Source organism: Chloroflexota bacterium (genome assembly GCA_013152435.1).
GTDB lineage: Bacteria > Chloroflexota > Anaerolineae > DUEN01 > DUEN01 > DUEN01.
The window spans coordinates 1-42348 of sequence record JAADGJ010000041.1 but is presented as its reverse complement, the minus strand read 5'-3'; the positions used below and the strand labels follow the sequence as shown (position 1 = coordinate 42348).

The 42348-nt window shown below is 63.7% G+C and carries 33 protein-coding genes, 1 pseudogene and 1 riboswitch; of the genes and pseudogenes, 20 read left to right on the top strand and 14 right to left on the bottom strand.

Annotated features, from left to right (window positions below; all coding sequences use genetic code 11):
* The first annotated feature begins 767 nt into the window (after window positions 1-767).
* Complete coding sequence (locus tag GXP39_05555; GenBank protein ID NOZ27505.1) at window positions 768-1970, top strand: response regulator; 1203 nt, start codon at window positions 768-770, stop codon at window positions 1968-1970.
* On the opposite strand, the gene GXP39_05550 is transcribed toward GXP39_05555, so the two are convergent.
* The 4 genes from GXP39_05550 to GXP39_05535 form a co-directional block, all read right to left on the bottom strand.
* Window positions 1884-4154, bottom strand: a complete 2271-nt coding sequence (locus tag GXP39_05550) for a response regulator (protein ID NOZ27504.1) — start codon at window positions 4152-4154, stop codon at window positions 1884-1886. The genes GXP39_05555 and GXP39_05550 overlap by 87 nt on opposite strands.
* An 18-nt stretch (window positions 4155-4172) precedes the next feature.
* The gene (locus tag GXP39_05545; GenBank protein NOZ27503.1) at window positions 4173-5699 is read right to left on the bottom strand and encodes a 4Fe-4S binding protein; all 1527 of its coding nucleotides are present in this window, start codon (window positions 5697-5699) and stop codon (window positions 4173-4175) included.
* 116 nt (window positions 5700-5815) lie between these two features.
* Window positions 5816-7021, bottom strand: coding sequence for an iron-containing alcohol dehydrogenase (locus GXP39_05540; protein ID NOZ27502.1), 1206 nt, complete (start codon window positions 7019-7021; stop codon window positions 5816-5818).
* A 92-nt stretch (window positions 7022-7113) separates the two neighbouring features.
* Window positions 7114-8091, bottom strand: a complete 978-nt coding sequence (locus tag GXP39_05535; protein ID NOZ27501.1) for a DUF362 domain-containing protein — start codon at window positions 8089-8091, stop codon at window positions 7114-7116.
* A 420-nt stretch (window positions 8092-8511) separates the two neighbouring features.
* On the opposite strand from GXP39_05535, the gene GXP39_05530 reads away from it, so the two are divergent.
* The 3 genes from GXP39_05530 (at window position 8512) to GXP39_05520 (ending at window position 12124) form a co-directional block, all read left to right on the top strand.
* A complete protein-coding gene (locus tag GXP39_05530) occupies window positions 8512-9978 on the top strand; it encodes a sulfatase-like hydrolase/transferase (protein ID NOZ27500.1) in 1467 nt (488 codons plus the stop codon).
* A 121-nt stretch (window positions 9979-10099) separates the two neighbouring features.
* A complete protein-coding gene (locus GXP39_05525) occupies window positions 10100-11134 on the top strand; it encodes an amidohydrolase family protein (GenBank protein ID NOZ27499.1) in 1035 nt (344 codons plus the stop codon).
* Between the two features lie 66 nt (window positions 11135-11200).
* A complete protein-coding gene (locus GXP39_05520; GenBank protein ID NOZ27498.1) occupies window positions 11201-12124 on the top strand; it encodes a hypothetical protein in 924 nt (307 codons plus the stop codon).
* A 21-nt stretch (window positions 12125-12145) separates the two neighbouring features.
* Here GXP39_05520 and GXP39_05515 read toward each other — a convergent pair whose 3' ends face one another.
* Window positions 12146-12532 carry a hypothetical protein gene (locus GXP39_05515; GenBank protein ID NOZ27497.1) on the bottom strand — a complete coding sequence of 129 codons (387 nt, stop codon included), beginning with the start codon at window positions 12530-12532 and terminating at the stop codon, window positions 12146-12148.
* A 157-nt stretch (window positions 12533-12689) separates the two neighbouring features.
* A riboswitch (cobalamin riboswitch) is annotated at window positions 12690-12842 on the bottom strand.
* 70 nt (window positions 12843-12912) lie between these two features.
* On the bottom strand, window positions 12913-14181 hold the full coding sequence (locus GXP39_05510) for a hypothetical protein (protein NOZ27496.1): 1269 nt from the start codon (window positions 14179-14181) through the stop codon (window positions 12913-12915).
* Between the two features lie 209 nt (window positions 14182-14390).
* Between GXP39_05510 and GXP39_05505 the strand changes: the two genes are divergently transcribed.
* Complete coding sequence (locus GXP39_05505) at window positions 14391-15659, top strand: MFS transporter (GenBank protein NOZ27495.1); 1269 nt, start codon at window positions 14391-14393, stop codon at window positions 15657-15659.
* 130 nt (window positions 15660-15789) lie between these two features.
* On the opposite strand, the gene GXP39_05500 is transcribed toward GXP39_05505, so the two are convergent.
* From GXP39_05500 to GXP39_05490, 3 genes are all read right to left on the bottom strand, one after another.
* Window positions 15790-16620 carry a sulfite exporter TauE/SafE family protein gene (locus tag GXP39_05500; GenBank protein NOZ27494.1) on the bottom strand — a complete coding sequence of 277 codons (831 nt, stop codon included), beginning with the start codon at window positions 16618-16620 and terminating at the stop codon, window positions 15790-15792.
* A gap of 306 nt (window positions 16621-16926) precedes the next feature.
* Window positions 16927-18048 carry an ACR3 family arsenite efflux transporter gene (gene arsB, locus GXP39_05495; protein ID NOZ27493.1) on the bottom strand — a complete coding sequence of 374 codons (1122 nt, stop codon included), beginning with the start codon at window positions 18046-18048 and terminating at the stop codon, window positions 16927-16929.
* Between the two features lie 209 nt (window positions 18049-18257).
* Window positions 18258-18593: a winged helix-turn-helix transcriptional regulator gene (locus GXP39_05490; GenBank protein NOZ27492.1), complete on the bottom strand. Its 336-nt coding sequence runs from the start codon at window positions 18591-18593 to the stop codon at window positions 18258-18260.
* A gap of 145 nt (window positions 18594-18738) precedes the next feature.
* Between GXP39_05490 and GXP39_05485 the strand changes: the two genes are divergently transcribed.
* Window positions 18739-19662 (top strand): AEC family transporter, encoded by a 924-nt coding sequence (locus tag GXP39_05485; GenBank protein NOZ27491.1) that lies wholly within the window; start codon window positions 18739-18741, stop codon window positions 19660-19662.
* Between the two features lie 423 nt (window positions 19663-20085).
* Here the strand turns inward: GXP39_05485 and GXP39_05480 are convergent, their stop codons facing one another.
* The 5 genes and pseudogenes from GXP39_05480 to GXP39_05460 all read right to left on the bottom strand — a co-directional run bounded on the left by GXP39_05480 (window position 20086) and on the right by GXP39_05460 (window position 25470).
* Entirely contained in the window at window positions 20086-21021 is a 936-nt protein-coding gene (locus GXP39_05480; protein NOZ27490.1) for an SH3 domain-containing protein, read from the bottom strand.
* A 787-nt stretch (window positions 21022-21808) separates the two neighbouring features.
* Window positions 21809-22537: pseudogene (locus GXP39_05475) on the bottom strand (ATP-binding protein).
* Window positions 22515-23246 carry a DnaD domain protein gene (locus GXP39_05470; protein ID NOZ27489.1) on the bottom strand — a complete coding sequence of 244 codons (732 nt, stop codon included), beginning with the start codon at window positions 23244-23246 and terminating at the stop codon, window positions 22515-22517. Before GXP39_05470 ends, GXP39_05475 begins: the two are co-directional and overlap by 23 nt.
* A gap of 15 nt (window positions 23247-23261) precedes the next feature.
* Entirely contained in the window at window positions 23262-24629 is a 1368-nt protein-coding gene (gene dnaB, locus GXP39_05465) for a replicative DNA helicase (protein NOZ27488.1), read from the bottom strand.
* 301 nt (window positions 24630-24930) lie between these two features.
* Window positions 24931-25470 (bottom strand): bifunctional nuclease family protein, encoded by a 540-nt coding sequence (locus GXP39_05460; GenBank protein NOZ27487.1) that lies wholly within the window; start codon window positions 25468-25470, stop codon window positions 24931-24933.
* 472 nt (window positions 25471-25942) lie between these two features.
* On the opposite strand from GXP39_05460, the gene GXP39_05455 reads away from it, so the two are divergent.
* The 14 genes from GXP39_05455 to GXP39_05390 all read left to right on the top strand — a co-directional run bounded on the left by GXP39_05455 (window position 25943) and on the right by GXP39_05390 (window position 42003).
* Window positions 25943-26407, top strand: coding sequence for a Rieske 2Fe-2S domain-containing protein (locus GXP39_05455; GenBank protein NOZ27486.1), 465 nt, complete (start codon window positions 25943-25945; stop codon window positions 26405-26407).
* Between the two features lies 1 nt (window position 26408).
* Entirely contained in the window at window positions 26409-27497 is a 1089-nt protein-coding gene (locus GXP39_05450; protein NOZ27485.1) for a cytochrome bc complex cytochrome b subunit, read from the top strand.
* A gap of 70 nt (window positions 27498-27567) precedes the next feature.
* Window positions 27568-29232: a hypothetical protein gene (locus GXP39_05445; GenBank protein NOZ27484.1), complete on the top strand. Its 1665-nt coding sequence runs from the start codon at window positions 27568-27570 to the stop codon at window positions 29230-29232.
* Window positions 29233-29546: 314 nt separating this feature from the next.
* Entirely contained in the window at window positions 29547-30455 is a 909-nt protein-coding gene (locus tag GXP39_05440; GenBank protein NOZ27483.1) for a 4Fe-4S binding protein, read from the top strand.
* Complete coding sequence (locus GXP39_05435; protein ID NOZ27482.1) at window positions 30452-31168, top strand: hypothetical protein; 717 nt, start codon at window positions 30452-30454, stop codon at window positions 31166-31168. The genes GXP39_05440 and GXP39_05435 overlap by 4 nt, the downstream gene beginning before the upstream one ends.
* 457 nt (window positions 31169-31625) lie before the next feature.
* Window positions 31626-32711: a hypothetical protein gene (locus tag GXP39_05430; protein NOZ27481.1), complete on the top strand. Its 1086-nt coding sequence runs from the start codon at window positions 31626-31628 to the stop codon at window positions 32709-32711.
* A 133-nt stretch (window positions 32712-32844) separates the two neighbouring features.
* A complete protein-coding gene (locus GXP39_05425) occupies window positions 32845-33681 on the top strand; it encodes a GNAT family N-acetyltransferase (GenBank protein NOZ27480.1) in 837 nt (278 codons plus the stop codon).
* Window positions 33682-33794: 113 nt separating this feature from the next.
* Complete coding sequence (gene menC / locus GXP39_05420; GenBank protein ID NOZ27479.1) at window positions 33795-34901, top strand: o-succinylbenzoate synthase; 1107 nt, start codon at window positions 33795-33797, stop codon at window positions 34899-34901.
* 378 nt (window positions 34902-35279) lie between these two features.
* On the top strand, window positions 35280-36107 hold the full coding sequence (locus GXP39_05415) for a creatininase family protein (protein NOZ27478.1): 828 nt from the start codon (window positions 35280-35282) through the stop codon (window positions 36105-36107).
* A 130-nt stretch (window positions 36108-36237) separates the two neighbouring features.
* Window positions 36238-36525, top strand: a complete 288-nt coding sequence (locus GXP39_05410; GenBank protein NOZ27477.1) for a hypothetical protein — start codon at window positions 36238-36240, stop codon at window positions 36523-36525.
* A gap of 208 nt (window positions 36526-36733) precedes the next feature.
* A complete protein-coding gene (locus GXP39_05405) occupies window positions 36734-38911 on the top strand; it encodes a glycoside hydrolase family 3 protein (GenBank protein NOZ27476.1) in 2178 nt (725 codons plus the stop codon).
* A gap of 273 nt (window positions 38912-39184) precedes the next feature.
* On the top strand, window positions 39185-40219 hold the full coding sequence (locus tag GXP39_05400) for a hypothetical protein (protein ID NOZ27475.1): 1035 nt from the start codon (window positions 39185-39187) through the stop codon (window positions 40217-40219).
* A 61-nt stretch (window positions 40220-40280) separates the two neighbouring features.
* A complete protein-coding gene (locus tag GXP39_05395; GenBank protein ID NOZ27474.1) occupies window positions 40281-40871 on the top strand; it encodes a hypothetical protein in 591 nt (196 codons plus the stop codon).
* A gap of 106 nt (window positions 40872-40977) precedes the next feature.
* Window positions 40978-42003, top strand: coding sequence for a TIM barrel protein (locus GXP39_05390; protein ID NOZ27473.1), 1026 nt, complete (start codon window positions 40978-40980; stop codon window positions 42001-42003).
* Window positions 42004-42348 lie beyond the last annotated feature (345 nt).

Below are 42348 nucleotides of genomic sequence, written 5' to 3'. Positions count from 1 at the left end.
CGCCGCACTCACCCCCAGAAACCGCAGCATCTCCCGTCGTGTGACGCACTTGCGCGCCATCTCGTTTAGCACGGACATCGCTCTCCCTCCTTTGTCACGCCAAACATCCCACATGTGGGATGTTTGCTAAACGTGACAGGTATAGACATCGGGCTCACAGAGAACCGCCGGAGATCCGTGTGCCTCGCCCGCCGATTCAGGGGCAAGCCGTCCTTCCGCCCATACAGCGTCCCCTCTCCGTATTCGCGGGTGGGCACGATGAGCTTGGCCATCAACCTTTCTTTGTCCCAGTCTCACCTCCTCTCTCCGCAATACACGGCTGGTGATGAACCGACGTGTGGATGACCTCTTGGTCGTGCACCTTTTTCGGCGGAAATGCAGCGGGGAGCCTTGAGGAGCTGGGCTCCTCAATAAGAAACTGCCTGGTTTCCGCCCCTGACCTGCCTCGCCCGACTCCGTCTACCCGAATCAGGTCAGGAAAGGGCAGGTGCCAGGCGGCAAGGGGATGCCCTGGCGAAGGGAGGTCCCTCCGATCCCCCCTGTGGGCTTGCGGTAAGCGTTGTGGACCGTCTCGCGGGATTTCCACCCTTTCGGATACATCACCCCTCTTGGAACGTCTGTCACGGGGGAATAGAAGGTGGTATAATGACAGCCGGGCTAAATCGCTCCCATGTTTAAGTATAGCTGGAGAGGCTATTGGAGAGGGCAGGAAAGTGCCACGTCAGTGCCCGATTGGTGACAGTTTACCGTGAACCTGGGACGGCGATATGCGCACACGGGAGGAGTTTATCCGGCTGGTCAAGGACGCCCTGGCCCATCTATACGATTACCCGCACCTTCAAGATCATCCACTGGCCCTGCAATATTGGCCCAGGGATGAACACGAGGGCCCCAGCCGGGCCCAGCGGCTTCACCGCCTCTTGCTGGAGAGCATTGAGGAGCTGTATCCCCCCGATACGCCGCTTTCGGACGCGCCTCATGCCCGATATTATTCCCTCTTGGTATACCGCTACGTGGAGCGGTGGCCGCTGCCCGAGATCCTGCGGGAATTGGCGTGCAGCCGACGGCAGTTCTTCCGCGAGCAACAAAAGGCGCTTATGGCGCTGGCCGACGTATTGTGGGAGAAGCTTCCACGACAGACGTCGCCACCCGCCGAGGCGGAAGACCCGATCGTCGCCGAGGCGGAGCGCATCTTTAGCCAGCGCGAGGCTGTGGATCCCATCGAGGTAGTCCGTGGGGTGTTGAAGGCCATCGGCCATCTCGCGGAGCAACGCGGTGTGGCCCTGGAATGTGCGCTGAGCCCCCGGCTCCCGTCCATTTACGGCAACCGCACTTTGCTCAGGCAAGTCCTCCTGAACGCCCTGAGCCGCCTGATCACCTTGCCGGGCATCCAGAAGATCAGCCTCCACATGCGATATGAGAGGAGAAGGGTCCTCATTGAGCTGGTCGCCGGAGCGGACGTCTCATCTCTCTCGGGAGACGTATCCGATCCCCACGTACCGGCGCTGGATTTCTCACAACGGCTGGTGGAGATGATGGGCGGGCAATGGCAGGGTTTGCAGGTCAGTCCGGCGGGGTATACGTGCCGCTTCTCCTTCCCGACCGATGGCCAGAAGGTCCTCCTCGTCGTGGAGGATAACGAATCCGTCATTCGGGCGTTTCGCCGCTTCCTGGCCGGATACGAGTACCAGGTCGTCGGGGCCACCACCGGGGCCGAGGCGCTGCGGCTTGCGCGGGAGTTGGAACCTACGGCCATCACCCTCGACGTGATGATGCCCGCCCAGGATGGGTGGGAGATCCTGCAGGCGCTGAAGAACGACCCCGCCACGCAGCACATCCCGGTGATCATCTGCTCGGTGCTGGATGACCCGGATCTGGCGCGCTCATTGGGAGCCGTCGCCTACCTGCACAAGCCGGTCACGCAGGCCGACCTCCTGTCCGTTTTGGCCAACCTGTCCGGCGCGTCGTAACCGTGAGGGAGGAGGCGGGGGGACGGCCTCGAGGAGCCCGTTCAGGTAACGCAGCGCTTCCTCATTGGTGAAGCCCGACCCACTGGTGACCATCAGCATCCCCTTCCCCAATCGACGTTCCTCCTCCGGAGTGCGCTCGCGAGCGGTGATCACCACGACCGGGATATCGTGCAACCTGGCGTCCGCCCTCATCTGGGCCAATACAGCGTAGCCATCCATCTCCGGCATGATCAGGTCCAGGAGGACGAGATCCGGGCGTTGACGTCGCATCTTGCGCAGCCCCTCCGATCCGCTGTACGCGCGCACCACCTCATACTCGCGTGGCGCCGAGCGGATCATGCGCGAGAGGAGCCGGGCCATCCGAGGGTCGTCATCCAGGATGAGGATCCGACGCACGCCTTCGTCCTGCCGATCGAGCAAGTCCATGAGCGCGGCGCGAGAGATCGGCTTGACGAGATAGTCCATCACGCCCAGGGCCCGCCCTATCTGGCGTTCCCCCACCAAAGGGCACAGGATGACGGGCGGGGCGGCGTCCCCCAGGCGCTGGCGCAACGTTCGCATCTGTCGCCACGCCTGGCGCCCTCGGGCCGGGTTGAGGATTACAGCGCGGGGATGCAGCTCCGCGACGAGTTTGGGGACCTCCGAGGCGTCCTCAACGGGCACGACCACATACTGTTCTAGGGTTTGTTCCATCATGCGGACGATGGTCGGGTCCTGATCCAGGAGCAAGACGGTTCGGCCGCGGCCGCGAGGCCGCATCCAGGCCACCGGCGTCCGATGCACCGAGCTCCTCTCCACCATCTGGGTGCCTGCCAGGGGCAACGTGAAGTGAAACCGGCTGCCGTGGCCGGGGATCCCATCGCTCTCCACCCAGATGCGCCCCCCGTGCATCTCCACAAACCGCTTGCTGATGGCCAACCCGAGCCCACTACCGTTCTGACATCGGGTTGTAGTGCCATCCAGTTGCCGGAACTCCTCGAACACTTTGTGATGATCCTCCGGCGCGATGCCGATCCCCGTATCCGCGACGGTCACCCTGATCTGTTCGTGCTCCTGGGCGACCTGCACGGTGATATGGCCGCGATGGGTGAAGCGCCGGGCGTTGTTGAGGAGATTGAGCAACACCTGTCGTATCCGGGCCCGATCCATCAACACCGAAGGCAGATGGGAGGGGATGTCGACGCGCAGCTCGATCTGCGCGCCCCGCATCAGGGGGCGGATGATGTCGAGAGCCTCCGTGATCACGGCACGCAGGTCGGCCGGCTCCAGATAGATCTGCATCCGGCCGGCCTCGATCTGGGACAGGTCCAGCACGTCATCGATCAGGCGGAGGAGATGCTGGCTGCTGCGGTAGATCTCCCGGATGTCCCCGCGATACTCCGGGGGTAGCGGGACGCCCCCGTAGCTCTCCGGGGACAGGTACATCATCTCGCTGAAGGCGACGATAACGTTCAGCGGCGTGCGCAGCTCGTGGCTGATATTGGTCACGAACTGCTGCTTGACGAGTCGCGCCTCCTCGGCGGCCTCGCGCGCCTGGGCCAGCTCATAGTTCAGGTGCTGCAATCGCCGACAGGCCTCGTCTAAAGCCTTCAACGTGCGGGCCAGCTCGGCCTGTTGATCTCGAAGCTCCTCCTCGCGACGCTGCGCGGTCATGGCGCGCTCCCAGGCCCAGTGAAGCACCAGGTACAGGTTGCGGACCGAAAGCGAGGAGAGGATGCCAACCGCGCTGATGAGGAGAATCGGCCCCAGAACTTCCGACGAGAGAGGGGAATAGCCGAAGCGGAGGACGCCGATGGCGAGAACCAGGCCGTTGCACAGGAGGGCAACGCCGGCCACGACTTGCGGGCTGAACAGCAGGCTGGTCAGGCTGACGACGATGACCAGCATGTAGGGGGCGACGTCGAGGCCGGAACGCCACATGAGGAGGGATACGGCCAGCGTAATGCCCGTGATGGCGCTGATGGCGGCGGAGGATAGCTTCTCCCTCTGAAGGACGAACGCGGCGGCCAACCCCACGATGATCGGAAGGGGGCTTAACCAGGAGCGATTGAACCAGAGATTGCGCGAGAATAGGACTCCGATCCACAGGTACAGGGCGCCCATGACGAGGATGAGGATCATCTGGAAGGATTCCCTTCGCAGATAAGCCAGGTCACTGCCTCCGGTCATACCCGTCCTCGCCATAATGTGCCTCCTCGTCCGTCAAAACCCTACGCTCAGATCGGTGGGCACGTAGACCCGGATAGCCGCCTCGCCGTTCAGCGGGCAGTGGTTCTCGCAAATCCCACAGCCGATGCAGCGCTCTCGCACCACATGCGGCCGCCGGACGTGCACGAGCTCCCCATCCGGCGTCTGAACGTCTACTTCCTCCAACACGATGGCCTTATCCGGAACCGGACACATCTCCTCGCACACGATGCAGTCCCGCAGATCCGCCCAGGGGATGCAGCGGTTTTGATCGATGTACGCATGGCCGATCACGGCCTGCCGCTTCTCCTCCAGCGTGAGCGGCGGGATGGCGCCCACCGGGCAGGCCTGCCCACACGCGTTGCAGGCGTAATCGCAGTATCCCAGCCGGGGAATCAGCACCGGCGTCCACAGCCCGGCCCACCCGGCCTCCCCCAGGCTCGGCTGCAGCCCCGACGTGGGGCACACCCTCACGCAGATGCCGCACCGGATGCACTTGGAGAGGAAGTCGTTCTCGCGGGCGCCCGGTGGCCGGATAAGATAGGGATGCTCCCGGCCGGCCGCGGGCTCCGCGCCGAAAAGCCCCAACAGCGCCAGCGCGGCGCCGGCCGACGTGAGGACCTGACGGCGTGAGGGATCGTACGCGCGCCAGGCAGCCGGCCGCCAATGCCCGACGAAGTGCTGTTCGGAACGCGAGCACACCGGTACGCAATCCAGGCACAGAGTGCACTCGGACGGATCGCTCGCGTGGCCGCGCGCCGGGTCGATGGTCCCCATGGGGCAGGCCCGGGCGCACAGGTGACAATCGATGCACTCGTCCCCTACCACCCGCCGCAGCCAGGCCACCTTGCCTACCAGCCCCAACAGAGCCCCCAGCGGACACAGATAACGACACCAGAACCGCTTACGAATCGCGTTGAGCGCCAGGATGGCGACGAAGAACAACGCGACCAACACGTTTCCCCGGTACAGCGGCTGATACAGGGGCAGGATAGGCCCACGAACCGCGGCCTCAAAGACATCGATGGGGGCCTGCAGGAAGGGCACCGTGTAGGCGAGCGTCTCAGCGCGAGAGATCAGGAAGTTCGACACCGGCCAGAGAACGGTCGCCGAAGTGCGATACAGCAACGTGATGGGATCAAGGATCAGGAATGTCAGGTTCCCCGCCAGGGCCGCGACGAGGATCAAAGTCAGCAGGAAGTACTTGGTCTGCCGCCAGCGCGGCGAGGGATCCGGCTGGTCCAGCCGCGGGCGAGGACCGGGCGTCCAATCCAATACAGTGCCCAGGGGACAGATCCAGCCACACCATACCCGCCCCAGAGCCAGCGCCAGGACCAGTGCGAGGAGGGTGCCCAGGAGCAGGGAAGGAATGAGACGTCGGCTGGCCAGCATGCCGGCCAGGCCGGCCAGCGGGTCCAGGCGGAAGAAGAGGTCGGCCGGCAGCCAGGAATCACGGCCCGCTGTTAGGAACAGATAGAGGAAAAGCAGGAACAAGACGGCCTGTATCCAGGGACGCACCCGGCGCCAGGTCTGTGCTCGCAAAGATCTTCCTCCCATGGTCAAACGCTTGAAGGATTATCTCCGGCGACGGCGGATGAAAGAACTCTGCCTGGGCTGTGAGCACCCAGGCAGAGGATTCCGAATCGGCAAAGCCCCCCTTACAACGCCCGACGCACGATCTCTTTCAGATCATCCAGCGTCACCGGCCGAGGGTTGATGAGCATCAGTCGCTTCAGGCTGAAGGTCCTCTCGGCGATGTAGTCCACCTGCTCGGCCGTGATGCCGATCTCCGAAAGGCGCATGGGCACACCCACAGCCCGCTCCAGGCGACGCACGGCCTCCACCGCCCGAGCCGCCGCCTGATCCTCCGGCAGGCCCTCCACGTCCTCGCCCATGGCCCGGGCGATCTCCGCGAACGCTTTGGGGCGTGCTGGCAGGTTGAATTCCATCACGTACGGCAGGAGCAACGCGTTCCCCTCCCCATGAGGGCGATGCGCCAGCTCGGCCACGGGATACTCCATGGCGTGCACCACCCCTACGCCCGCGTTGGAGAAGGCCATCCCGGCCATCAGGCTGCCCAGATGGACGGCGGTGCGCGCCTCCAGATCGTCCCCGTGATGCACAGCGCGCTCCAGGTTCCGGCCGATGAGTTCGATGGCGCGCAGGGCCAGGACGTCGGTCAGCGGGCCCTTGCCCTGGAACAGGGCGGGCCCCTCCGGCGGCGCGGGTTTGGCGTGGAAATCGATGTTGATATAGGCCTCGATCGCATGGGTGAGCGCGTCCATGCCCGCCGCGGCGGTGAGCCGGGGCGGACAGGTCAGGGTAAGCTCGGGATCGCACAGGGCGACAGCCGGGCGTATCAGATTGCTGAGGATGGCCCCCTTGACCCCCGTATCCGGATCTTTGAGCACGGCCGCCGAGGAGACCTCCGATCCCGTCCCCGCCGTAGTGGAGACGGCGATCAGCGGCATGATAGGGCCGGGCACCAGGTCCTCGCCCATGTAGTCCCGGGGATGGCCGCCGTATCGGGCAACGACCGCGGCCGCCTTCGCCAGGTCCGTGTTGCTGCCACCGCCCACGGCCACCAACGCGTCGTAATCACCAGCCCGAATTCGCTCCGCGCAGGCGAGAATGACGTGCATGGGCGGCTCTGGCTCACCCTCGTCGAACATCTCGAAGGCCACACCCGCGGCCTTCAAGACATCGGTGACCCGGTCCACCGGCCCCGCCTGGACCAACGGCGCGTCGGTGATCACCAGGACGCGCTTGAGCCCGCGCCGACGGGCTTGTGCCTTCAGCTCCTGAACGGCTCCCGGACCGAAGAAGGTCTCCCCAGCCGTGTGGAAAGTCCAATAAGTCGCCATGATCCCCTCTCCTCGCGAAATGTCGGCCCCGCTGGGCGAGTGATGCCTCGTCCCAGCGGAACGCCATCAGGCCTGCCCAAAGGAAAATCCGCTCAAAGGGCGATCTTCTCGATCTTCAGGGCGTCCAGGTCCATCCGGCCCAGGCCCATCTCGGCTGCCCTCACGATGTAGCCGATGTCCGAGGGCTTCTTGCCGAACAGGGTGGTCGCGTAGGCATCGGCCGCCACGATATCACTGCTGGCGATCACCGTGTCCATCTTCTTCACATCATCCAGGTTGCCACCGGTCGGCCCATGAGCCGTCAGGATCCGCACCGCGTCCACGATGGTCAGCGTGGGCCGCACGACGGTCGCCAGGTCGGCCAAGCGCTGATGCAGATTGCGATGGAAGCGCCCACGGCCGTTGGGGATGATCACACCCATCAGGTTCTTGATGGCCAGCGTCAGCCCGGCCAGGCTGTGATGCTTGGCGATGGGCACATCGATGACCACGTCCGCCTGAAAGATCTCCTGATAAATGGGCCAGCTCTTGATATCCTTGCCCTGGGGAATCGGGGTATCCTTGTACTTGACCGGGCTCATCACCTCCATGACGCCCCCGGCCTCGCCTACCGCCTGCGCGATCCCGGATCGCTCGTAGGCCTGCTGCGGCGTCCCGGAGAAGGGGGCATCCATGACCCGAACCCGCTTGGCGCCCGCGGCCACGCACAACGCCACGATCGCTCCCACGACCTGGGGATTGGTGGTGGCCGCGTACTCGTAGGTATGCGCCGCGGTGCAGATGTTCGGCTTGACGATGACGTCATCTCCCTTCTTCACGAACCGCTCGATCCCGCCCAGTGCGGCGATGGCGCGCCGGGTGAGCTCGGCCGGATCGGCATCCGGGCCATGCGCCACGGCCAGGTCCACCGCACCCGCCGGGGCGGTCGGGGGTGGAGTGGACGGCAAGGTCTCCGCCTCCGGGGCAGCCGGCTGCTCTGAACGGCATCCATTGGCGCTCAACACAGCCCCGATCGCGGACAACGCCAGCAATCGCTTCACGAACTCACGCCGATTCCACATCTCAGACATGGTCCCCGTCCTTTCTCTCAGATCGATCCTCATACCTTGCGATTTATTCTACCACGCCCATGTTGGAATAGCCAGCAAGGTGGCGTATCCAATGGTGGAAATGCCGCGAAACAACCCACGATGCCCATCGCAAACTCCCAGGAGTGGTGCGGAGGGGCCTCTGAACCCTGGGGTCTCCCTCATGGGTGTTACCGGGGCAGGGGCGATTCATGAATCGCCCCTGCAGATAAATTCCCCGTCTGGGGAAAAGCCCCTCAAAGCTTTCCCCCGTATCGCCCTACAACCGGGCGTCCGCCCCCACGGGATTCGCCCTCCGGCGCCGCCGCCTTGACATCACCCAGCCGGACGTGTATGGTGGGCAGGCGAACGGATCGAAATCCACGAACGTTCTCATCGGCGAGGGAGCTTATGGGCGATCGAATGAACATCTTGCTGATCACCACCGACCAGCACCGGCTGGACACGATCGGATGCTACGGGGCCGAGATCTGCGAGACGCCCCATCTGGACGCGCTGGCGGCGGAGGGCGCCCGCTTCACCCACGCCTTCACCTGCACGGCCATCTGCACACCGGCGCGCACATCGCTACTCACCGGCGTGGCCCCGTTCCGCCACGGCATGCTGGCCAACTTTGAGCGCAACGTGGGCTACCCGTGGGAGATCCCCGAGCACAATACCCTTCTGCCCGCCTACTTGCTCCCGGCGGGATACGCGTGCGGCAACGTCGGCAAATGGCACGTGGGCGTCGAGCGCGGCCCCGCCTACTACGGCTTCGAGGGGGAGCACTACCCCGGCTGGGCGCCGCCCTACGACCACCCGGACTATCTGAGCTATCTGGAAGAGCGCGGCCTGCCCCGCTTCTCCGTGCGGGACGAAGTGCGCGGCACGTTCCCCAACGGGCGCCCCTCCCTGCCGATGATGGGCGTCCACGACGCGCCGGTCGAGGCGACCTATCCCTACTACCTGGCGGAGCGGACGATCCAATTCCTGCGCCGTTACGCCGATCGCTTCCACCGCACGGGGGATCCCTTCTTCCTGGCCTGCCATTTCTTCGGCCCACATCTCCCCTACTTCCTGCCCGAGCCCGTGCTGAATCGCTATCCCCCGGATCAGGTCGAACGCCACCCATCGATGGCGGAGACCTTCGCCGGCAAGCCCGCCGTCCACAAACGCTACCACGAGCATTGGGCCTTCGACACCTACCCCTGGCCCGTGTGGCAACGGGTGACCGCCGCCTACTGGGGTTATGTAAACCTAATCGACCAGCAGATCGGTCGCATCCTGGCCGAGCTGGAGGCGCTGGGGTTAGCGGACGCCACGGCCGTCTGCTTCACCTCCGACCACGGGGGATTCGTGGGGAACCACCGACTGGCCGATAAGGGGCCGATGATGTATGATGACATCTACCGCATCCCGATGATCATCCGTTGGCCGGGGGTGACGCGGCCGGGCAGCACGTGTGACGCGCTGGTATCCCTGACCGATCTGATGCCGACGTTCCTGGACATGGCGGGAGTGCCCGTGCCGGACGGGCTGGACGGCCGCAGCCTGATCCCGCTGCTGCGGGATCCAGAGGCCAACTGGCCGGACGCCGTCTTCGCCGAGTTCCACGGCCATCACTTTCCATACCCGCAACGGATGATCCGCACGCACCGATACAAGCTCGTCGTCAACCCGCCCGACATCAACGAGCTGTACGATCTGGAAGCCGACCCGTACGAGCTCCATAATTTGTACGATCACCCGGCCTACGCCGACATCCAGCGAGACCTCATGACCCGGCTCTACGAGCACCTCGTGACAGCGGGCGACAACTTCCATCACTGGCTGCCGACCATGTTCGAGGTAGAGCCCCGATCGGATCTGTGGAGATGGCGAAGCAGGTGATCGTGAGATCCCCCTCTCGCCGCTCATCCAGCGCGCGTCTGTCAGCCTCCATCGTTCGTCACGTATTATGTACTCACGTTTCGCCGTGCCCACTGCACGCCATAAACTGGGAGGATCTGCCATGCGCGATGTGCTACTCGCCGAGGACTATCAACCGCGCTCGGAGCTCGTCGTACCTCAGCATCACGTACCTCGGGCGAAATTCCCCGTAGTAGACGTTCACAATCACCTGCCCGTATGGGACAAACGCATGCATGGCGTCGATCTGGACGAACTCGTCCGGATGATGGATTACCTCAACATCGCCACCATCGTGAATCTCAGCGGCGGCACGGGTGACCGGCTGAAGGAGAGCGTGGAGAAGCTCGACGCCGCCTACCCCGGCCGATTCGTCACCTTCTGCAACGTGGACTGGACCGACGTCGGCCGGCCGGGCTGGGCGGACAGAGCGACGGCCCGGCTGGAAGAGGATGTGAAGGCCGGGGCACGGGGGCTGAAGATCTTCAAACGCCTGGGGCTGCAGATCCGGGATCAGAAGGGGCACCTGGTGATGCCCGACGACCCGCGCATCGCCGATCTGTGGGACAAGGCCGGCGAACTCGAGATCCCCGTGCTGATCCACACCGCCGACCCGGTGGCCTTCTTCCGCCCACTGGATCGCTTCAACGAGCGCTGGGATGAGCTCCGCCGCCGTCCCGAGTGGCACTTTTACGGCCCGGAATATCCCTCCTTCGAGGAGCTCATCGACGCACTCTACCGGATGATCGAGACGCACCCCGGCACCACGTTCATCACCGCGCATGTCGGCTGTTATCCCGAAAACCAGGGCTTCGTATCGCGGATGATGGATCGATACCCGAACCTCTATACGGACATCTCGGCCCGCATCGCGGAGCTGGGCCGGGCACCCTACACCGCCCGGGCATGGTTCCTGAAGCACTCTGATCGCATCCTCTTCGGCACGGACGCGCGCCCCGACATCCCGACATATCAGACCTACTTTCGCTTCCTGGAGACGGCGGACGAGTACTTTGAATACGCCCCGGGCGCCCCTATCCCACCCCAGGGCCGCTGGCGGATCTACGGCGTATGCCTGCCGGATGAGGTACTGCAGGGGGTTTACCAGGAGAACGCAACCCGCCTGCTGAAGCTATAGTCGGGAACGACCTCCAGCGCTCACACGGAGGGATTGAAGGCGATGTTCGAAAGGATCGTCTCCGCGATGTCACGATATGAGGTCATCCTCGAGCCCGATGAGGACACGCCCGAGTGGTGGGCGGGCGCCCCGTCCGTCGTCCGGGCCGACGATGGGACGTTCTACATGGCCGCTCGTATGCGAGAGGGCAGGTCACCGCGCGGCCGAAGGGGATACGAGATCCGCATCCTCAAGAGCGCGGATGGGCATCACTTCGAGCCGATCCACCACATCCTGCGAGAGGACGCGGGCGTGCCCGTCTTCGAGCGGCCGGCGCTTGTGCGCGATCCGATGACGGGCGGATACAAGCTGTATGGATGCAGCGGGCTGGAGCGCGGCTGGGTGATCCTGAAGTTCGAAGACGTGGCAGACCCTGCGGATTTCGATGCCCGCTCCGCGCGGCCGGTCCTCACGGCCGACTATCCCGACGACGAGTTCGTACACGTCACCGGCTACAAGGACCCGGTCGTCCTGTGGGCCAAAGGGCGGTGGCATATGTTCGTCATCGGCACCGACCGCGTTGAACGGCCTTATCATTTCGTCAGCGAGGATGGAGAAAGATGGCGACCTGCCGCACAGGGCCCGATCATGGAGAGCCAAGGCTGGCATAACTTCTTCACTCGCCCGGCCAGCGTCCTCCCTATGGCGGTGGGCTACCTGTTCGTCTACGAGGGATCGAACCTGCGATGGCGAGATCCCGTGTACAACATCGCGACCGGCCTAGCCTATTCGCCAGATCTTCGAACGTTTGTAGACCTGACACCGCACGAGCCCTTACTGAAGAGCACAACGCCTGGCGACTATCACACCTTCCGTTACTCCCATTGGATGGTCGTTGGGGAACAGGTGTTCGTATACTTTGAGGCGGCGCGTCCGAACAACACCAACGAGATTCGCCTGGCGACCTTTCCCGCCGAGTGGGCAAGAGGAGAGGTCCCCTCCACACTTTGATCCCCACGAAGAGCGCCGAGATCAGATCAGGAACAGCTGCGTGTACCTGGCGATGACGCGACAGTAGGCCAGCAAGGCGTCAGGCATGACATGCCCCGCGCTCAAGGCCTCCCGGGCGCCATAGAGCACGACGACGTCGTAAAGCAGCGCCCGCCACACGGCCTCGGCCAGGCGCAGCGACACCAGCCACGGCAACGATCCGACGCCGACCGGAAGCTCCAGCGGCAGCACGGTGATATCCAGATCATGCCGTTCGGCGTGGATGGTCCACCAGACATCGGCGCCAAAGCGCAACGTGACGATCAACACACGCTGGCCGAGCGCGGCGCTGGCCAGGATCGGCGCCAGGACGCGCTCCTGACGCGCGTGATCCCCTGCGTCGGAGAAGGGCAATAGCTGTTGTTCCATGATGGCTCCTCTCAGATGTGTGGGGAGGCATCGCGGGGAAACGAAAGCCCCTCCGCATCGGGAGGGGCCTGTGTGCAGAAAGCAAGCCCGCCGCGCTGTGAAGCGCGGCGGGGGCATAAGCGATCTCGCACGCTCGGCCCCCTTTGCCTCGAAGGTGGTGACGAGCAAACGCAGAGGCGGGTATCCTGGCTCCCCGAGCCGCCAAGTGGCTCAGGCTACAGTTGCGGGACAGCGCCGGACTTTGACCGGTCTTCCCCCATTGTGCTCCGGGCTTCCGGGCCACTGGAGCACCTCTGCGCGCGCTATGTCATCGGTTGTCAAGTTACACAGGGATTGTAGCGGGTCACGACCTCCTTGTCAAGCGGCAAGTATCGCCCATATCACTCTCCCAAGTAAAGCCGCCCTGGATTGCGATCCAATAGATCGGCTGCCAGATCGACCGCCTGTTCCTCCTCCAGATACCCCTCTTCCACCATGCCGGCCAACACATGTGCGATCTGGCGGCGCACCAACTGAATCTTGCCGTAGCTCCACTCCACGCAATAGGCATCGGAGAAGAATCCCTGGATCTTGTTCGCCGGCAGCAGCTCGATCCTCTCCCGCAACATGCGGCGGATCACGCTGGGATTCAGAGCATACCACCAGTAGCCTGCGACGGAGACATTGGGGTGCATCTTGGCGTACGAGGCCAGCTCGTGCGACTGAACGGGGTTGGCCAGAGCGACGTCGAAGCGCAGATTGGGGAAATCGGCGAAGAGCACCGCGAGGGCGGCCAATGTGTCGGGCTTCGTCACCGGCAGCCGGAGCCCCCCGGGAAGCCGGCGTATCCCCACCATGATCTGCACAGGGATGCGCCTGGCATCGCACGCGGCCAGCAGGCTGCGCCACGCGAACACGTTGAGCGCATCCGCCTCCACGTTGCTGAGCGCCTCGGAGCGGCGGAGGGCGCGCAACGCCGCGTCCACCCGGCTGGGCGACGGCGCCGACCAATCCCACAACCGCTCGCGCTCGAAGGAGGCGGCGAGGGCGACCACCCCCTGCTCCCGCCACGAGCTGACGAGTTGCTGCATGGCCCGCTCGACGTCGGCAGCGGTGCGGATGCTCTGTTGGGCTCGATCCTCCAAGAGCTGCACCAGATCATCATCCCACGGCTGGCTGACCAGCGCCTCCACCCGCACCGTGGGGCAGAAGAGCGCCGTATCCACCCCTTCCCAGGCGGCATTCCACCGAAACGTCAGGAAGGTGCGCCGGATGCGAGCTTTTTCCCGGAGCACATACGCGGCGCGCTCAGGCTGGCGAGCATCCGCCTCAACGCGATCACACAACCGCATCCACGCGGATTCATCCAAGGGCCCCTCGATCTCGTATAGATCGCGAACGATGCGCTGCAAGGTCCAATAGGTGCTGGTATTCGCGATGCGCGACAGGTACGGCACCGCAGCCCGGAGGCGATCACGCGGCGCGTTCTCCGACGAGAGGAGGGCGCGAGGCATCCCTGCGGTCATCAGCTCGCTGACGATATAGTGATAAAAGACGACATCGCCCACATCCGTAGCGGCAGGGCGACGAAAATCGATATGAGAATGAATGTCCACGGCAGGGATTTGCTCAATGGCGGCCTGCAAGCGCTGGCGTACGGTCTCGTGCATGATCCTCTCCTGAAGCCTTTGTATCTCAGTAGATCGCCAACGGGTAAAGTATACCCGTGATCTGAACGGCTGCCAAGGATATGGCCGCCGAAGGGAGAGGGCTGCATTCAAGGTCGTTCAGGCCGGCATGGACAACATCAGTTGACGCGAGGAGGAGGATCAGGCACAATGGGACGGATTCCAACGCCCAGACAGAGGATGATCCCGCGATGTCCCAAGCCATAGATGGCATCACGCCCGGCGACGTCGGCGCGATGCGAATGCTTTGGCCGCTCGGCCTGGCCACGGCACTCTCCCTGATGGGGGACGCCACCCTCTACGCGGTGCTGCCCACCCACGCTGGGGAGGCCGGCATCACCCTGGGAGCCATCGGGGTGGTTCTGAGCGTGAACCGCTTCATCCGGCTGGCCTCCAACGGGCCGGCCGGGTGGCTCTACGACCGCCTGGCCGATCGACGGCGGCTCTTTCTGGGCGCGCTGTGGCTGGGCGTGCTGTCCACAGCGATCTATGCGCTGAGCTCGGGATTGCCATCGCTCCTGGTGGGTCGGCTGATGTGGGGTATCGCCTGGTCGGGTATCTGGGTGGGCGGGAACGCCATCGTGTTGCAGATGGCCCCGCCCGCCCGGCGCGGCGCCTGGGTGGGGGTCTATCAGCTATGGTTCTTCCTGGGAGCGGCGCTGGGATACCTCCTGGGAGGCGTGCTGACCGACGCGGTGGGGTACCGCCCGGCGCTGGGAATCGGCGCCGGGGTATCGGCCGTGGGCGCGCTGACGGCGGCCATGGCGCTATCCGCCCGCCACACCCGCAATCCCCAGTCCGCACGCATCGGATCCTGGAAGACGGTCGGGGGACGTTCCCTCCTGCGCAGCCTGTCCCTGGCCACGCCCGCGATGTGGGCAGCCGCGGCCGCTCATGGGATCAACCGCCTGGTGGTCGCAGGCGTCCTGTCCGCCACGTTGGGGCTTCTGGTACAGGATCGCGTGGGGGGCGGCCTACACGGGGATGGGTGGAGCATCGGCGTGGCCACGGTGACGGGCGGGCTGCTGGCAGGGCGCACGCTGGTCAGCCTGGTGGGCGCCCCCCTCTCCGGCCAGCTCTCGGATCGCTCCGGCCACCGCTGGGGATTGCTGGCGTGGAGCCTGGTGGCCGGCGCGGTGGGGATCGGGCTCCTGGCCGCACCGGGCGGCCTCGCCCTGATTGTGGGTCCGCTGATCGGGGCGGCCGCGGGCGGCAGCATCCAGGCCCTGGCAACCGCGTTGATCGGGGATCTATCCGCCGGCGAACGACACGGGCGGGGGCTGGGCGTGCTCTACACCATGGGCGACCTGGGCAGCGCCATCGGTCCCCTGGCCGCGTATGCCCTCCTGCCGCTCACCGGGCTGCCCGCCATCTATCTGGGATGTGCCGCGCTGATGCTGATCATCGCCGGCTGGGCGGCCGCGATGGGACGACAGACCTACACCAGCTCCGGTCTTTAAAGCGGAGTACCTGACGCCATCTGGTGTCCGCAGTCAAAGGGGGACGATCCCTCACGGGTAAAGAAAGGTGCGACGCGCCTTTCACAACACGTCGCACCTGAAAGCACGGTAAAAGGGATCTACCAGCCTATCACAACGGCAATCCCAGCCAGGAGAACACACCAATCAGCTTCAGGCCCACATAGACATACAGTAACGCCAGCAGGAACTTCAGTCGTCTGGCGCTCAACCTGTGGGCCGCGATCGCTCCCACCTGGGCCATCGGGATACTGGTTACGACCAACGCCAGCCACGCCGCCAGATTGAAGTAGCTCAGGCTCCACGGCGGAAGATCGGTCAGGTTCCGGAACAGGCCAAGAAACACAAACGCCAACGCGCCCACTGAGGACCCAATGACCATCGTCGCCTGGGAAAGAGCCACGGTCTGATGGATCGGCACCTCCAGGATCGTGTTCAACGCCGGCACATAGACCAACCCGCCACCGATGCCCAGGAAATGGGCGATGAACCCGCCGACCAAGCCCATGGGCCAGAACCTGCTCCGTCTTATCGACGGCATCTTGTCGACCGGACGCGGCCTGGCCGTCATGAAGCGCCATGCTCCAATGAGGCACAGCACACCGAACAGCACTTTCAAGATCACCCCCGGCACGAAGACGGCGAGGCCACTCCCCAACAGTGAACCGACTCCCACCGGGATGGCGAAATTCCAGTAGTGAGACCTGGAGAACTTCCTGATCTTAGCATGGCGCAACACACCGCTCAGGGCGGTGGGAACCACCACCGCCATATTGGTGCACAGGGAGATCTTCATCGCCGTATCCACCGGCACACCCAAGCCCTTGAACAGAAAAAACATCGTGGGCACCATCAGGAAGCAGCCGCCTACGCCAAACATGCCGTTGATGAAGCCAACGCCTGCGCCGGCGAGCAGTAACCAGATAAAAAACGTCACATCCATGACCATCCACCTCCGTATGAAATCAACGCAAGCGATAAAATGCACCATTGACGATTCTTGCGTCTCATTCACCCGGCGGTGGACGCTTAACACCTGGGCCTTTTCCACCCTGACATGGACAGCGGCACACCTTTCGCTTCCGGTTGCAACGAGCCTCCATCGCCAAGCACCACCCTCTACCCCAGCACCGCCAACACTCGCCCAAGCAGATAGTCCGTCATCATACTGACTGAGAACTGCGATAGAGCGACGTAGTCCGTTACCACACCCCCCATACGGTTACCCCTTGAGTCAGCACGAGGACTACTATCCGTCTTGTGACACAACCGTTCGCTTCAGCGTGCCATCGGTGTTGAAAAGGGCTCTTTTAAGCCACAGTGCTACGTAGACTAGTCCAACCAGGACCGGGACCTCGATCAACGGACCGATCACCGTCGCCAGCGCCTCTGACGATGCGATGGAGAAGGTACCCACCGCCACCGCGATCGCCAACTCGAAGTTATTGCTCGCCGCGGTGAAAGACTGAGTCGCTGCCAGCTCGTAGGGGAACTTAAGCCACAGTGATATCGCAAAGGAGACAGCAAACATCGAGACAAAGTAAGCCACCAGCGGGATGGCCACCCGTAACACATCCCACGGTTGGGCAAGAATGCGATCCCCTTGCATGGAGAACATAACCACGATGGTGAACAAGAGGCCGAAGAGCGCCGTTGGGCTCAGCTTGGGCATGAATCGCGTCTCATACCACTCCCGGCCGCGCTGGCGGATCAGTGTGAACCGGGTGATGATACCAGCCGCCAGTGGGATGCCCAGGAAGATCAACACGCTACGGGCGATCTCCCACATACCCACGTTGACGGCAGAACCTTCCGCTCCGAACCATCCCGGCACCAGCCGCAGATAGAAGTACGCCAGAGGGCTGTACATCAAGATCTGGAAAATAGAGTTGAGAGCAACCAATACAGCACAGTATTCGGCATCGCCGCCAGCCAACATATTCCAGATCAGCACCATGGCGATGCAGCGGGCCAAGCCCACGATGATGAGTCCCGTGCGGTAGTGAGGCAGATCAGGCAGGAAAGCCCACGCTAAAACGAACATGATGGCAGGCCCAACAACCCAGTTCAATGTCAGCGAGACGCCGAACTGTTGCCAGGCCATAGCCACCTTCCCTAACTCCTCATATCGCACCTTGGCCAACACAGGGTACATCATCCACAGAAGCCCCAGGGCAATGGGAAGAGATACCGTACCAATGCTGAGTGCGCTGAACACGTCCTTGATGCCAGGCAGGACCGCTCCTAACGCCACGCCAACAACCATGGCCAGAAAGATCCACAACGGAAGGAAGCGATCGAGCAATGACAACCGCTCAAAGACACCTTCCCTCTGTTCAATTGTGACGCCTGGTGCTGCAACCTGTTTCATGCTGGGAATACCTCCGATCCTCATGAATAGAGCATGGATCCATGCGATGCAGCCCATCAAAGGGCCAGTCTCATTAATAGCAAGACCTGCCAAGAAGACCTTTATATAGAGATTTTTGCATGCAATGAACGCCAAAGAGAAGCCGCTGCATCGCGGCCGGCACTCAACGTACGTCACCGTCACAATCATCTCATAGCGGACGCGGCGGGCTACACTCTCACTGAAACCTGGCATTTGGGGCAGCGGCAATGGTCAAGCCGTGTCGGGGATGTCCGCGGCCCTAGAAACTCCTCCAGCAAGGAGAGCATGCGCTCATCACAGATGGCATAATACACCCGCTGCCCATCCTTACGGTCCCGCACCAATCCGGCCTCTCGCAACACGGCCAATTGCTGCGACACGTAAGCCTGTGGCTTGCCCAACAACGCTTCCAGATGGCAAACGCATTCCTCCCCATAGCGCAACGCATCGAGGATGCGCAGCCGGGCCGGATGCGCCAACGCCCTGAACAGGCGAGCAGCCTTCTCGTACCGGGGGCTCACCATCTTGTCTCCTGATCCATGCAAAGATTCGCATGTACATGATACGCCGATACATCCCGCTTCGGCATGATCGGGCTCATGTAGTCCAATTGCCGCGCCCATGGTAAAATGGCTCAACGATCTCGCAAACACAAGGTAACCGTCACCCGTGCTGCTAAAAGTCCTCTGGAACATCCTGGTCCCGATCTTCCTGGTCGCCGGAGCCGGCTGGTGGGGACGCCGGCGGCTGGGGATCGACAGCCGCTCCTTCTCCGTAGCCGCGTTCTACATCCTGACGCCATCCCTGGTCTTCGACTCCCTGTTCCGGATCCAGATCGCCTGGCAGGACCTGGGGAGGATCCTGGGGTTCTTCCTGGCTATGGTCGCGACACTTCTCATCCTGGGGCTGCTCATCGCCCGGATCCTGGGCTGGGAACGGGCCATGACCAGCGCCTTCGTGCTGACCCTGGTGCTGGTCAACAATGGCAACTACGGGATCCCGCTCAACCGTTTCGCCTTCGGAGAGGTGGGATCGCAGCTCGCCGTCCTGTTCTACACGGCCAACGCCATCTTCGCCAACACGGCGGGGGTGCTCATCGCCTCCAGCGGGAACACCGATCTGAAGCTGGCGCTGAAGGGGTTGCTGCGAGTGCCGATGATCTACGCCACCGTGGCCGCGATCCTGCTGCGCGCCCTGGCGCTGGAGCCGCCGCTGCCCCTCATGCGGGCCGTCAATCTGCTGGGAAACGCGGCCGTCCCCGTCATGATGATGATCCTGGGGATGCAGTTGTCCAGTATAGATACCCGTGATGAGATGAAGCCCGCCTGGATCGCCACCGGCATCCGCCTGGTGCTCTCCCCCCTGCTGGCGGTAGCGCTGTCCGGCCTCCTGGGGCTGGAGGGGCTCGTGCGGATCGTGGGCATCACCCAGTGGGGGACGCCCACAGCGGTGTTCACGGCCGTGCTGGCCACCCAGTACGACTGCAAGCCCCGCTACGTGGCGATGGTGATCCTCGCCACCACGCTGCTGAGCATCCTCACCATGCCCGTGCTCCTCAGCTGGGTGGGAAAGGGGATGCTGGCCGGGATGTAAGAGTGTGTCTGAGAAGTGCCGTTGCTTCTGCTGTGGGGAGGCCCGGAGGGGCGGAGCCCCTCCGGAAAAAGCCCTTCTTTTGCCCTCGACCTGCCTGGCCTCGGCCTGGGCCCTTCGGGAAGGACCGAGAAGGGCAGGTACAGGCCGGAAAAGCGGGGTTTTCGTGGAGGGGAGGGCCCCTCCACACCTCCCCTTGTGGAGCTCTAAGACGCTATTGAGCTTCGCGTGGTGAAAGAAATGTGGGCCGCGTCATTCGTTTCGGATTCAGTAAGGGCGACCCGGGGGGTCGCCCTTACGAAAACCAGGGTTCATATGTCGCCTTATCTAAGCGAAGATCAATAGTGAAGAAGTGACCTCGATATACTCCCCTTAATCCCTTCTCGGTGTCTTAGCGGCTTCGTGGTGTGTTTTTCAGACACCCACTTACCGCGTTCTCCGGAAGATGATGTTGGTCCACTGCCCGACCTCACATTTGTTGTTGATGGTCACGACGAACTTGTCGGACAGGGGCGTCAACGGCGGATCATTGGGGTTATGCGTCAAGCCATACTCCGGCAGATTGGGGGGACAGGCCACGATATAGATCTCCACCGTCACCCCCCTGGGATCCTGGTTGCCGAAGGGAGCGAAGCTCCAATTGCCCGCCCCGACGCCACCACACCCCGAGCACTTCGTGTTCCTTGGCCCATAGAAGGCGATGTGAACGCAGACGCCGTTCTCCGGCGATCCATCAGCGTATTGGACCTGGCCATCGAAGTGGATGGTGCCGCATTGGGGCGCCGGTCGAGGGCTGTCCTTGACCAGCATCCACTGATATTGCGGCTGCGCCGGCTGCGGCACCGGCGTGGGGGTTGGCACCGGGGTCGGTGTCGGCGGTGGCGGCGGCGGGATGTTGGCCGCGATCTGGACCTCGGCCACGTTACCCTGCGGCCGGGTCAGCGGGGCGTACAGCCAGCCGGCCCGTCCCTTGTAATCGATCTGCCACCAATCGCCGCGCGGATTCTTCCCGATGATGCGATACGCCTGATCCGCCCGGGCGGCCCCGATGATCGGATAGTTGGTGCCCGGCCCCTGGCGCACATTCATGTTCGTGGTGGGGACGGCAGCCGGCGGCAAGGGCGTCGGCGTGTCCGTGGGTGTGGGCGTGGGCGGCACGGGCGTCGGCGTCGGCGCCTGGGTGGGCTTCAGCTCGGGTGTGGGCGTGGGCGTGAAGGTGGGGCGCAGCTTGCGCGTCGGCGTCGGCGAGGGCGTGGGCGTCGGATTCAGGCTGATATCGACCGTGCACGAGGTCAGGAATAACGACAGGAGAAGTCCCCCGATCAGGACAAGGGGATGGCTCCCTCTCAGCAAGCGATGCATAGTTTCCCCCAGGGTGAGGAATGAGATCCGGGGGGACGGGTGCGAAGCCGAAGCCCTCGACGAGCCCCGGCCGTTCATTCACCTCCCCCCGACAGGGATAACCCGATACAAGGGGTCGATCGGGCGGTATTATACCATGCCGCTCGCGGGCGACAAGAACGGGAGGAAGGACAGGTCAGCGACGGCGGCGGCTACGCTTTCGTGGAGGGGGCTCGCCGTGATATGCGGGCGCCTCGATGGCGAAGACCGTGCAGCGCGAGGTGTCCAGCATGCGGGTGCGCAGCCGGGGCTCCACCTGGTCGATGGGATCCGACGTGGTGATGACCGTGGGAAGCTGGGCCACATAGCGATAGTTGAGGAGCTGGAACAGCTTCTCCCGAGCCCAGGGGGTCGCGCTCTCCGTGCCCAGGTCATCCAGGATCAACAGTGGGGCGGTGCGGATCTCCTCAAATCGCTTGTCGTAGGAGACCAGGCTATCGGGGCTGAAGGTGGCGCGCAGATGGTCCAGCAAGTCGGGCACGACGACGAACATCGGCGCGCCGCGTCCCAGGGCGATCTGACGGTTCGCGATCGCGGCGGCCAGGTGCGTCTTGCCGCAGCCGAAGGTGCCGGTGAAGACCAGCCATCCTTTGGGGTCCTCGGCGTAGGCCCGGGCCAGCGCTACGGCCCGCTGCAGGTTCTTGTGCTCGCTGGCCGTCAACTCCTGGTCACGGGACTCGAACGTCTCAAAGGTCTGATGGCGGTGCAGGCCCAGGGTGCTCAACTCGGATTGGAACTGCTCGACGCCGGCCCGCCGGAAGTCGGGCGCCAGAATGGTCACGATCTGAACCAGCGCAGGATCGGAGAGCCGGGACCGCACCCGGATCTCGATGTCCTCCAGGCGCTGATTGCTGGTGATCACGGTGGGCAGGCGGGCGTTGTAGCGATAGTTGAAGATCTGGTAGAGTTTCTCCTGGGCCCACGGCGTGCTGGCCTGCGCGCCCAGATCATCCAGCACGAGCAACGGGGCCTGGCGGATGGTCTCAAAGCGCTCGTCGTAATCGATGGTGCTGGCGGGGCTGAAGGTGGCGCGCAGGTGGTCCAGCAGATCGGGGACGGCGACGAAGAGCACCGCATCGCCCTGGCTCAGGCGGGCGTTGGCGATGGCGGCCGCCAGATGGGTCTTGCCACAGCCGTAGCCGCCCAGAAGCAACAGCCACCCCTCCGGACGTTCGGCGAAGCGCCGGGCGATGTCATAGGCGGCGCGCAGGTTGCGCCGTCGGTCGTCCGAAAGCCCGATCCCCTCCGGGAGGAAGGTATCGAAGGTCATATGCTGCAGCGCATCCAGGTTGCTGAGCGCCCGCAGCCGGGCCTGGCGCCGCCGCTCGATCTCGACCGCCCGGCAACGACACGGGACGGCGCGCCCGAAGTCGGGATGGCCGACCGGGACATCCCGAACGATCCATCCCGTGCCGTGGCAGATGGGACAGCTCTCCGTGGAATCTACCTCGGGTTCAGTGCTCGATGAGGTCGGCATATTCGTCGGGGATGTAACGTCGGCGCCGAGCCTCCGCAGAATCTCGTTCAGCGATTCCATCGTCCTTCCCCTCGGCGGCCCACCGCTCCAGGATGGCCCGCACGTATCGCCAGCTGCGCTTGTTCATTCGCGCCGCCTCGCGGAAGGCTTCCTCGATCCACTCGGGCGGATAGGTCTGCTCCGCCTCCCTCAGCTCATCCGCGATCAACGGCTGAAGCAAGCCGATGTTCTGCTCGTACAGGTTGAAGATGTTCGCCCGTTCGGCGCGCAGGTGTGTGACCTCCTCCGACGCCAGCAGCTCCTCTAGATCGGTGGTGTCGCCGCGCCGGATGCACGAGACGATCTCGCGGCTGCGGGCGGTGTTCATGAGAAGCCACTCCTCCTCGGGATGGCCCTCACGCCGCACGTAGATGCGCAGGAGGGTGCCCCGGGCCACCGCCCGGTCGATGGCCTCCGCCAGCGCCTCCTGGGCGGGCCGGCCGGTCGCAGCCAGCGCCTCCAGCAACCGCTCATCCGCGAAGAGATCGGCCCGACGCAGGTAGCGAATCTCCCCCCGCTGCCGGACCAGGCGCCAGAAGCAGTAGAGCGTCAGCTTCAGCTCCGCCAGGTCGTCAATGACCGGCAGCAGCTCCTGAAAGAACAGCTCCGGGACCTTGACCTGGCGCAGTTTCCCGGCCGGAAACCCGGCAAACCCTCGCATCCGCTCCACCGATCGCCCCTTCCTTTACTCGAACTCTGGGATCTCCAACTCCTCGCGATAGAGCTCCAGCTCCAGGAACTGCGTCAGCTCCTTCTTGAAGTAGAGGGAGACGGTTCCCGTCGGACCGTTGCGATGCTTGGCCACGATCACGTCGGCGATGTTCTGCCGATCAGTTGTCTCGTCGTACATCTCCTCTCGATAGATGAACATGACGATGTCCGCATCCTGCTCGATGGAGCCGGACTCGCGAAGGTCGGAGAGCAGGGGGCGCTTATCCGTGCGGGCCTCCACGGCGCGTGAGAGCTGGGACAGCGCCAGGACGGGCACGTTCAGCTCCCTCGCCAGCCCCTTGAGCGCGCGGGAGATGTAGGAGATCTCCTGCACCCGGTTCTCGGAGCGGAGATCGCCGCGCATGAGCTGCAGGTAGTCGACGATGATCAGATCCAGCCCGTGCTCGGCGTGCACGCGCCGGGCCTTGGTCCGCAGCTCCATGGCGGAGAGGGCGGGGGTGTCATCGATGAACAGCAGCGTGTCAGACAGCACGCCCGCGGCCTCCATCAGCAGGGGCCACTCATGCTCATCCACCTGGCCCAGGCGCAGCCGTTGCTGGTCGATCCCGGTCTCCGCCGACAGCAACCGCTGCACCAGCTGCTCGCTGGACATCTCCAGCGAGAAGAAGGCCACGCGCTGGCCATATCGCTTGGCGGCGTTGACGGCGATGTTCAGCGCCAGCGCCGTCTTCCCCACGGAGGGCCGGGCGGCCAGGATGATCAGATCGGACTTCTGGAAGCCACCCAACAGCTTGTCCAGCAGTCGGAAGCCGGTGGGCACCCCCATGAGCTCGCCCTGATGGCTGGCCAGGTAGTCGATGCGCTGGACCACCTCGTTCATGACCTGACGAATGGGGACGAGCTCCCGTTGCAAGCGACGCTCCGAGACGCCGAAGATGATGCTCTCCGCCTCGTCGATGATCTCCTCGACGTCGCCGGAGTCCTCGTACGCCAGCTGAGCGATCTGGCCCGCGGCCGTGATAAGCCGCCGCAGCACGGCGGTGCGCTCGACGATCCCCGCGTAGTGCTCAACGTGGATCGCCGTGGGCACCACGTTGATCAGCTCCGTGATGTAAGCCGGCCCCCCTACGTCCTGAAGCTGCCCGCGCCGCTCCAACTCGTCACAGAGCGTGACGAAGTCGGCGGGCTGGCGACGCTCGTGCAGATCCAACGCCGCCTGGTAGATCCACCGGTGCTTCTCCAGGTAGAAGTCCTCGGGATGCAGCCTCGGAGCGATCTTGATGATGGCGTCCGGGTCAATGAGGATCGAGCCGAGGACGGCTTCTTCGGCCTCGACGTTGGCGGGCACGAGCCGTTCTGTTGTGTCCGTGGTTCGGTCCATCTTACGAGCACCCAGCATGTGACTGGTGGCGATAGCCCGAATTGAGGTACACGTAGGCTATCGGGATCGCCCATGTCGACGTACGCGACACTCGCAGGGCAAGGTAGCCCCGCCCCACCAGCATGGGCAGATGGCAGGGCACGCGGCGGCGCCGCGCCCTTACAACACGATGGCCAGGAAAGTCACACCCTCTATTCCAATATGAGCGATCGGAATATGAAGGCGAGGCCGGTGAGCCTCGCCCTGGATCCAGATATACGTCGGAGGAGGCCAACGGCCGCTCCAGACGAATCGCAGCCGCTCACTCGTCGTCGTCGCCGAGCCCTTCCATGTCCAGTCCTTCCACGAAATCGCGGAAGATCTCCAGGTCCTCCTCGGAGGGCTCGTCATCCGGCTCCGGTCGGCGACGCTCCTCCGCCTCGCTGACCTCTTCCACCCCCTCCTCGGCGACGATGCTCGCCCGGTCCATGACCTCTTCCGCCACGAAGACGGGGACTTTGGTGCGCACGGCCAGCGCGATGGCGTCGGAGGGGCGAGAGTCCACCTCTATCTCCTCGCCGTCCACGTCCAGGATGATGCGGGCATAGTAGGTGTCGTTCTGCAGGTCGTTGATGATGACGTGCGATACGCGGGCGCCCAGCGTCTCGATCATGCGTTTCAGGAGGTCGTGAGTCAACGGCCGGGCTACCTCCACGCCTTGAAGCTCGATGGTGATGGCGTCTGCCTCAAAGGGACCGATCCAGATGGGGAGATATCGGTCGCCATCGATCTCCTTCAGAACCACGATCCGATGCTGAGACATCAAACTCACGCGCACACTATCTATCGATACCTCTATCATGCACGACCTCCCACATGTGGCCGGGGATGGGGCTCCCGACCCGGTCATTGTGTGGAGCGATTATACCACAACAGAGAATCGGCGGACAAATGCACCCGCGCGACGGCGCTTTTCACGCGGCAGGCTCCGGTCGGCGTCAACCGGGGCCGCCCGAGAGCAGGCTCCCCCCATCTCCGGGGCAACCCAAAGGAGCAAGCCCGCCCTTTCCCCCTACGACCCCGCACCGGAGCGTTTATATACGACGCCCATCTGTAACTCTGAACAGGTTTTCACAAAAAACGTGATGACAGCGAGGAACTTATGTGATATAATTACCACAAAGCATCACGATCCCCCAACCCCACCGTTTGGCTCGATGGCCGAGCGCAAACGGCGCTTCTACAAGCGATTACCTCTACTATCTTCTCAATCATCTCGATTATCCCGTCGCGCCCAGAAACCACACGCCCATCTCTACGCAGGAGGGAACCCGATGGCATCGTTACGGAGCGAGCTTCAGGAAGTCACTACATTCGGTCGACGTCGCGTGCTCAAATTCCTGCTAGGCTTTTCCGTCATCTCAACCCTGGTCGGTGTGCTCACTCCCATCATCGGTTATCTTATCCCTCCAGAGAGGGGAAGCGCGAAGGGGGCCGGACTGGTTCAGGTCGGCACCACCAAGGACATCCCGATTGGACAGGGCAAGGTGGTCTCATTGGGGAACAAGCCCATCATCGTAACGAACACCGACCACGGCGTGAAGGCGTTCTCCGCCATCTGCACGCATCTGGGCTGTATCGTGGTGTGGGACTCGACACGTCGGGTTATCGTATGCCCGTGCCACGACGGCCTGTTCAACCCGGTCACGGGCGCGGTGATCGCCGGCCCTCCACCCGCGCCCCTGCCGACGATGCCGGTCTCCGTGGAAGGCGAGAACATCTACGTAGGAGAGGCGTAACATGACGAGCCAACGGATTGAACACCCCTCCAGCCGATGGCTGCGGCTCATCAACTGGCTTGACGAGCGCTATCAGTTGCGAGCGCTCATGCAGGCTCTCCTGCACGTTTACATCCCCAGGGAGGCCAAGACCTTCTATCTGGGCGGGATCACGCTTTTCCTCTTCGCCGTGCAGGTCATCACCGGCAGCCTGCTCACCCTTTACTACCAGCCCACCCCGGATACGGCTTATGATAGCGTCCTCTTCATCACGAGCGATGTCACCTTCGGGTGGCTGATCCGCAGCATCCACGCCTGGGGCGCCAACCTGATGATCCTCTTCTGCATTCTGCACCTGCTGCGCGTCTACTTCCAGGGCGCCTACAAGCCCCCCCGAGAGCTCACATGGATGATCGGCGTCGCCCTGCTGGGCGTGACGCTGGGGTTTGGCTTCACCGGCTACCTGCTGCCCTGGGATCAGCGAGCCTACTGGGCCACGACGGTAGGCACCGAGATGGCCGGCGCCGTGCCTGTGGTCGGGGAATACCTCCTGCGCTTCCTGCGCGGTGGGATGGACATCACCAGCGCGACGCTCAGCCGCTTCTACGGCGTACACACCCTGCTGCTGCCCCTGACGCTGGGCGCCATCCTGGCCGCGCACATCGTCCTGATCCACCAGCAGGGGCTGGCGAACCCGCGTAAGCCGGCGGGAGGGCCATCCCAACCGACCGAAGAGGAGGAGAAGAAGGCCTTGCCCTTCTTCCCCCACTACGTCCTCAGCGAGGTCATCGCCTGGTACGTGATCATCGCCATCCTCATCGTCCTGGCCTCGGTGTTCCCGGCCGGCCTGGAGGAGAAGGCAGATCCGCTGCAGACGCCACCCCACATCAAGCCCGAGTGGTATTTCCTCTCGCTATACCAGGTGCTGAAGTGGGTTCCACGAACGGTGGGAGTGCTCGCCCCTATGGGCGCCATCGTCCTGCTGCTGTTGCTGCCGTTCATCGACCGCAACCCAGAAGTGGTGCCGCGTAAGCGCCCCATCGCCATCTTTCTCGGCCTCGCGACGGTGATCGGCATCATCGTGCTGACCCTGTTGGGGCTGTTCAGCTAGCGCGCCACCCCACACAGACGCAAAGGGCCCAAACACCACAGGCATTTTCGCATACAACGGGGGAAGAATCATGTCGGAGAAGAAAGCGAGACCTCACCTGGTAGCCGGCCTCCTGCTGATCGCGTTGGTGATCCTGCTGACGGCAGGATCGGTCCAGGCGCAATCCTCAACGCCCCAGGAGCCGGGCGCGCCGGCCTCCGAAGCACCATCAGAGACCGGCCCGCCCATCCCTCACACCCTCATCGGGCACTCAAACTGTCTGATCTGCCACGCGGAGGGCTTCAAGGGGGCGAACATCATCCCCGCCGATCACGCAGGCTATGAGAACGAGGAATGCCAGCGCTGCCACGAGCCCAGCGTCGTCTCCGACATCCTGCCTTCCTTCTTCGAGGTGCCTCCCGGCGAGCTTCCACCTCCGATCCCCCATCCGCCGGCCGACGGCCAGAACACCTGCTTCGACTGTCACGTGAAGCTGGGGGACAAGCACACGGAGATCTCCGAGCAGTGGGAGAAAAGCGTCCACGGAAAGGCGGAGGTCGGCTGCGCCGACTGCCACGGCGGCGATCCCCGCACGGACGAGATGAACCTGGCCATGCTCCCGGACGCGGGCTACATCGGCGTGCCCCCTCGGATCGTCATCCCCGAGATCTGCGGCGGATGCCATTCCGACGTGGAGCGTATGCGCCAGTACAATCTCCCCACCGACCAGTACGTTAAATACGTCAGCAGCGTACATGGCTCAAAGGTCAAGCAGGGAGACATCCGGGTGGCCATCTGCGTGGACTGCCACGGAGCGCACGACGTCAAAAAGGCATCGGATCCCTCGGCAGACGTGTACCCGCTCAACATCCCCAAGCTGTGCGCCCGCTGCCACTCAGATGCCGATCTCATGGAGCCCTACAACATCCCCACCGACCAATACGATCTCTACAAGAACAGCATCCACGGCCAGCGCCTGCTGAACGATCAGTACCTGCGGGCGCCATCCTGCGCCTCATGCCATGGCTCTCATGGCGCGCGCCCTCCCGACGACGAGGAGGTGGTCAACGTCTGCGGCAAATGCCACACGGCGACGGAGGACTACTATCAGCAAAGCCGGCACTACAAGATCGGGGAGAACGCGCCCAAGTGTTGGACATGCCACGGCACCCATGACGTCTTCAAGACGGATGAGAGCCTGTTCATCCACCAGGAGCCCCGCCAGGACGAGGAGAAATACTGCGGGAGCTGCCACGTCGATGAGAAGACGTTCCGGATGAACAAGGAGCGATTCGAACGCCCCGAGGACCGTCGCTGCGACACCTGCCACCACGAGGGGTCCCGGATCATGGTCCAGGTGCTGGCCCTCTACAACGCCCTGACGGAGGCGAATCGAGCCTACCTGGAGGCAGAGGAGACGATCCAGCGCGCCGTAGCGCTGGGGATGATCGTCACGGAGGCGGAGTCCAAACTGGCCGCGGCCCGGACCAGCCTGATCCGCGCTCGCGCCGCCACACACACCACCAAGCTGCCCGTCGTGACCGAGCTCACCGATGACGCGACGGCCTCCGCCCTCTCCGCCCAGGAGATCGCCGCCGATAAAGTGGCCGAATACATCTTCCGCCGACGTTCCATGGTGGTGGCCGTCGGCATCATCGTGATCATCGTCGCCACGCTCTCCGTCCTCCGGCGCGAGCTGTATCGCCAGCTCCAGGAGGCGGAGGGGTCCGCCAGCAACGGCTCCTCGGAAGGTTGATAGGTACCCCCTAAAGCCCTCTTACGACACTGCCACCATCAGGGCGCTCATGCTCGCCGCCCGGCGACGTGAGCGCCCTTTCCTTATCCTCTGACGACGCCCCGCCCCTGGTCCACCAGATCCCCATGATGTCTCCACCAGTTCTCCATATTCACCGCGCACAATGGGAACCGATCTCACTCCCCTACAGCGCCTCGCGTGTGGGATCGATGTTTCAAGCCATATCCCGCCATCATCCCAGCGAGAGGACAAGGCCCGGGGGAGAAGGAGTGGGGGAGAGATCGGATCGAAACACGAGATCAGGAGGCTTTCCCATGACAACGACGGGCCGAACTCGACGCTCGCGCAAGAGATCGTGGACGCAGATCCTCCGCCGTGCGACCCAGGCGGCCTTCGCGCTGTACATCCTGGCCGCCAGCGTTCGACACGGCCTGTTGGAGGGGACGACGACCACCGCTTCCATCGATGCCCTGTGCCCCTTCGGCGGGCTGGAGACGCTGTGGCGCTTTCTCACCGAGGGCGCTTATGTGCCCAAGACCCACACGTCGAACCTCGTGTTAGGGCTGGGCCTGCTTCTCGGCACCCTGATCGGCGGAGCGGCCTTTTGCGGCTGGGTATGTCCCTTCGGCGCACTCCAGGACGCGCTGACCTGGCTGCGCACCAAGCTGCGCCTGCCCCAGGTGCGGGTGCCGTCCCGGCTTGATCGCTGGCTGCGTTACGGGCGATTCGTCACCCTGGCGCTGATCCTCTACATGACCGCCAGCACGGTCAAGCTGTGGTTCGCCAGCTATGATCCCTACCGCACCATCTTCGGGTTGGGCTGGCTGTTCGAGTTCAACATGGCCGAGCACTGGCCGGCCTACCTGGTCGCCATCACGGTGCTCGCCCTCTCCTTCCTCATCCCCCGTTTCTGGTGCAAGTACCTCTGCCCACTGGGCGGCGTGCTGAGCCTGCTGGGGCACTTCAGCCTGCTGCGCATTCGCCGCGACGCCCCCAGTTGCAAGAGTTGCGCCCTGTGTGAGACGCCCTGCCCGGTGGGTCTGCCCGTAGCCAGCGCCAACCCGAGGGTCAGCACCGACTGCATCGGCTGCCTGGCCTGCGTGGATGCCTGCCCGCGCCACGGCGCCCTGGAGGTGCAACTCGCACCGGCCTGGCTCGACGGGTTCCGCTCGCTGGCCCATCGCCTCCGTCGCCCGTCCACCACCAAGGAGGTCACGCCATGAAAGTCAACCGATATCTCATGCCCGGGCTCGTGATCGCCATTCTATTAGGGAGTGTGATCGTGGCACAGGCCACCGGCCAATGGATCGTCAGTGGTCGCGAGCGGATCGATGTCACGAACCTGACGTCCAGCGCTGACGTCAGGGGATGGATGACGCTGCAGCAGGTGGCGGACGGCTTCGGCATCGACCAGACGGAACTGTACCGGGTCATGGGCATCCCGGCTGACATCCCACCGGAGACGGCGCTGAAGGACATCGAGAAGATCCTGCCCGACTTCGAGGTCAGCGAGGCCCGGGATGCGCTCGCCGCATATCTGGAGGGGCAGGCCGAGGCGTCGGAGCCGCAGGAGATGGAAGAGCAGCCCACCGACGCGCCCTCGTTGAGCGAGGGTGACGAGCAAGCAGGGACCGCCGTCACCCCCACACCCGCCGAGCCCGTCGAGGCCGAACATATCCCTCAGGGTGACGGCAGCGGCACAGGGCCGACGCCCGTGCCGGAGGGGGAAGTCCTGGCCGGATCCGACATCAAGGGCCGGCACACGCTGCGGGAGATCTCGGATCAGGCGAAGGTTCCCCTGCCCGACCTGCTGGAGACGCTGGGGCTACCGGCGGACACCGATCCGGGCACCGCGATGAAGGACCTCATCCAGAGCGAGGCCGTTCCCGACATCGAGACGGTCCGCGCGGCCGTCACGGCGCTGCAATCCCGCTGAGGGCGCCCCAGACTCGACCATCTTATGGGAAAAGCTTGAACAATGGGCTAGCAGCGGCGGCTCCCACGCTGCCACCGGCTGAGCATGGGAGCTCAGCCTGCGGTTGGATCGTCGACTTATCGTCGGGCTGCCCAGCTCCGTCCGTTGTTGGATCGTCTGGATCCCGGCGATCCCCCGTAACTGTTCAGTCCCTTCGCCACCGAAGCTGGCATGGAACGCAGACGACGCGGATCCCCGCTGATCTCCGCAGTTTCTTTGAGAGATCCATGCTGATCAGCGCGCATCAGCGGGATCAGTGTCCCATTTTCAGCAGGATGTGAACAGTCATGTAACCCCTTCCCCTCCCCATGCCTATATGCTACAATAAATCATGACGGCGATCGAAGCGCGCCGTGGCGGCCCTCGCCGGATGGCCGGCCGCCACGGTTGCGTTTATCCCAGGATCCGGGAGCCAGCCATGACGCACCACGTACCACTCGCTCACCCCAAGCCGGACGCCCGACGATTTATCGACGCCCTCATGGGGCGCGCCCACCCCTCCAAGCCCCCGCTGGTCGAGTACCTGGTAGACGAAGTCGTCATGCGCCCCATCGTCACGAACCTGCTGGGCCGGACATGGGTCGATCCGGATGGCAGCCGGGAGGCCGAGAGGGCCTATCTGGACAACTTCATCGAGTTCTGGTACCGCATGGGCTATGACTTCGTGCGATTTGAGCGCAACATGGGATTCGAGGTCGGCCAGGTCCTGGCGGCCGACCCCGCGCCGGGCTCCACCAAGCAACGGGCATGGGTCGACCAGCACCACGGGCTGATCCGCACATGGGAGGACTTCGAGCGCTACCCCTGGCCCAGGATCGAGGAGGTGGACTTCTCCCCCTACGAGTACCTGAACGACCACCTGCCGGAGGGCATGGGGCTGATCCTCTCCCACGCGGGGGGCGTCTTCGAGCACATCTCGCAGATCATGTCGTACGAGGGGCTCTGCCTGGCGCTGTACGACACGCCCGATCTGGTCGAGGCCGTCGCCAACCGCATCGGCGAGCTCATGGTGCGCTACTACGAGCATCTGCTGGACCTGGACCGAGTGATCGCCATCTTCCCGGGCGACGATATGGGATTCCGCACCGGCACGCTTGTCTCCCCTGACGACCTGCGAAAGTATTGCCTGCCCTGGCACAAACGCTTCGCCGCCATGACCCACGAGCGCGGCCTTCCCTACTTCCTGCACTCCTGCGGCGATCTGGAAGCGATCATGGAGGACCTGATCGTCGAAGTGGGCATCGACGGCAAGCACTCCTTTGAGGATGCCATCCTACCGGTCCAGGAGTTCCAGGCACGATACGGACAGCGGATCGCCGCCCTGGGCGGGATCGATCTCAACATCCTGGCCGCGGCGTCGCCTGAAGAGGTGCGCCGGCACACGAGATATCTCATGGAGGTCTGCGGGAGCCGAAGACGATACGCTGTCGGCTCCGGCAACTCCGTCCCCAGTTATGTTCCCGTCGCCAACTACCTGGCCATGGTGGACGAGGCGGCGGCTTGAGAAGATCCGATTCGGAGGAGATACGGTGAGTCAGGAAGCAGGCCATCGTCACCTGAGTAGAGAGCGTCCCAATGGGATCCGTACATCGAAATGGCAGGATTGGGAGCTACGCTCCTTGGAGACTCCCGAGGAGATGACGGCTGTGGAGGAGTTACAGCGGCAGGTCTGGCCCGGCAGTGAGACCGACGTAGCGCCGGGCCATATCCTGCTGACCGCCGCTCACAACGGCGGGCTGGTGATCGGCGCCTACGTCAGGGACCGGCTGGTCGGGTTCGTGTTCAGCTTCCCCGGATTCGACCTCACGCCCGAGGGCCCCAGGCTCAAGCACTGCTCCCACATGCTGGGCGTGCACCCCGACTATCGGGATCAGGGCCTGGGGTTCGCCCTCAAGCGGGCCCAATGGCAGGCCGTGCGAGAGCAGGGGATCGATCACGTCATCTGGACATACGATCCGCTGCTCAGCCGCAATGCCCACTTGAACATCACCAAGCTGGGGGCCGTGTGCAACACGTACCTGCGGGAGGTCTACGGGCAGATGCGGGACGGGCTGAACGTGGGCCTGCCATCGGACCGATTCCGGGTCGATTGGTGGGTCAACTCCCGCCGGGTCGTGGAGCGGCTCACGGGGGAACCGCCGCCCCGCCGGGGCCTGTCACACTATCTGGAGGTCGGGACAAGGGTGCTCAACTCGGCCAGGTGGGACGAGGCGGGAAGGCCACTCCCGCCCGAATCCCCACAGACGGCGATGGAGGGTGGGCGCCCCCTCCCCACCGTCCTGGTGGAGATCCCGGCCGACTTCCTGGCGCTCAAGGCCGCCCGGCCCGATCTGGCCCTGGCCTGGCGGCTTCACACCCGCGCCCTATTCGAGGAGCTGTTCGCCAACGGATACCTGGTCACCGAATTTATTCACGAGTCGGGAACACCACCGCGCAGCTTTTACGTTCTGACGCATGACACGCCTGGAACGTAGGACGTGGAGCGGGAGGCGTGGAGCGAGAAAATCCTGCGTCTTGAATCCCAAACCTTGCATCTTGCATCCTGCATCCTGAATCCTGCATCCTGTACCCTGCCCGAGGAGCCATCATGAAAATCGACCAAGTCACTCTCTATCACCTGCGGATGCCGTTGCGGTCCCCCTTTGAGACCTCCTTCGGCCGCGCGTACGAGCGGGAGTGTATCCTGCTCGAGGTCCGTTCGGAGGGATTGATCGGCTACGGGGAGTGCGTGGCCGATCGGTCCCCCGGCTACGCATACGAGACCAGCGGCACGGCCTGGCACATCCTGCGCGATTTCCTGATCCCGGCCGTGCTGGGCCAGGACGTCGCCGGCCCTGAGGATTTCCAGCGCCGCGTGGCGGCCGTGCGCGGCCATCCCATGGCCAAGGCCGGGTTGGAGTTGGCGCTATGGGACCTGCAGGGAAAGCGCGAGGGGCAGTCGCTACGAGAGCTGCTGGGCGGCGAGCGCACTCGCGTGGAGGTCGGCGTGTCGGTGGGGATCCAGCCGTCGCCTGAGGAGCTGGTGAAGGTGGTAGCCGGATATCTGGATCAGGGCTACGGCCGCATCAAGATCAAGATCAAGCCCGGCCGGGACGTGGCCGACGCCCAAGCGGTACGCCAGGCCTTTCCCGACATCCGGCTGCAGGTGGACGCCAACTCGGCCTACACGCTGGAGACGGCCGCGGCGCTGCGTCCGCTGGACGACCTGAATTTGCTGTTGATCGAGCAGCCGCTGGCCGAGGATGATCTGTGGGACCACAGCCGGCTGCAGGCCCAGTTCAAGACGCCCATCTGCCTGGACGAGAGCATCCACTCCCCTCGCCATGCCCGTCAGGCGTTGGAGATGGGAGCCTGCCGCGTCATCAACATCAAGCAGGGACGGGTCGGTGGGCTGACGAACGCCGTCGCCATTCATGATCTGTGCCGGGCGCAGGGCGTGCCGGTCTGGTGTGGCGGCATGCTGGAGACGGGCATCGGCCGGGCGGCCAACCTGGCGCTGGCCAGCCTGCCCGGCTTCTCGCTCCCGGGCGACATCTCGGCATCCGACCGCTACTACGAGCAGGACGTCACCCAAGAGCGGTTCGTCCTGAACCCAGACAGCACCATCGACGTCCCGGACGGCCCCGGCCTAGGCGTGAGCATCGACCCGGCCGCGCTGGAGCGGTTCACGCTGGCCAGGCTCCGCCTGCCATGATCTCGCCCTGATGACGGGCGTAGCCGGGCGACCCGTTGGGTCGTCCCATTGGTATCAAGTTCAGCGATACGGAAGCGTGGCCCCACACCTCTGGGGTGGCTCGGAGGGGCTGCCGCCCCTCCGAAGAAATCTATTTTCAGGCCTTCACCTGCCCCGTGGGGCCAGAGGCCACCGGCCCAAGCCCCAACCAGGCAGGGAAAGGGCGGGAAAAAGAGTCTTTCTGCGGAGGGGGAAGCCCCTCCGCACCTCCCCTTTCAGGTGCGACCGCTCGTGGAGGGAAGAAGCGACAAGCGGGAGCCTCGCCCATGCTGTTCAGTTGATGCGAATAGGGCGACCCGTTGAGTCGCTCCTTACGTGACAACCGAGAGAGGAACTCCCATGACCCCAGAAGTCCGATACCATATGCTGCGACCCGATCAGATCGTGGCTCGACGGGAGGAGTGCCCCGTCGTGTATATCCCCATCGGCACGCTGGAGTGGCATGGCGTCCACAATCCGGTGGGGGCGGATACGTTGCAGGCCGAGGGGCTGGCTATCCTGTGCGCCCAGAAGGGCGGCGGATTGGTCCTCCCCCCGCTCTATTACGGCGAGAGCCGCGTGGAGGCGCTCATGGAGGCCAACGCCTCGGATCGGGATCTCATCGCCAAGCGGATGGGGCTCTCCCCGGACAACTTCCTCCCGGATCGGCAGCCCTTCACGGCGACGGAACAGGCGCTCAACTACCACAAGCTGCTGCTCCACATCCTGGCCGAGGCGGAGAGCCTCGGCTTTGAAGTGGGCGTGCTCGTGGCCGGGCACTACCCGCTCATCGACCACGCCCGCGCGGCCGTGCTCCAATTCAACCAGCGGGAGCACAGCAAGCGTCACGGCATGCTGGCCTGGGCCTTCGTCGACTATCTGCTGGTCCAGGACCAGTACGAGGAGGCCGGGGATCACGCGGCGGGATGGGAGACTTCCCACCTGCTGGCCCTGCACCCGGAGACCGTCGATCTGAGCCTGCTGCCGCCCAAGGGCGAGAAGCTCATCGGCGTGGGTGGGCGCATGCCGCCCCAAGACGCCACGGCCGAGTTCGGCTGGGAGACGCTGGAGGCCGCCGCGGAGCTCGCCATCCGGGAAGTGCACCACCGGCTGAGGCACCGGGAGATGTACCGGGGGCATGGGAACTCCCTACGCGAGGGGCTGTGGCGACTCGAGATTGGAGAGTAGTCACCACGTCCCCGCGACGCGCCAAGAAAGCGAGCGGCGCGCTCCATCCGCCGCCCACCGTCCATCGTCTTAAAGATCAACGTCAGCGCTCAGAACTGCAGAGGGATTGGCATCCTACGGAGGGAAAGCCATGTCCACAACGGAGAACGAGACGACACAAGCGCCGGAGCGAATCATCGCGGCGCACGATACCATCGCCCTGGGCGTGGCGGGCGATCAGGTCGAGATCAGGAATTCCCTGATCGGCACCGCCGCCGCCGGGAATATGACCGTGCACGACTCGCTCATCCTGGTCGCCGCCGCGGGCTCGGTTGAGGGCGAAGCCCAGGTGCTCATGGAGGCCTCCACGGCGCTGCTGCTCGGAGCCACCTTCGGCGCCGTGCTGGCCATCGTCGGCCGGTTGTTGAGACGCCGATAGAGCAGGGGACCAACATGCTGTCCCCGCCATCTGACAAAGCGGTAGAAGCCACGGGAGCCCTTCGCCCCAGGAGCATTCTCACATGAGGGAAAGCAGGCTCACCCGCCGCCAATTCCTGCGTTCAGCGGCAACGGTGACGGCCGCCGCCGCCATGGCCGCCTGTCAATCGGCCGCCACACCCACATCTACTCCCAGGGAGGACGCACAGATGACTGCCACGGTATCCGATCAGGGCCAGCCGATCTACAAAGACCCCTCACGGCCCGTCGAGGAGCGGGTGGACGATCTCGTCTCCCGCATGACGTTGGAGGAGAAGGTCTCACAGATGGTGCACGCCGCCCGGGCCATCGAGCGGCTGGATATCCCGGAGTACGATTGGTGGAACGAGTGCCTGCACGGCGTAGCTCGCGCCGGGATCGCCACCGTATTCCCGCAGGCCATCGGCCTGGCCGCCACATGGAACGTGGATCTCATGCACCGCGTGGCCACCGTCATCTCCGACGAGGCTCGCGCCAAGCACCACGAGTTCGTGCGGCAGGGCATTCGCGCCCGCTACACCGGGCTCACCTTCTGGTCGCCTAACATCAACATCTTCCGAGACCCGCGCTGGGGCCGGGGGCAGGAGACCTACGGCGAGGATCCCTATCTTACCTCTCGCATGGGCGTGGCCTTCGTCAAGGGGCTCCAGGGCGACGACCCGCGCTACTTCAAGGTCGTGGCCACCCCCAAACACTACGCCGTGCACAGCGGACCCGAGGCCGACCGCCATCACTTCGACGCCCGGGCCTCGGTGCGGGATATGCGGGAGACCTACCTGCCCGCGTTCAAGGCCTGCATCAAAGAGGGCAAAGCCTACTCCATCATGGGGGCCTACAACCGGACCAACGGCGAGCCCTGCTGCGCCAGCAAGACGCTGCTGGAGGAGATCCTGCGCAAAGAGTGGGGCTTCGAGGGCTATGTCGTCTCCGATTGCGGCGCCATCCGGGACATCTATATGTACCACAAGGTGGTGGACACGCCAGAGGAGGCCGCGGCCATGGCCGTCAAGGCCGGGTGCGATCTCAACTGCGGCGAGACGTACTACGCGTTGCTCAAGGCGGTGGGGAAGGGGTTGATCTCCGAGGAGGTCATCGACCGGGCCGTCAAACGACTGTTCACCGCCCGTTTCCGCCTGGGCATGTTCGATCCGCCGGAGATGGTCCCATACGCCCAGATCCCCTACGAGGTCAACGACTGCCCGGAGCACCGGGCGCTGGCGCTGCAGGCCGCCCGGGAGTCTATCGTCCTGCTGAAGAACGCCAACGGCTTCCTGCCGCTGTCGAAGGAGCTCCAGACCATCGCCGTCATCGGCCCCAACGCCGATGACGTCCCGGTGCTGCTGGGGAACTACAACGGCACCCCCTCGAAGGCCATCACCCCGCTGGAGGGCATCCGGAACAAGCTCTCTTCAGGGACGACGATCTACTACGCCAAGGGCTGCGAGGTGGTGGGCGACGACAGGAGTGGGCTCGCCGAGGCCGTGGAGGCGGCGAAGAAGGCGGACGTCGCCATCTTGTGTTTGGGCCTCTCCCAGGCCGTCGAGGGCGAGGAGGGACAGCGGGAGGGGCTGCCCAAGGGGTTGGTCAGCCAGGGCGACCGCACGGATATCGACCTTCCGGGCGTGCAGGAGGACCTGCTGAAGGCCGTGTACGAGACCGGCACGCCGGTGGTGCTCGTGCTGATCAACGGCAGCGCCGTCGCCGTCAACTGGGCCGACGAGCACGTGCCGGCCATCATCGAGGCATGGTACCCGGGCGAGGAGGGCGGCACCGCCATCGCCGACGTGCTGTTCGGCGACTACAACCCGGCCGGGCGGCTGCCGGTCACCTTCTACAAATCGGTCGACCAGCTCCCCCCCTTCGAGGACTACAACATGGCCGGCCGCACCTATCGGTACATGACCGAGGAGCCGTTGTATCCCTTCGGCTTCGGACTGAGCTACACGCGCTTCGAGTACGGCAATCTGAGGATCGAGCCGCAGAGCATCCGGCCGGGCGAGAACGTGCAGGTGGCCGTGGACGTGACCAACATCGGCGATCGGGCCGGCGACGAGGTGGTCCAGCTCTACGTGACGGACGTGGAGGCCTCGGTCCCCGTCCCGATCCGGCATCTGGAGGGCTTCACCCGCGTCCACCTGGCCCCTGGGGAGACGAAGACGGTCACGTTCACTCTAACCCCCACTCAGATGTCCGTGATCGATGACCGTGATCGCCGCGTGATCGAGCCGGGCGAGTTTCGTATCGCGGTCGGCGGCCGCCAGCCCGACGTGAAGACGAGAGACGGCGAGAGCAACGTGCTGACCGGACACTTCACCGTCACCGGCGAGGTGACAGAGATCGAGCTGTAGGGGCTGCCCTCGTGGCAGCCCCGTTGGGGTCAATTCAAGCGCCACGCTGACCCGCCAAGTGCCCACGAGGGACACGGGTACCTACAAGGGTAAGATGTTTACAAGGAGCATTCCATAGGCATCAACCGCAACGTCATGCTAACCTCTCTTCCGGGTGGCGGAGGGTAGTGCCTTCCGCCACTCACAGATGGTGCAGAGCGCACGGCTGTGTATCCCTGCGGAATCCGTTGGTTGAACGAGACGATCTCGCCTATGATGCTCGAGAGGGAGGCGATGCAAGTCAGCCAGGTTATCCAGATCGCCCATGATTGGGTCCAGGAGATGGCCAGTCAGACTCCCGGATTTTGCGGGGCTTACCTCGCTGGCTCGATCAACCAGCTACAGGAGGAGGAGACGTTCCCTAGCTACAGGGATGTGGACATCTACATGGTCGTGGAGGATTTGGACCAAGTCCCCGCCCAGCGGGTTAAACATCTCTACAAAGGATGTTTCATTGAAGGCGTGTTCATGAGTCTGGAGGGACATTCGTCCTCCAAAGCCATTTTGTCCTCCCCTCTCTATGCCCCAAATATAGTTGTCGGCAGGATTCTTGCTGATCCCAGGGGCATCTTGTCGAATTTCCAGCAGATTGTGGAGAGAGAATACTCGCGCCGAAGATGGGTAAAGGCCCGTTGCCAGTATGAGAAGCGGATGGCCCTGGAACACCTTGGAGCGATGGACCCTAAAGGCCTTGCCGATGAGATGTTCTATCACCTGCTCTGGTTCGTGCTTGGCATCGGGGGGCTCATCGCCGTCGCTCATCTAAGACCGCCCACAGTCCGCAGGTGCCTGGCCTTGAGCAAAGAGTTGCTCCAGGCACAACAGAGGGCAGATCTGCACGAAGCTATCCTCGCGACGTGGGGGTGTGCGGACTTGACCCTCGATGAAGTCGAGTCCTGCCTGGAACAATGCGTATGGTGCTTTGACAAGGCTGTGCAGGTGATTCGCACGCCTTTCTATGGCGACTTTGACATCAGCCATGACGCCCGTCCTTACCTGATTGAGGGTTCTTATGAGATGCTCCGCGAGGGTTACCATCGCGAGGCCATGTTCTGGATCGCGATCATCCACTACCTTGCCAACAAAGCTATCCAGAATGACGGTCCTGAGGAAGAGAAGTCTATCTACCAGGCTGGCTTTGATCACACCTTGAATCTGCTCGGTTTGGGCAATGTAAGCCAGCGGCGATCGCGAATGCAGTCCGCACATGACCTCAAGACGGAAGTTTTTAAATTCGCCGACGAGATTGTGGCCGGTTATCCCGAATAGGTCGTAGCCTCTCCTTTTGTGCGAGGAAGCGGCTACCCGTTAGCGTTTGATGGAGCCGGAAATGAGGGAGCTCTGGTATGGCGACAACCGAGATTTAGTGAAGTGGGGCACTCTGGTGCAATTAGCACGGGAGGAAAGGATCAACAAGCTCGTACAGGTGGCCTTCCTCCGAGAGACGGAGCGGCCCCGCCTCCGATCCAATGGGGAGGAATTCCCGATCGCATGGGAAGTATGGAAGCATTTCCGCGACCTGCGGAACATCGAGGCTCTGGGCCAGCGTACAGGGATAGAGATCGAGGTGATAGATCGCCCCTTCGATGAGAGGAAGCGACGGGAGTACCTGGAATTTGTGAAGGGACTCGTACAACGAAACGGGACGGAGAGAAAGATCGTGTTGTTGGATCCAGATACCGGGATCGAGCCGAGGAACGTGCGACCGGAACACGTCACCGTAGAGGAGATCAAGGCGATATGGGGAGTGCTATCAGAAGGCGATTGGCTGGTGCTGTATCAACATCGGTGGAGAGCACAGGGGTGGATTGACAAGGCACGAGGGAAGTTTGCGAAAGCCTGTGGGGCAGGAAAAGTCCGAACGTACTTGGGGATGACGATAGCCCCCGATGTCGCTCTATTCGCGGCGAAGAAAGCATGAAGCCCCACAGGATTACTATATACGCGCATGATCACGAATGGAAAAACGGCGATCATCTTCCATTCGTCGTTCGTCCTTTGTCACATCATGAGATGAGAGGAACATGATGAAACTCGGCCTCGGACTATCCGCCGGAATGATCACGGAGGAGAACCTGCGGTTCGCCCGGCAAATGGGAGCCACCCACATCATCGCCCACCTGCCGGGGGAGGAGATGCTCCCCTCGACACGCGAGGGATATTGGTCCTACGAGGATCTGCACCGCCTGAAGACGTTCGTGGAAGATAGCGGGCTCAAGCTGGAGGCCATCGAGAACTTCCCGCCACACCATTGGGACCAGATCCTGCTGGATGGCCCCGGACGAGAGCGGCAGATGGAGAATCTGAAGAAGACCATCCGAAACATGGGCCGGGCGGGCATTCCCATCATGGGATATTACTTCAGCCTGGCGGGCGTGTGGGGCCGGGTGACGGGCCCGTTCGCTCGCGGCGGCGCCCTCTCCCCCGGCTACATCGAGAACCATGCCCCCGAGCAGACGCCGATCCCCCACGGCGAAGTGTGGGGTACTAAGATCAAAGACGACGCACCGCCGGGAGACATCGGCACGGTCACGCACGAGGAGATGTGGGAGCGCCTCGCCTACTTCCTGGAGAACCTGGTGCCCGTGGCGGCCGAGGCCGACGTCCGGCTGGCGGCGCACCCTGACGATCCGCCGATCCCCGTTTTGCGCGGCACGGCCCGGCTCATCACCCACCCCGACCACTATCAGCGCCTGCTGGACATCGTCCCCAGCCCCTACAACGGCCTCGAGTTCTGCCAGGGCACCATCGCCGAGATGCCCGGTGCGGACGTGTACGAGGCGATCCGGCGCTACGCATCCACGGGAAGGATCTGCTACGTCCACTTCCGCAACGTGCGAGGCAAGGCGCCCAACTATCGGGAGGTCTTCATCGATGAGGGCGACGTGGACATGATCCGGGCTCTGCGAATCTATCAGGAGTGTGGCTACGACGGGGTGATCATTCCCGACCACACGCCGCAGGCGACCTGCGCCGCGCCCTGGCACGCGGGCATGGCTTACGCGCTGGGCTACATGCGCGCCGCCCTGACGATGATTGAAGGATATGCATAGGCGACGGGGTTACCGATACCCGCCGCCTGTCCCCAAATGGACGAAAAAGGCTCTGCTTCAATACAATTCTCAGCGTCTTTGTGCCTTCGTGGTGAATGGTTAGACGTCCTTTAAGGGAATTCATGTCGCCTATTCCAAAAATGAGCGGAAAGCTCTTACCCCGGGCAAAGGCAGCCGATGCGAGACGGAGAAGGGAGGGTTGTTATAGGTCCAAACCCCTATTACTGCTTGTTCCCGCCGGTGCGTCCTTGAGGACACACCTATTCTGCGTGGAATGAGCGAGATGTCAGGGAGGCAATCATCTTCTGGCCGCCATCTTGCTCTTCCGGCAAGAGGGAAGGAGTC

Excerpts from the sequence above, each read along its gene's own strand:
- GXP39_05525 (NOZ27499.1), top strand. The coding sequence starts at position 10,100 with ATGCGCGATGTGCTACTCGCCGAGGACTATCAACCGCGCTCGGAGCTC.
- GXP39_05390 (NOZ27473.1), top strand. The coding sequence starts at position 40,978 with ATGAAACTCGGCCTCGGACTATCCGCCGGAATGATCACGGAGGAGAAC.
- GXP39_05450 (NOZ27485.1), top strand. The coding sequence starts at position 26,409 with ATGACGAGCCAACGGATTGAACACCCCTCCAGCCGATGGCTGCGGCTC.
- GXP39_05520 (NOZ27498.1), top strand. The coding sequence starts at position 11,201 with ATGTCACGATATGAGGTCATCCTCGAGCCCGATGAGGACACGCCCGAG.
- GXP39_05455 (NOZ27486.1), top strand. The coding sequence starts at position 25,943 with ATGGCATCGTTACGGAGCGAGCTTCAGGAAGTCACTACATTCGGTCGA.
- GXP39_05405 (NOZ27476.1), top strand. The coding sequence starts at position 36,734 with ATGACTGCCACGGTATCCGATCAGGGCCAGCCGATCTACAAAGACCCC.
- GXP39_05400 (NOZ27475.1), top strand. The coding sequence starts at position 39,185 with ATGCAAGTCAGCCAGGTTATCCAGATCGCCCATGATTGGGTCCAGGAG.
- dnaB (NOZ27488.1), bottom strand. The coding sequence starts at position 24,629 with ATGGACCGAACCACGGACACAACAGAACGGCTCGTGCCCGCCAACGTC.
- GXP39_05460 (NOZ27487.1), bottom strand. The coding sequence starts at position 25,470 with ATGATAGAGGTATCGATAGATAGTGTGCGCGTGAGTTTGATGTCTCAG.
- GXP39_05480 (NOZ27490.1), bottom strand. The coding sequence starts at position 21,021 with ATGCATCGCTTGCTGAGAGGGAGCCATCCCCTTGTCCTGATCGGGGGA.
- arsB (NOZ27493.1), bottom strand. The coding sequence starts at position 18,048 with ATGAAACAGGTTGCAGCACCAGGCGTCACAATTGAACAGAGGGAAGGT.
- GXP39_05425 (NOZ27480.1), top strand. The coding sequence starts at position 32,845 with ATGACGGCTGTGGAGGAGTTACAGCGGCAGGTCTGGCCCGGCAGTGAG.
- GXP39_05540 (NOZ27502.1), bottom strand. The coding sequence starts at position 7,021 with ATGGCGACTTATTGGACTTTCCACACGGCTGGGGAGACCTTCTTCGGT.
- GXP39_05515 (NOZ27497.1), bottom strand. The coding sequence starts at position 12,532 with ATGGAACAACAGCTATTGCCCTTCTCCGACGCAGGGGATCACGCGCGT.
- GXP39_05445 (NOZ27484.1), top strand. The coding sequence starts at position 27,568 with ATGTCGGAGAAGAAAGCGAGACCTCACCTGGTAGCCGGCCTCCTGCTG.
- GXP39_05490 (NOZ27492.1), bottom strand. The coding sequence starts at position 18,593 with ATGGTGAGCCCCCGGTACGAGAAGGCTGCTCGCCTGTTCAGGGCGTTG.
- GXP39_05435 (NOZ27482.1), top strand. The coding sequence starts at position 30,452 with ATGAAAGTCAACCGATATCTCATGCCCGGGCTCGTGATCGCCATTCTA.
- menC (NOZ27479.1), top strand. The coding sequence starts at position 33,795 with ATGAAAATCGACCAAGTCACTCTCTATCACCTGCGGATGCCGTTGCGG.
- GXP39_05395 (NOZ27474.1), top strand. The coding sequence starts at position 40,281 with ATGAGGGAGCTCTGGTATGGCGACAACCGAGATTTAGTGAAGTGGGGC.
- GXP39_05500 (NOZ27494.1), bottom strand. The coding sequence starts at position 16,620 with ATGGATGTGACGTTTTTTATCTGGTTACTGCTCGCCGGCGCAGGCGTT.
- GXP39_05550 (NOZ27504.1), bottom strand. The coding sequence starts at position 4,154 with ATGGCGAGGACGGGTATGACCGGAGGCAGTGACCTGGCTTATCTGCGA.
- GXP39_05505 (NOZ27495.1), top strand. The coding sequence starts at position 14,391 with ATGTCCCAAGCCATAGATGGCATCACGCCCGGCGACGTCGGCGCGATG.
- GXP39_05410 (NOZ27477.1), top strand. The coding sequence starts at position 36,238 with ATGTCCACAACGGAGAACGAGACGACACAAGCGCCGGAGCGAATCATC.
- GXP39_05510 (NOZ27496.1), bottom strand. The coding sequence starts at position 14,181 with ATGCACGAGACCGTACGCCAGCGCTTGCAGGCCGCCATTGAGCAAATC.
- GXP39_05415 (NOZ27478.1), top strand. The coding sequence starts at position 35,280 with ATGACCCCAGAAGTCCGATACCATATGCTGCGACCCGATCAGATCGTG.
- GXP39_05535 (NOZ27501.1), bottom strand. The coding sequence starts at position 8,091 with ATGTCTGAGATGTGGAATCGGCGTGAGTTCGTGAAGCGATTGCTGGCG.
- GXP39_05430 (NOZ27481.1), top strand. The coding sequence starts at position 31,626 with ATGACGCACCACGTACCACTCGCTCACCCCAAGCCGGACGCCCGACGA.
- GXP39_05555 (NOZ27505.1), top strand. The coding sequence starts at position 768 with ATGCGCACACGGGAGGAGTTTATCCGGCTGGTCAAGGACGCCCTGGCC.
- GXP39_05530 (NOZ27500.1), top strand. The coding sequence starts at position 8,512 with ATGAACATCTTGCTGATCACCACCGACCAGCACCGGCTGGACACGATC.
- GXP39_05440 (NOZ27483.1), top strand. The coding sequence starts at position 29,547 with ATGACAACGACGGGCCGAACTCGACGCTCGCGCAAGAGATCGTGGACG.